Source organism: Bradyrhizobium aeschynomenes (assembly GCF_013178945.1).
GTDB classification, from domain to species: domain Bacteria; phylum Pseudomonadota; class Alphaproteobacteria; order Rhizobiales; family Xanthobacteraceae; genus Bradyrhizobium; species Bradyrhizobium aeschynomenes.
The window spans coordinates 55000-111445 of the sequence record NZ_JABFDM010000010.1; the positions used below are offsets into that span (position 1 = coordinate 55000).

Consider the following 56446-nt stretch of genomic DNA (forward strand, 5'->3'; position numbering starts at 1 on the left):
GGACGTTCTCGACGGTCAGGGCATAGTAATCGTCCGGATGTCCCTCGGCGCCTCGGTTCTGTCGCAGCAAATCAATCCACGCGGCACAGATGCCGTCTTGGAGGGCACGTAGAGTCTCGCGTTCGTTCATGGCTATGGCGCGTGCCTGGCGGCGCGCTGTTTGTGTGGGCGTCCGTGGAGTTACGGTGACAGTGCACTAAATGGAGTTACGGTGACAGTGCGCCAAATGGCGCCGAAATGCCCCTTATAGTTTAGTGCACTGTCACCGTAACTGCGGCCGACGACGATCTGCTGTTCCAGCTCGGCTCGGACGATGCGATGGGATGGATGTGGGGCGACGTGGGCGCACTGCTGATCTATCTGCATCCATCGTCTCTGAAGATGGGGCGGCTCAAGCGAGCCTATGCCGAGATCGACAGCCATTGATCTCGGCGCGAGGGGGCGGGCTGCTTCTGCAGTCTGTTGCAAGGGCGGCGTTGCGCAGTGACCTTCCCCGGCTCCGATGGCAATTGGAAAATCGGGCTAGCACATGAGCGCCCTGCCGACAGAAGCGAGAGAAGCACTCGGGGCACTCTCACGAGTTTAGTATGCTGGACCCATAACTCCCGATCATGCAACGCCGTCGAAATCAGACGAGAACCAATCGCTGCTATTCTCCACGATCGCTATGCTATGGTTTGCACCCGTAGCGGTAAACGAACGAGCCGCTTTCGTCTGCCCACGACCAGACCATCGAGCCGCTCAACCGGTCAAGCACGATCGCAGTTGGCACTCCTAGTCTGAGTGCTGCCATGCTCATTTTCGAGCCGACGAAGTAGAGAAAAACCTTGTCGTCAGTCATGCCCTTTGCTGATCGGGTTCGATAGGTCCAGTACGCTGGGTTAGCTGTCCCCATTGTTTGCGCGATACGGAGTTCGATCATGGGAGTATCCGTATCGATGTAGAGTTGGTTCACATCCTTTTGTACGTCCGAAATCCGCGGCTCGCTTCCTTCGAATCGGCATGCGAGCGTGAGTTGCTCCGACATTGGAGCCGTCGGACAGGCGATCATCAAACCCAGAACAGAGACTCCAACCATGGCGGCGCTCTTCATTTTTCGAACTCGCCACGATTTCAACGAAATTACGGTCAGCAGCATATTCGGTCAGCAGCATACAAGATAGGCGGCGAGCAGAAGTGCACTAAATGGGGCCGAATGCCCTGTATAGTTTGACACACTGTCACCGAAACCTCCTCACTCCAGTGCGTGACGCCGAGTGCACTCGATAGTACTTGCATCACGATCGGCTTGTTGAGGATGGCATCTTTGGGGTGATTCACTTGGCCGCCCCTGATGCCGCTCCTCCAAACCGCGTCTGGTCGAACTTCCGGCTTTCGCTGCCACCAGCGAGTGAAGTAGAAGGCTCGCCACCCCTCGCCAGGAAGATAGCAGCCCTCAATGTTATCGCAATCTTCCGGGTAGAAACAATCGAAGCTGATCTTTGCATTCATTCGGAGCGCCACTGAGCAGCACAATTGCTGAGCACGTGACTGGAGAGGGATGGTATCCCGACGAACCAGCGGAAGACAAGGGGCCCGAGGTTATTGTGGATCCCAGAAGCCGACATCGCGCGACGCTCACCCTACCGTCGGCATGGAAATGAATCCTTATCCCATCTGTCTATGTCGACTTCATATTCATCGACAACGAAACAGTCTGGATACGCATAGCACCACGCCGTGAATTGAATTTAAAGAACAGCACAGCCCGCCTTGCGGGCTGTGCAGCGTTGATGCTGCTCTCTTGTGTTGCGGGTCGTCACTTTGAATGCGATCCTCTCAGCTAGAGCAGACAGGACTTAGGCCATGAAGGTTAGAGAGAGAAATCGGAGCCTTGCTGGCCGCTGTTTGCTGGCCCTTGTCGTAGCATCTTCTCTGGTTGAGAGCTTGGCGCGAACGGCCAATGGAGGGGTGTTGACATCCAGCGGCGGACCAGACTCGAAACGTCTTGTCGGATGGGCCAAGATGCCAGTTCCTGCAAGCGCAGAGCACGTGATGAACATTGCTGAGACTGAGGCGGCAGTTACGTACTTTCCCGATCGTGTTCCGGACAATATCGCCGCACTTCGGCTTCCGCAAAACGCAAAGGACGTTATCGTCGCGCGTGTGCGTCTCATACAACAGCCCGTCTACATGGTTGGAAGAGACGACTCCGGTGGACCGTCAGCGACACCGCTTCCGAAAGACAACTACTTCGCGCAGCTCAAAATCCTTGCGGTAGAAAGCGGAGTTAGCCCAGCAAGTGGATCAATTGATGTACGCTTCGGCTCGCGAGCCGAAATCCGGCCCATCATGGTTCCGTACACGCCCGATCAACTTCGGCGCGATTACATTGTAACCATTTACGTTGATCCAGAAGACGGTGAACGGCGCTTGGCACCAGTCCCGGTCAGTCAAGATCAATACGCGCAGTGGTTGGCTGAGCAGTCGGCTTACGATGTTCTGCGTTTCAACCCGAAATCCAAGACTAAAAAATAGAGTTGCGGTGACGCTGCATTCTCTGCGTGCTTCCAGCCGGCGAGGTCAAGGAGGGAGCGCGGTCGCATAGGCCATGAATTCCACGGCAGCACACGGCAGGCGATCCATCGACGGTCGTCGACAAAATTCCGAATACCAGAATTTTTGTTGACGCCGACCCCAAATCAGTGATCTTATCCGGCCATCCCGCCCGCACTGAGAGGGGCGCATCGCGATCGTCACGGGACGTTGCGGCGGGGAGCGGTGGCCGCGGGGCGACGCAGCATCTCGATGGAGGTGCGGACGAACGTCGTTTCGCGGACGGTCAAGCCGTGTGGTCCCGACACCCCGACGCTGGTGTCTTGGTCGGCGACGATGTCGATGACGGGGGCAAGCAAGCCGGTCCCCTGGGAGAGCACGGAGCAGCCGTAAACCCATTGCGCAGGGAAGGCCGGGTTGTTTCCGGCTGAGCCTGTGGTTCCTGCCCCGTGCATTTCTTTCGCACGGGGGCCATGGGTGCCAGTCGGCACTCGGCCTTCCCTGCGCCCTCTCTTTTGATGAGGACGCCATCTGCAGCAGAGCTCGGGCTGATCCAGCCGCGAGGTCGAGGCGGCATGGGCGTGAGCGGCGGGCTGTTTGACAGAGTTGATCGGATATCGGAGAGCGCGGCTCAAGCGAGACTTGGGGGGCTCAAACGCCCGGCTTCGCCAAGAAGCTTCGCCGGGCACGCTTCGCCCTTCGGGCTACGGCCTGGCTGCGCCACGCGTAGCCCGAAGGGCGAAGCGTGGTGCCGCAAGAGGGACTCGAACCCCCGACCCCGTCATTACGAATGACGTGCTCTACCAGCTGAGCTATTGCGGCGAACCATAGCGGCGATCGTTCGGCACGAGGCAGGACGGCGCGAACGCGCTCCTGATATCGGGCGAACGGGCGGTTGGCAAGGACCACGCGCGCCACCCGGGCCCGGAATCGAGCGGGTGTGACCGGAAACGGCGGTCGGGCGTGGTCCCCGCCGGTGTCAGCTGCCGAACCGCGACCAGAACCCACGCCAGCCGCCGGCCTGGGCCTTGGGCGCGATCTGCTCGGCAAACTCGTCGCGCGGCTGGTCCTCGTCGTCGACGCCGGGATCGTCCGGCGGGCGCATGATCGGGACGATCGCCTGGATCGGCGTCTCCGGCGGCTTGGCCAGATCGCTGCGGTTGCGGAACAAGGGCGTCGGCGCGACGGCCGCGGTTTCCACCGGCTTGACCGGCTCGGCCGGCGTCTCGGCCTCCTCGGCGGGCTCTGCCTCAGCCTCGCTCTCGCTGGGCGCGGCGGCCTGCAGCGGCGGCGCCGGCTCGGCGCTCACGGGGGCGGGGACCTGGGGGGCCTGGGCGGTCACCGGCTCCACAGGGCTGTCCTCAGCCTTTTCAACAGGGATATCCACCGGCTTGTCGACAGGCTTGTCCGCTGTCTCCTCGACCGCGTCCTCGGTGCTGGGCTCCGGTGCTGCGGCTTCGGCGGGGCGCGGCGGCTCGTTGTCCTGCAGCGTGGTCGGGACGATCACCACCGGGGCGGCGGCGGCGCCGCGCGGCGGCTCGACCAGGCCTTCCGGAATCGCCGGCCGGCTCGGCGGCGCCAGCACCGCCTCGGCGAATTCCGAGCTCTCGATGACGCTGTTGCGCTCCGACGGCAGGCTCGCCACCGGGGTCTGCCACTGGAACGCGTCGAGCCGGCCGGTGACCGGCGAGATCGGCCGCCACTGGTCGCTGACATAGCCGTCCGCGGTCCAGGCCGGGTCGTGGCGGGCGCGCACGGCGCGCAAGGTCCATTCGCGCGCCTTGCCGGCGTCGCCATGCTCGGTGCGCTCCAGCTCGGCCATCAGCATCGCCACGCGCTGGGTCGGATCGTCGGTGAACGGCGCCAGCGCCGTGCGGGCGCGGCCGAACTCGGCGGCGTCGATCGCGGCGCGGGCCACCGCCAGCGCGCCCTCGACATGGTCCCGCGTGCGCGCGGCGAGGTTCTCGATCCGCGTCAGCCGCTGCACGGCCGAATCGCCGAGCCGGACATGAGCATAGGCGTCGGCGAGGTCGGGATGCGGGCAGGCGGCCCAGGCCGCCTCGATGATCTTCATCGCGCGCCGCACCTGGTGCGCCTCGCTCTCGAACTTGGCGGCCAGCACCGCGGCCGGCACCAGCGTGGGTGCGAGCTTCACCGCCTCCATCGCGCTGGCGCGCGCGAGGTCGCGATTCTCGGTCTCGAGCGCCATCGCGCGCGCCGTCAGCAGCACGCCGCGCTGGCGGCGGTAGGTCGGCTTGTCGATCATGCCGGCGGTGTAGTTGCCGTCGAGGATCGCCAGCGCCCCGTTCCAGTCGGCCTGGGCGCAGCGGAAGCCGAGCACGGCGTGCGAGGCCCAGCTCGCATTCGGCGCCAGCTTCAGCGCCTCGTCGGCAATCACCACCGCAGCCATCGCGTCGTCGGCGCGCTGCGCCTCGATGAACAGGCCGCGCAGGCCGAGCAGGCGGGTGTCGGGGCGCTCGGCCATGGCGCGGAACGCGCGCCTTGCGCCGTCGCGGTCGCCCTCGAGCTGCGCCGCCTGGGCGTGCAGCAGAAGCGTCAGCGGATCGTCGCCGGCCAGCCGCTTGGCGGTGTCGGCGTGCTGGCGCGCCGCGGTCGAATCGCCGTGGCCGATCGCCAGCAGTCCGTGGGTGATGGCGTGCCGGCCGCGCTGGTGGCGGCGGGCGCGGTGGGCCTTGCGGATCCGGTTCGGCGCCCGCAGCAGCGCGCTGATCAGGTTCCACAGCAGCACGCAGGCGGCGATGGTGAGGCCGAGCGCCAGCACGAACACCGGCAGGGTCATCGCGATCCGCCAGGGACCCCAGTTCAAGACGACGTCGCCGGTCTGCTCGGCGACCCAGGCGGAGCCGGCAGCGGCGAGCCCGACCAGGAGAAGGAAAACAACGATCCGGAGCATGGGCGTCCTATTGCGCGGGTTTGGCGAGCGCGGTCATGGATTCGTCGGCGAATTTGCGGGCGGCTGAAAGGGCCGCGTCGCGGGCATCGGCCTTGGCGAGCCAGTCGTTGGCGGGCGCGCGCTGCTCCGCCGGAAGGCCCTTCAGCTCGCGCCGCGCCTCGGCGAAATCGTTACGTAGCGCGGCCGCGGTGGCCCGCGCCACCACGGCGCCACGGTCGGTGCCGGCGCCGTCGGTGCGCTCGACCTTGACCAGGCCCTGCGCGCCGGCCGACAGCCTGCTGAGGATCGAGGTCCCGGTGGTGCCCTCGGGCGCTGGCGGCGTCAGCTTCGGCACGATGGTCAGGAGGTCGCGGCTGAGCGCGGCCGGGCTCGGCACCCCGCTTGCGGCAAACGCCTCCAGCGGCTTCAGCGCCGCGGCATCGGGCGCGAGCGATTTCGCCGTCGACAGCGCCGCCGCATACGGATCGCCGTGGCGTACCGCGACGTCGAGCAGCGTGGCGGCGACGACGCGGCGCAGCGGGGCATCGTCGGCCGGCTTGGCGGCCTCGGCCGCAGCCGCCGCCTCGGTGAGCTTGCGGCTCTCCTGCGCCAGCGCCGCGCTCTGGCTCTTGCTGGCGCGCTCCAGCGCGTCGATGCGTGCGGTCAGACCGGACAGGTCGACCGGGGCCGGTGCGGGCGCCGCGCCGTCGCGCGGCTGGGCCTGGACATCGTTGAGCGCGGCCACCGTCTTGTCGCTCTGGCTGCGCAAGGCGGCGACGTCGCCGCGCACCGCAGCAATCGCCTTGTCGACCGCGTCGATGCGGCCGGTGACGGCGGCATCCGGCTTGCCGATGCGCTGCTCCAACGTCGCGATGCGCGCCGTCAGCTCGGTGACCGCAGCGTCCTGACGCGACGCCTCCGATGGCGGCGCGACCTGCGGCCAGCCCAGCATCCAGCCGACGCCGATCACCAGCGCCGCGGCGGCCGCGCCGGAGAACGGCGCGATGATCCAAGGGGACACCGGGCGGGGCGGAGTCGTGTGCGGCGGCTCGGTCGTGGCCGCTGTCGCCTCCGGCGTCTCGCCGGCGGCCGACACGGGCTCCGAGTTTGGCTCTGGGTCCGCCGCCGCATGCGGGTGCGTTTCGCCGGCAGCGTCGGACGAGCCCTCCGCGACCGCCTCGGCCGGAGCGGACCATGGCGATGCGGTCGGCCGCTCCGCTGCGCTCTCGGCCGCGGCGGGACGCTCCTCGCGAGAGGTCGGCTCCAGGTCGATGGTCGGCGGCGGCCGTTTCGGCCGCCCGGTATCGGAGCCCGGTGCAGCGGTGTCGGTATCATCGACCATGGTGGAGGTTCCCTGGCTGAGGCAAGATTGGGCAGGCCGTCTTACGCCATTCACGATCGCAACGCACGAGCCAGCCCATCCAGCATGTCGTTTTCATCCGGATGCGCCGCGATTGTGACCTGGGTCGCGCCGGCGTCGCGCAGCACGTCGGCGACATTGGCCGACATGCAGCAATGCGGCACGGCCAGCGCCGAGATTTCGACCCCATCGGCCCGGACCGCCGCGACGAACGCCGCGGCGCTTCGCCGCGAATAATGCAGCACCGCCTCGATCGCATTCGCCGCGAACGCCTCGCAGACGCCGCGCGGCAGCGCCGTCACCGGCGCCATCCGATAGACCGTCTGCGTGGTGACGTCGAAGCCGCGCCCGGCGAGCTCGGCGGCAAGGTCGCGCGAAATATCGGCACCGGCCAGATAGAGGAGCGTCGCCTTGGCGTCGATCACGGCGCTGTTCGCGATGGTGTCGCGCAGCGCCGTCGCATCGCCCGAGGCCGAGATCACCCGGGTGAAGCCGGCATCGCGCGCGGCCGCTGCGGTCTGGTCGCCGACCGCGAACAGCGGCAGGTCGAGCAAGGCGGAACCGGGCAGCTGCGGCGCGGCCGCGCGCAGCGCATTCGACGAGGTGATGACGACGGCGGCGACGTCGTGGCCGACGTCCCCCGGTAGCGCCACCGGCTCGAAGCGCAGCATCGGCGCCAGCAGCACGTCGAAGCCGCGCGCGCGAAGCGCGGCAGCGGTGCGTTCATTGTCGGGGGCGGGACGGGTCACCAGCACGGCCATGTGCTATGCTCCCGTCGAATCCGGTTCGGCCGGGCTGCAATGGACTGGTGATTGCACCTGGCGACCTCGTGGTGTTAGGCGGTTCTGCGCACTCATAATGACCAAAAGGGTTGAGATTGGGTAACGATACGACAACGCTCGTGCTCGGCATCGAAACCACCTGCGACGAGACCGCCGCGGCCGTGGTCGCGCGTGATTCGGACGGCAAGGGGCGGATCCTCTCCAACGTCGTGCGTTCGCAGACCGATGAACACGCCCTCTATGGCGGCGTGGTTCCCGAGATCGCGGCGCGCGCCCATGTCGACATGCTCGATCACCTCATCGACGCCGCGATGCGCGAAGCCGGCCTCGACTATGCCGCGCTCGGCGGCGTCGCCGCGGCCGCGGGTCCTGGCCTGATCGGCGGCGTCATCGTCGGGCTCACCACCGCAAAAGCCATTGCGCTCGTGCACGACACGCCGCTGATCGCGGTCAACCATCTCGAGGCGCACGCGCTGACGCCGCGTCTCACCGATGCAATCGACTTCCCCTATTGCCTGTTCCTGGCGTCGGGCGGTCACACCCAGATCGTCGCGGTCGCCGGCGTCGGCGATTACATCCGGCTCGGCACCACCGTCGACGACGCCATGGGCGAGGCGTTCGACAAGGTCGCCAAGATGCTGGGTCTGCCCTATCCCGGCGGACCCCAGGTCGAGCAGGCCGCGCGCAACGGCGATGCGGCGCGCTTCGCGTTTCCGCGTCCGATGCAGGGCCGCAGCGATGCCAACTTCTCGCTGTCTGGCCTGAAGACTGCCGTGCGCAACGAGATCGGCCGGATGGAGTCCGTCGGCGAGCAGGACACAGCCGATCTCTGCGCCAGCTTCCAGGCCGCGGTGCTGGAGTCGACCGCCGACCGTCTGCGCGTTGGCCTCGATCTGTTCAAGCAGCGCTTCGGCGCCCCGACCGCCCTGGTCGCCGCCGGCGGCGTCGCCGCCAACCAGGCGATTCGTGGCGCGCTCGACGACGTCGCGCAAGCTGCCGGCACCCGCCTGATCATGCCGCCGCCGGCGCTGTGCACCGACAACGGCGCGATGATCGCCTGGGCCGGACTGGAGCGGCTCGCGCTCGGTCTCGTCGACGGCATGGATGCCGCGCCCCGCGCGCGCTGGCTGCTGGATGCCAATGCCAGCGTGCCCGGAAAGTTCGCCAACACCCGCGCGGGGTTTTGAGACGTGCGCACATCGCCTCTCCACGCCTCGCCCGCAAGCGGGGCACGTGTCAACCTCGCCCCGCTTGCGGGCAGAGGTCGGATCGCATCGGGAGATGCGATCCGGGTGAGGGGATGAGCGTGGGGCGATGACTCGCTTCCAAACCCTCTCCATCATCGGTGCTGGCGCGTGGGGCACCGCGCTTGCCGCCGTTGCCGCGCGCGCGGGCCGTGACGTCACGCTCTACGCCCGCGACGCCGACCACGCCGCGCGCATCGCCGCTGCGCGCGAGAATCCGCGCCTGCCCGGCATTCCGCTGGCCGGTGGCATCGCCATCACCGCCGACCTCGTGCGCGCCGCGCGCGCCGATGCCGTCCTCATCGTCGTCCCTGCGCAGCACCTGCGCGGCGCCGTCATGCATCTTGCGCCACTGCTCCGTCCGCGCACGCCGCTGATCGCCTGCGCCAAGGGCATCGAGCACGGCACCCACAAATTCATGACCGAGATCATCGCGGAGGCCGCGCCGAGCGCGATCCCCGCCATCCTCTCAGGCCCGAGCTTCGCCGACGACGTCGCGCGCGGCCTGCCGACTGCGGTGACGCTCGCCGCGCCTGACGAGGTGCAGGCGGCCGATCTCGTGCAGGCGCTGGGTTCGCCGACCTTCCGGCCCTATCACTCGACCGACGTGCGCGGCGTCGAGATCGGCGGCGCCGCCAAGAACGTGCTGGCGATCGCCGCCGGCATCGTCTCGGGGCGCAATCTCGGCGCCTCCGCGCTGGCGGCGCTGACCACGCGCGGCTTTGCCGAGCTGGTCCGGCTCGGCCGCGCCTATGGCGCGCGCAGCGAGACGCTGACCGGCCTGTCCGGCCTCGGCGATCTCATCCTCACCTGCGCCGGCCCGCAATCCCGCAATTTCGCCGCCGGTCTCGCGCTCGGCCGCGGCGCGTCGCCGCCCGCCGGCAAGCTGGCGGAGGGCCAGTACACCGCGCCGGTTCTGGTCGAACTCGCGGCGTCGCGCGGGGTGGAGATGCCGGTCGCGCAGGCCGTCGCCGCGATCCTGTCGGGCGCGGTCACGATCGACGCTGCGATCGAAGGATTGATGATGCGGCCGTTCAAGGCCGAACAGTGAGCCGGATCGCTGGGCAAAAGCGCGATGCCCTTGCTCTAAACTGTTGACCCGGCGATTGCCGTCTTCTTTGATCCGCCCGCCGAGCCATGCTGCAATCCGCGTGAGACCGGCGCTGCCGTGATCTGAGGACGATGCGCATATGAGCTACTGGCTGGTGAAATCCGAACCCTCGGTGTGGTCCTGGGACCAGCAGGTGGAGAAGGGCGCGAAGGGCGAGGCCTGGACCGGCGTGCGCAACTACACGGCGCGGCAGAATCTGGTGGCGATGAAGAAGGGCGAGCTCGCCTTCTACTACCATTCCAACGAGGGCAAGGAGATCGTCGGCATCGCCGAGATCATCAAGGAGGCCTATCCCGATCCGACCGACAAGACCGGCAAATTCGTCTGCGTCGACATCAAGGCGCACAAGGCCTTCAAGACTCCGGTCACGCTGGCCGCGATCAAGGCAGATCCGAAGCTGTCGGAGATGGCGCTCGTCAAACAGTCGCGTTTGTCAGTGCAGCCCGTGACGTCGGAGGAGTGGAAGCACATCTGCAAGCTGGGCGGAGTGTAGGGACGACTGCGCTGTCCTAGCGTCAGTGGCTCCCAATGCGAGCCTAGCGCGCGACACCGATTGTTGCGCGCCAGTGCGGCTCCCACTGGCCTCCAAAAAAGAAAGGGGCCCCAGCTTGCGCTGGAGCCCCTCAACGGTCAGGGCATTGCCGGGTATTTGCCCGAACCGAAGTTGCGGACCTGGCCCCGTGGGGCCAAGTCCCGGGAGAACTCAGTAGTTGTAGGCGCGCTCGCCGTGGTCGGTGATGTCCAGACCCTCGCGCTCCTGCTCGACGGTCGGGCGCAGGCCGATGACCACGTCGACGACCTTGTAGAGGATCGCCGAGCCGACACCCGACCACACCAGCGTGGCGACGACAGCCTTGATCTGCGCCAGCATCTGCGTGGCGAAGTCGTAGGTGCCGGCGTTGTTGCCGGTGATGTTGGTGTAGTCGGTGATGCCGACACCACCGAGCGCGGGGTTGACCAGGATGCCGGTGCCGAGCGCGCCGATGATGCCGCCGATGCAGTGCACGCCGAACACGTCCAGCGCGTCGTCATAGCCGAGCGCGTTCTTCACGGTGGAGACGAAGAACAGGCAGACCGGAGAGACGATCAGGCCGAGGACCAGCGCGCCGATCGGGCCGGCGAGACCGGAGGCCGGAGTGACGGCGACGAGACCGGCGACCGCACCCGAGCAGATGCCGAGCAGCGAGGGCTTGCCCTTGACGGCCCATTCGCACAGCAGCCAGGACAGCGCCGCACCGGCAGTGGCGACCATGGTGTTGACGAAGGCCAGCGCGGTGACGCCGTTCGATTCCAGGTTGGAGCCGGCGTTGAAGCCGAACCAGCCGACCCACAGCAGCGCGGCGCCGATCATCGTCATGGTCAGCGAGTGCGGAGCCATCAGCTCCTTGCCGTAGCCGGTGCGCTTGCCGATCAGGACCGCGCCCACCAGACCGGCGATGCCGGCGTTGATGTGAACGACGGTGCCGCCCGCGAAGTCGAGGGCGCCGGCGCCGGCGAGCCAACCGACGGCGCCGGTGACTTCGTCGAGCTTGGCCTGGGCGGCGGTCTTGGCGGCAGCGTCGCCAGCGGCGGCGAGAGCCTTGGCAGCGGCGGCGACATCATCGGGAGCGGCGATGTACCAGACCCAGTGCGCGATCGGGAAGTAGATGAAGGTGACCCAGAGCAGCACGAACAGCATCACCGCCGAGAACTTGATGCGCTCGGCGAAGGCGCCGACGATCAGGGCCGGAGTGATCATCGCGAAGGTCATCTGGAACACGAAATAGGCGAGCTCCGGAATCACCACGCCGTTCGAGAACGTCGCCGCCGTGGAGTTGGCGTCGACGCCCTTCAGGAAGGCCTTGCCGAAGCCGCCGATCCACGAGGTCATGCTGCCGCCGTCGGTGAAGGCGAGCGAGTAGCCGTAGAGCGTCCAGACCACGCCGACCATCGCGACGATCGCGAACACCTGGGTGAGAACGGAGGCCATGTTCTTGGTGCGGACCAGGCCGCCATAGAACAGCGCCAGGCCGGGGACGGACATCATCAGAACGAGGGCGCTGGACACGAGCATCCAGGCGACGTCGCCCTTGTTGGGAACGGGGGCGGCTGCGGCAGCGGCGGCCGGTGCATCTTCAGCGAATGCCATATCGGCGAGGCCTGCAACGCAGAGCCCGGCAATTGCGAGCGTGACCCATCCCGCGCTGGTTGGACGTTTGAACGTCATTTTATTCTACTCCGTAAGTGTTCTGGTTTGAGCGCGAAATCAGAGGGCCGCAGCGTCCGCTTCGCCGGTGCGGATGCGCACGGCGTGGTCGAGGCTGATGACGAAGATCTTGCCGTCGCCGATCTGGCCGGTCTTGGCGGCCGAAGAGATGGCATCGATGGTCTTGTCGACCTGGTCCGACGGAATCGCGACCTCGATCTTGATCTTGGGCAGGAAGCTCACCGCATATTCGGCCCCGCGGTAGATTTCCGTATGGCCCTTCTGACGGCCGTATCCCTTCACTTCGGTGACCGTGAGACCATGAACGCCGATGGCGGTCAGGGCGTCCCGGACTTCTTCGAGCTTGAATGGCTTAATGATCGCCATAACAATTTTCATGGGTCCTATCCCCGCTTGGGCCCGGCACGGACGTTACCGAGCGCTTCTTGTCGACTGAGGTTCACCACGCGAGCTTCACGACGCGGGCACAGCCGGGGGGCTAGAATCAAATGCCGTGCCAGACGGCTGGTCACGGCTAACAAGCCATGAATCCTGACCTTTTCAGCCTTGAGGGGGGTGGGATGGGCCTGTGCCATTCCGTCGCGCCCAATGAATGGGCAGACGTGCGCAATAAATGCGCATGTCTGGCTCAGGACACAAAGCTGCTCACTGAGCGGGCAGAATCCGCCGACTCAGAACCGATCAATTGGCGCCGAATCCTGCAATTACTGCAGCGCCTCGCCATGCTGGGAGATGTCGAGCCCCTCCAGCTCGTGCTCGCGCGACACCCGCAATGGCACGAAGGCGCTGACCAGCTTCAGCAGTCCCCAGGTGACCCCGCCGGACCACACCAAGGTCACGGCGACGCCATAGAGCTGGACCGCGAGCTGCTTGGGGTTGCCCTCGATCAGCCCGGCGGTGCCGCCGATCGCGGCGGTGGCGAACACGCCGGCCAGCACGGTTCCGGTCAGACCGCCGACGCCGTGGACGCCGAACACGTCGAGCGAATCGTCATAGTTGAAGCGGTGTTTCAGCGAGGTGCAGGCCCAGTAGCAGATGATGCCGGCGACCGCGCCGATTACCAGGCCGTGCCAGGGCGCCACGAAGCCGGAGGCGGGGGTGATCGTGCCGAGGCCGGCGACCGCGCCGGAGATCATGCCGAGCACCGACGGCTTGCGGCGGGTCGACCATTCCAGCGCGCCCCAGGTCACCGCGCCGGCACAGGCCGCCAAGTGCGTGGTGAGGATGGCCATCACGGCATGCGCGTTGGCGCCCAGCGCCGAGCCGCCATTGAAGCCGAACCAGCCGACCCAGAGCAGGCCGGTGCCGACCACGGCGAGCGACAGGTCGAACGGCGAGAGGTTCTCCGAGCCGTAGCCCTGCCGCCGTCCCATCACCAGCGCGGCGACCAGGCCGGCGGTGCCGGCGGAGAGATGCACCACGAGGCCGCCGGCGAAGTCGACGGTGCCGGCCTGGGCGAGGAAGCCGCCGCCCCAGATCCAATGCGCCAGCGGGACGTAGACGAAGACGAACCAGGCGATGCTGAACAGCAGGTAGGCCGAGAAGCGCATGCGGTCGGCCACCGAGCCCGCCACCAGCGCCACCGTGATGATCGCGAACGTCATCTGGTACAGCATGAACAGCGCTTCCGGGATGGTCTTGGCGCCGGGATGAACGCTGTCCATGCCCATGCCGGCCAGGAAGGCGCGGTCGAGCGTGCCGATCCAGTTGCCGTCGCCGACGAAGGCCAGCGAATAGCCGAACGCGACCCACAGGATCGAGATCAGCATCACGGCCGCGAGGCTCTGCGCCATTGTCGCCAGCACGTTCTTCTTGCGCACCATGCCCGAGTAGAACAACGCCAGCCCCGGGATCGTCATCATCAGCACCAGCGCGGTGGCGACGATCATCCAGGCGGTGTCGGCCGGCTCGATCGTGGACGGCACTGCCGCCCGGACGGGTGTGGTGAAGATCGCAACGCCTGCTGCAGCCAAAGCTGCAGTCGCGCGCAGGCAACGAGACGCGCAGGCCCCCATGACAGTCCCCCCGGCATGTCAGATCAGATTGAAAGTTCTCGTTCCGCCGCGCCGTTGCGGCGGGCGTGCAGCCGTTGCGGCTGCCTACAGCGCGTCGGTGTCGGTCTCGCCGGTGCGGATGCGGCGGGCGTGGTCGATCGGCGTGACGAAGATCTTGCCGTCGCCGATCTGTCCGGTGCGCGCATGGGTGGTGATGACCTCGACGGCTTTCTCGGCGATATCCGAGTTGACCGCGATCTCGATGCGCAGCTTGGGCAGGAAGTTCACGATGTATTCGGCGCCCCGATAGATTTCGGTGTGGCCCTTCTGGCGGCCGTAACCCTTGACCTCGGTCACGGTCATGCCGTGGACGCCGATCGCGGTGAGGGCCTGACGCACCTCGTCGAGCTTGAAGGGTTTGATGATCGCGACGACGAGCTTCATGGTCGGGCCTTGGTTTCCTCGGGTCTGGGCAGCCTGTTTTTGGAGCAGGCTTCGGACGGCCATTGTGGCCTGTTCCTAGGCAAATGGCACAAATTCAGCGCAGCGTTAAGTGAAAACGTCAGGAGTGACCGATATCACTGAACGAAAGTCGACATCGCCCGACAGATTGAAGACGTTTTCCTGCCGCCTCCATTCAAGGACCACCCATGTCGAATCGTTCCTGGTATTACGCAGAGCAAGGTCAGCAACAGGGCCCCATTTCGGAAGACGAGTTGCGCGACCTGATTGCCCGGAGCGTCGTGACTGCGGAAACGTTGCTGTGGAGCGACGGCATGGCCGGCTGGGAGAAGGCCGGACGCATTCCCGGGCTGATGTCGGGTGGGCCGAGCATCGCGCCCGGTGGTCCGCCGGCCTTTGACCGCAGCGCCCCCGCCCCGGCGGGCGCGGTCTCGATCAAGCTCGGCACGTGGTCCTATCTGGGCTGGACGCTGCTGTATGTCATCGGCCAGTTCCTGATCGTGATCACGCCCTGGACCGCGGTCTATCTCTACCGCTACGTGGTGGAGCGGATCAGCGTGCCCGGCCGGCCGAACCTGTCCTTCATCGGACAGCCGCTGGAGATCTGGTACGTTTTCGTCGGCATGGGCGTGCTGACCTATGTCGGCATGAGCGATCAGCCGATCATCAAGCTCGCCGCCGTCATTGCCCAGGCGTTCCTCGGCTGGATGGTGATGCGCTGGGTGCTGAGCCGGATCGCATCCAATGGCGAGCCGCTGCCGATCCATTTCGAAGGCAGCCCCGTCGTCTATTTCGCCTGGTATCTGGCGCTGATCGTGTCGGTCGTGACCATCGTCGGCTGGGCCTGGGTTGCGGCTGCCTGGATGCGCTGGATCTGCCGCAACATCCAGGGCACGCGGCGCGAGGTGGTGTTCAACGGCACCGGCCTGCAGGTGCTGTGGCGCACCCTGGTGTTCGTGCTCGGCTCGTCGGTGATCATCCCGATCCCGTGGCTGCTGCGCTGGTACAGCGCCTGGTACATCTCCCAGTTCGCGCTGGTGCCGCGCACCACGCAGCCGACGTAGGTCGGCTACGCCCGGCGCTCGCGGATCGATCCCTCCTGCGCGACGGAGGCGACCAGCGTGCCGTCGGGCTTGAAGATCGAGCCGCGGGTCAGCCCGCGGCCGCCCTGCGCGCTCGGCGAATCCTGCGCATAAAGCAGCCATTCGTCGGCGCGGAACGGCCGGTGAAACCACATCGCGTGATCCAGCGAGGCCGGCATCATGCGCTTGTCGAACAAGGTGCGGCCATAGCGCGCCATGACCGCATCGAGCAGCGAGAAATCCGACGCATAGGCCAGCGCGCACATGTGCAGCGCCGGATCGTCCGGCAGCTTCGCCGCCGTCTTGATCCAGACGTGAATGCGCCCGTCGTCGATCTTCTGGCCGAAATAGCGGCTGAGCTCGACCGGGCGCAGTTCGATGGGCCGGTCGGATTCGTAGTAGCGGCGGATGAAGTCCGGCATGCGCTGGAAGACCTCCTGGAACATCGGCTGCTTGGAGATCTCCTCCGCCGTCAGCTTCTCCGGCGGCGGCACGTCCGGCATCTTGTCCTGGTGGTTGAATGCGCTCTCTTCGTCGCTGTGGAACGAGACCATGATCGAGAAGATCGCGTTGCCGTGCTGGATCGCGGTGACCCGCCGCGTCGCATAGCTCTTGCCGTCGCGCAGCCGCTCGACCTGGTAGATGATCGGCACCTGCGGGTCGCCCGGCAGGATGAAATAGCAATGCAGCGAATGCGGCAGCCGGCCTTCGACGGTGCGGCAGGCCGCCATCATCGCCTGGCCGATCACCTGGCCGCCGAACACGCGCTGCCAACTGGTCTTCGGGCTGTTGCCGCGGAACAGGTTCACCTCGATCGGCTCGAGGTCGAGGATCGAGATCAGGTCGATCAGTCCCTTGGACATGGCGTCATGCTTTCGCTGGCTCGGGCGGCCCGCACCTGCCCCATCGAGGGTGGATCAGGCACCCGGAATTGACGGCCTCGGGTGGCAGCCCTTGGTTCACGCCCCTGTTTCGCCTAGCTATACTCCACCCGCAAGAGTAACCGTGAGCAGGGCGGCATGACGACACAGCGAAGCATTGTCATTTGTGGCGGGGCCTTTGCGGGCCTGGCGCTGGCCCTCGCGCTGCGACAGGGGCTCGGGCCCGAGGTGCCGGTCATCGTGGCCGATCCGGCGCTCGCCAACCGGCCGAGCCGCGATCCGCGCGCCAGCGCCATCGTCGCGGCCTGCCGCAAGCTGTTCGACGCGATCGGGGTGTGGGCCGACGTGGCGCCGGAAGCGCAGCCGATCCTCGACATGGTGATCACCGATTCCAGGCTCGAGGATGCGACCCGTCCGGCCTTTCTGACGTTCGCAGGCCAGGTCGAGGCCGGCGAGCCGTTCGCGCACATGGTCGAGAACCGGCTGCTGATCGATGCACTGGTGAAGCATGCCGAAGCCGCGGGCGTCGAGCTCAAGGCAATGCCGGTGACCGGCTTTGCGACCCGCTCCGACGGTGTTGCGGTGACGCTGGGGGACGGTAGCCAGCTCGAGGCCAGCCTGCTGGTGGCGGCCGACGGCGCGCGCTCCCGGCTGCGCGAGCGTGCGGGCATCCAGACCCATGGCTGGGATTACGACCAGTCCGGCATCGTCGTGACCGTCGGTCACGAGCGCGATCATGGCGGCCGCGCCGAGGAGCATTTCCTGCCACCGGGGCCGTTCGCGATCCTGCCGCTGACCGGCAAACGCTCCTCGCTGGTGTGGACCGAGCGGCGCAGGGAGGCGCAGCGCCTCGTCGGGCTGAGCGCAGACGAATTCCACGCCGAGCTGGAGAAGCGCGCCGGCCTGCATCTCGGCGAGCTCAAGGTGCTCGACCAGCCCAAGGCGTTTCCGCTGTCCTATTTCGTCGCCCGCTCGTTCATCGCGCCGCGGCTGGCGCTGGTCGGCGACGCCGCGCATGTGATCCATCCGATCGCGGGCCAGGGGCTCAACATGGGGCTGAAGGATGTCGCGGCGCTGGCCGAGGTGGTGGTCGATGCGGCGCGGATGGGGATCGATCCCGGGCAGGTCGACGTGCTCGAAAGCTACCAGCGCTGGCGACGGTTCGACACGATGGCGATGGGCCTCGCCACCAACTCGCTGAATTTCCTGTTCTCCAACAAATCGACCTTGCTGCGCACGGTGCGTGACATCGGTCTCGGCATCGTCGATCGCGCGCCGCCGCTGAAGGAGTTGTTCATCAAGCAGGCCGCGGGCCTTACCGGCGAGATGCCGCGGCTGTTGAAGGGCGAGGCGTTGTAAGACCTGAAGCGCGAGGCGATCAGGATGAATCGTCACCGCGCTTTAGGTTGTTGTTTGCGCATGATCTTTTCGGAAAACCGCTGCGCACTTTTCCGGATCATGCTTTAGCGCGGGCCGGCGGCGGTGATGAAGCCGGCGACGGCTTCGACCAGGTCGGGATCGAGCGGGCGGTCCGGGTCGTTGTAGGAGGCGAGGTTCTCGTCCTCATTGGCGACGTCGACCAGCACGTGGTTCATCTCCGGCAGCCATAGCGTCTTGGCGGCCGGGGCCGCAGCGGCGAGCGCGACCATGTCGAGGCGGGCGACCTGGTGGTCGCGGGCGCCGCCGACGATCAGGATCGGGATCGTGATCTGCTTCAGCGGATCGATCGGATCCTCGGCAAACGCAGAGCCGATGCCGGGCTGCATGGCTGGCGCGATCGGCAGCTCGGGCGGGGTGGGATCGACGATCTGCCCGGCCATGATGGCGTCGATGGCCTTGGCGACCGGCTCCATCTTGGCCGCCGGCAACTTCCGCTCGAGCTGCGCCTTGAGCAGATCGCCCTGCCGCCGCGCCGCCGCCGCCAGCAGGACGAGGCGGTCGACCGGGGTGCGGCGGGCGGTGAGGATGGCGACCAGGCCGCCCTCGCTGTGGCCGACCAGCACGATGCGGGCGAACTTGCCGCGCAGGAAGTCGACGAGGGCGGCGGCGTCGCCGACATAGTCCTTGAAGCGGAAGTCCTCCGGCCGGCCGAACTCCGCCTTCCAGCCGCGCGCGCCCCGTTTGTCATAGCGCAGGCTGGCAATGCCGCGGGCAGCCAGCTGCTCGGCGAGCTTCTTCAAGGTCGCGGGCTTCAACTGCGGCCCATTGCCATCCCGGTCCGTCGACCCGGACCCGGCGATCAGCAGCGCCACGGGCGGCCGTTCGACGCCTGCCGGGGTCGTCAGCACCGCGTCGAGCGCGCCGACGCGGATCGCGCTCTCCTCCGCCCGCGCCAGCGAAGGGAGCAGGGCCAAGGCCAGCACAAGCGCGCAGCGGATCGCGACGGAACGCATCGTCAGTCGATCTTCCGCGCTTCCTCGGGCAGCATGATCGGAATGCCGTCGCGGATCGGATAAGCGAGCTTCGCCGACCGCGAGACCAGCTCCTGCTTCGCAGAATCATACTCCAGCGGCCCCTTGGTCATCGGGCACACCAGGATTTCGAGCAGCTTGGGATCGACCGAATTGGCGGGGCGTTCGAGCGGGGCGTTCATGGCAAGGATCTCCGGCGGGCGTCTCTCTAGCACATCAGCGGCGCTGTCGTCACTCAAGGCGGGTGCAGGGCGATCCGGATCAGCTCGGCGATCACGGCCTGCTGCTGCGCCGATGGCAAGTGACGGTCCGACAGCGCGTTGCCGAGAAAGGCCCAGTACAGCACTTGCGACCGCGCCTGCGCGACGGGTTGGGGCAGGCCGTTGGCGGCGAGGAGGCTTTCGACATAGTTGAGCCGCCGCCTGTCGATCGCCTGCACGGCGTGGCGCGCAATCGGATCGGCGGCGGCCCAGCTGCGCACCGCCCGCTCCAACGTCAGCCTGATCGAGAAGGTGCGACGAAGCAGAACGGCGATGGCCGGTTCATCGCCCGCGCTCGCCTCGATGCCGGTGATGATCTGCTCGGCGGCGATCTCGCGCCAATGCTTGAGCAACGCGGCATGAAACGCCGAGACGTCGGCGAAGTGCCAATAGAAGCTGCCGCGCGACACGCCCATGGCCTTGGCCATCGGCTCGGCCTTGAGCGCGGTGAAGCCGTGGCTGGCCAGCACCTTGAGACCCTGGTCCAGCCAGTCCTTCGCCGAGAGCTGCTCGTTCATGTCGCCACCATTTTCGGCACCATACACAAGTGTATTGACGATCGCCAGCGCAAGGCGCATGTTCCATACACAACTGTATGGAGTCGATCATGCGTGACATGCTGCTGCAATGTGCCGGAGCCAGCGCCATCATCGTGGCCGTGATCCACGGCATCCTCGGCGAGACCGCCGTGTTCGCGCGCGCCACCATCTCGCCGGAGCGGCTGCGCATTCTGCTGCGACTGGTCTGGCAGGCCGGCACGGTGGCGTGGATCGGCTGCGGCGGGCTCCTGATCGCGGCGCCCTGGATGGGCTCCGAACCGGCCCGGCATTGGACCGTCGCCACGGCTGTCGTGGTGTTCGGCTTTGCAGCAGGCGCGAATGCACTGGCAACGCGCGCACGCCATGTCGGCTGGGTCATGCTCGCCGGCGTCGTCGTTCTCGCCGCCGCAGGCTATTGAGGCGCGCCTCATCTTTGCTGCAGGCCTGCTGCGCGACGGCAATCATTTCGCCGCGTTTTGTCCACGGACAGCGATGCGCGGCGACGATATGGCAAGCAGGGGAAGTTCGTAACCAAACGATGCCGCTCGACCTCCGGCGGCCCGGTGCTCGCCACTGCCGCGACACATTCGCAAAGAATGGTTCCAACTTAGAAGGAGTCTCTTTGCAGACCTGGCGGCGGGCCGATTAGCTGTTCGTCGTCGCGAACGGGTACCGCGCCATCGATGGGGCCGCGGGCCGGTTCTCCGATTTGCTTGTCTTGATACGAGAGGACTGATCGATGTTGGTCGACGTGGTGCGGAAGTTGATCGTTGTGGGCGGAAGCGTCGGGATGCTGCTGCTGTCGACGGAGGCGCAGGCTGGCGGGCCGAACGAGATCTGCCTGACCTATGCGAACGGGCAGTTCGAGCCGAACGAGCCGACGGTGCCGGCCGATGCGCCGCTCACCATTCGCGTCAAGAACATGGACGCCAAGGCGATGGAGTTCGAGAGCGAGACGCTCAAGATCGAGAAGGTGGTCGCCGCCAACAGCGAGGCGGTGCTCAACGTCCGCGCGGTGAAGTCGGGACGCTACGAGTTCCACAACGACTTCAACGAAAAGGCGCGCGGCTTCATCAACGTTCAATAGGACGGTCGTGCCATGCTCGCCGCACTGATCATCGTCTTTCGTGAAGTCTTCGAGGCCGGCCTGATCGTCGGCATCGTGCTCGCGGTCACCAATGGTGTGTCGCATCGGCTGCGCTGGATCGGCGGCGGCCTGCTTGCGGGGCTCGCCGGCGCCTGCGTCGTTGCGGCGTTCGCGGGCGCGTTGACGCAATTGTTCGAGGGCATGGGGCAGGAGATCTTCAACGCGGCCATCCTCGCAACCGCCGTGATCATGCTGACCTGGCACAATGTCTGGATGGCCCGGCACGGCCGTGAATTGGCGAGCGATCTGCGGAGCATGGGGCGGGCTGTGTCCGACGGCTCCAAACCGCTGATCGCGCTGGCGATCGTGATTGCGATGGCAGTGCTGCGCGAGGGCAGCGAGGTCGCGCTGTTCCTCTACGGTGTTGCTGCCTCGGGCGACGGCTCGGCTGGTGCGTTGCTGGGCGGAGGACTCCTCGGCCTGCTGCTCGGTATCACCGTCGGCCTTGCGACCTATTTCGGGCTGATGCGGATTCCGCCGCGCGCCCTGTTCAAGACCACGACCGTGCTGATCACGCTGCTGTCGGCCGGGATGGCCGCCCAGGCCGTGGTCTTCCTCGCGCGCGCCAATTGGCTGACGTGGCTCGATCGCGTGGTCTGGGATTCGAGTGCGCTTCTGCCCGAGCGCGGCGTCGCCGGCCGCACGCTCAAGGCATTGATCGGGTATACCGATCAGCCCACGGCGATGCAGCTGATGGTCTATGTCGGTGTGATCCTGGCCACCATCGGCCTCATGCGCCTCACGGCGATGCCGCCGGCGCCGCGCATCGCTGCGGCCGAATGATCACTGGAGCGGCGGATCGCCCGAGGTGCGCTTCTTGGCGAGGTCCATCTCGGTGACGGCGACCAGAATCTCGGCCCGGGTCTTCAGATCCGGAGCCTCGAGCATCGCCTGCTTTTCCGCCGGACCGTAAGGCGACATCATCGCCAGTGCATTGACGAGCGCCTCGTTCGGTGCCGCTTCGATGCCCGCCCAGTCCACTTTCAGATTGTTGGCCTTGAGGAAGTCGGTGAGCACCGCGAGCAGCGCCTCGCGGTCGACGGCGCTCTCTCCCTTGCGGGCGGTGAAATCGTCGAGGAACGGGAAGTAATCGACCTTGCACTGACGGTAAGGCGTCAGCACCGTCATCTCCTCGACCACCTTGAAGCGCGACACGCCGGTGAGCTCGAGGATATAGCGCCCGTCGCCGGACTCGGCGAGCTGGGTGATTCGGCCGACGCAGCCGACCTTGAACAGGACCGGCCGTTCCTCGTTCGCCGAATGCGTGACGTCGGGCTGGATCATGCCGATCAGCCGATGACCGTCGCGAAACGCATCATCGACCATCGCGAGGTAGCGCGGCTCGAAGATGTTGAGCGGCATTTGGCCGCGCGGCAGCAGCAGCGCACCGGCCAGCGGGAACACCGGAATGATCTCCGGCAGCTCGGCGGGACCGCGATATTCGGCATTGATCGGCATGCGATACCTCGTGTCCGCTAAACCCGTGTCCGCTCGAAGTGCCCCGCTTAGCTGCGGTCAGGAGAACAGGATCGTCGACAACCGCTTGCGGCCGTCGACGGTCGCCTCGTCAGCACCGCCCCAGGCTTCGAAAAACTGCACGAGCTGCTTGCGCGCACCGTCTTCGTTCCACTTGCGGTCGCGCTTCACGATCTCGAGCAGGTGGGCGGTGGCTTCCGTCCGCTTGCCCGCGGCGTTCAGCGCGATGGCCAGATCGAAACGCGCCTGATGGTCGGCTGGATTGGCGGCGACCTTCTGTTCGAGCTCGCCGATGGGCCCGAGCGACTGGGCCTGCTCGGCGAGGTCGATCGCGGCTTGCACCGCCGAGACGGCCGAATCGGTGCGCTTGGCCTCGGGCACCTGGGCCAGCGTCTCCTTGGCCTGCTCGATCGCGCCGGTTTCGAGGTAGCATTTGGCGAGGCCGGCGAGGGCCGGGATGTTGGCGGCGTCGAACGAGAGCACCTCGGCATAGATCTGGGCGGCGCCCGCCGCGTCGCCTTCGGCCATCACCGCCTCGGCCTCCTTGAGGATCTCCGCGATGTCGGGCTCACCGATGCCGGGTACGCCCTTGGTGATCTTCTCGATGAAGGCGTTGATCTGGCTTTCGGGAACCGCGCCCATGAAGCCGTCGGCTGGACGGCCGCCGACGAAGGCGATCACTGCCGGGATCGACTGGATGCCCATCTGGCCGGGAATCGCGGGATGCTCGTCGATGTTCATCTTGACCAGCTTGACCTTGCCATTGGCGGCCTTGACGGCCTTTTCCAGGATCGGGGTCAGCTGCTTGCACGGGCCGCACCAGGGCGCCCAGAAGTCGATGAGGACCGGCTGACGCTTCGATTCCTCGATCACGTCTTTCACGAAGCTCTGGGTCGTGGTGTCCTTGATCAGATCCGGCGCCTGCGGCGCCGCTCCGCTGCCCTGCTCAACAATGGTCACGGGGGTCCTCGTCCGAAAAAGCTGGGTGGACAGCGAGCCGGGAACCAGCCGCCGCCGCGCCTCAATACACGGTTTCCGTCACTTTAAGTGGCGGTCGCCGGTGAAATTTCAATCCATTCATGCAAGGGCCCGTCAATCGGCCGCGTCGGGCCAGTTTCGAGGCGTCCGACACCCAAATTTGAAGGCTGCCGGCGTACGAAACCTGTCGCAGACCTGTTGCATTCGTCCGCGGCATTTGGCATAGGTCTGCCCGTCGCTGGCGGCCACGCTGCCCAGTCGTCACGGATGCGGGTGTAGCTCAGTGGTAGAGCACGACCTTGCCAAGGTCGGGGTCGAGGGTTCGAACCCCTTCGCCCGCTCCAAAAGTCTCGCTCCGTCGTTGCCCCCTTCAGCAGCTTTTTCCCGAACGCCCGGTTATCGGATCGGCTGGGATTTTTCCCAAGCGGGAAGGACGTCGGCGAACACCCTGTCCCCGCTCGGACCTTTGCCGATGGCGAGAATCCCGCGGCGCTGGCTCGTGTAGACGACCGGAATGTCGAACCATCCGCGGCTCGCGAGGAGCTGCTGGTTGCGCGTGCGATCCGCCTCGACGTTGGAAAAGCCGACCAGGAACGAACTTTCCGTGATCTTGACGGCGAGCCCTGCGATCGGCGTGCCGCGGGCCTTCTCTTCCGTCTTCATCAGGATGCCCGGTACGTTGCTGATGCCGCCACCGACGAAATCGGCGGCGGGCCGGAATGTGAGCTCGGCGACGTGGCTGGCCGGCAAGGCAGGATCGTCGTTGCGCCGCAGTTGCAGGCTGACCTTCAGCCTGCGGTCGGGAATATCGATCTCGGCAAGGATCACGGGCATGGGCCGCCCCGATTGCGGGCTCTTGATCGTCTCGGTCCGCCACGTCACGGAGCCGGGATATCGCCTGCCCTGGGGATCGGAGGGATCCTCGTCATACAGCACGGCCAGACCAGGCGTCCGCGCGTCCTGCGCCGCGGACGAGGCAACCGGGCTCGCAGGCGGAGGGGTGGTCTGGCTGGCGACCGGGCCGCCAGCCTGCGCAGGCTTCGGTGCCGCGGGGGTCAGCGGAGCATCGCCGTCGACCAGCGTGAACATCACGAGAGGCTGCTGTGCCCCGTTGGTCGTACGCTCGACCGCGGCGTTGGTCTGGTTGAAGATCTCGATCAGGCGCCGGCCGGGCTGCTGCAGCGATTCGGCGAGTGCGGCGGCGAAGGCGCCGTGACCGTCCCCGCCACGCTGTCCGACCGTGCCCGTCTGCGCGGCGAAGGACATCACGGTACGCGCGGGCACGCCCACTGGAACGAGGCCGGCGGCGAGACCGGCGATGCCGCGCGGCGCAAAGGGATTGGAGCGGAAGGCGTCGAGGATGACCACGTTCTGGCGGTGCGCCGATCCGTTCAGCTCGCTCAGGATCCCGCTCAGATCACGCAGCTCCGTATCGAGGTCGGCGGCTTTTGTCGGCGCGGCGTCGACCGGCACGAGATAGTTGGTGCCGTTGAGATTGAGTCCATAGCCGGCATAGTAGATCAGCGCGAGGTCGGCGTCGGCGATCCGGCCCTTGAACTCGGCAAGCGCGCGATCGAAGCCCTTCTTGTCAAGGTCGATCTGCGCGGCGCCGCCGCTCAAGGCGAAGCCAAGTTGGGCCAGCCGATCGGCGACGAGCCGTGCATCGGCGGCCGGCTCGTCCAGCAGCGGCGCACGCTCATGGATGGAGTTGCCGATCACCAGCGCCACGCGCTTGTCGGCCGCGGCGGGCCCTGCCGTGGTCAGCATCGACATGGTAACCATGATGACCACGAGAATGGCGGCTGACCATCGTCGCCCGACCCGGCGGATCCCCCGACGCATGCCCACGATCTCCCGTCACCGATCTGCGTGTTCGTGGGCGAGTTTTACCTCAACTCGAACAAAACCGGAACAAGAAACATGGCAAAATGGAGAAAATACCGTCGGTTTTAGACCACCACCGGCGTGCGGACGCGACCGGCATCGCCGAACACGCGCAGATAGCGCGCGATCTCGGCCGGGTCGCCGGTCGACTTCTCCGGATTGTCGGACAGCTTCACGGCGGGACGGCCGTCGACCGACGTCACCTTGCAGACCAGCGAGATCGGATCGAGATCCACCGAGCCGTCCGGCGTGCAGCCGACGAAGTCGTTGGTCAGGTTGGTGCCCCAGCCAAACGACAGCCGCACCTGGTCGGAGAAGCGATGGTGGATCTGCTCGATCGACTCGACGTCCATCGCATCGGAGAACACCAGCAGCTTCTGCCGGGGATCACGCCCCTTCGACTTCCACCAGGCGATGATCTCCTCGCCGGCCTGGATCGGCGGCGCGCTGTCCGGGCGGAAGCCGGTCCAGTCCGCCACCCAGTCCGGCGCATCGCGCAGGAAGGCCTTGGTGCCGAAGGCATCGGGGAGCGCGATCAGGAGGTTGCCCGCATAAGTCTGCCGCCACTGGTCGAGGATGCGGTATGGCGCGAAGCGCAGCTCGTCATCGTCCTTGGCCAGCGCCGCGGCGACCATCGGCAGCTCATGGGCGTTGGTGCCGATCGCTTCGAGATCATTGTCCATCGCCAGCAGCACGTTGGAGGTGCCGGTGAAGGAGGAGCCGAGACCTTCCTTGACGGCCTCGACGCACCAGCGCTGCCACAGGAAGCCGTGACGTCGCCGTGTGCCGAAATCCGACAGCCGCAGCCCCTCCAGCTTGCGCAGCCGCTCGACCTTGGCCCACAGCTTGGCCTTGGCGCGGGCGAACAGCACATCGAGCGCGAACCGGCCCTGGCCTTTCATCGCCTGCCGCGAGCGCAGCTCGTTGACGATGGCGAGCGCCGGGATTTCCCACATCGTGGTGTGCGTCCACGGCCCATGGAAGTGCAGCTCGTACTGGCCATCGGACTTGCGCAGCTCGTATTCGGGCAGGCGGAAATTGGCGAGCCAGTCCATGAAGTCCGGCGAAAACATGTGGGTCTTGCCGTAGAACGTATTGCCGGCGAGCCAGATCAGCTCCTTCTTGGTGAAGCGGATGGTGCGGGCGTGGTCGAGCTGCGCCCGCAGCTCGCCCTCATCGATGACGTCGCCGAGCCGCACCCGCCTGGTCCGGTTGATGACCGAGAAGGTTACGTTCCGATTCGGGTAGAATTCCCGAATCATTTGCAGCATCAACAGCTTGTAGAAATCGGTGTCGAGCAGGCTGCGCACGATCGGATCGAGGCGCCAGCCGTGATTATAGGTTCTGCTCGCGATGTCTGTGACTGTCATGGAATGATTTTACAGCGCCGCTGGCGAACCCGCCACTGGGCTTTGTCGCAGGTGACCTTTGCGGCCGCTCGCGGTGTCCTCCGACGTCGTGAGCACTACTGGGCCAGCGGCGGCACGCCTGGATCGAAGCCAAGCGCCGCCTCGGCCCATTTGGCAACGCGGAGAACGTGGAGGTCGTTGCGATAGCGGCCGGCGATCTGCACGCCGAGCGGCAGGCCATTCTTGCCGAACCCGGCCGGCAGCGACACCGCCGGCGCGCCGACAAAGGTCCAGGGTGCGCAATATTCGGCATCGCCGGTCCAGTCGAGGCCGCGCGGGGCTTCGCCGAAGGCGGGCAAAGTCAACACGGCGTCGAAGCCGTCGAGCTCTGCCGCGAGGGCCTTCTGCCGCTCGGCCTGTGCCGCCTTTGCCGTGAGATACTCCATCGCGGTCTTGGTCCGCCCGCTCTCGACGTGCCCCTTCATGACGTCGCTGACCCGGTCCGGGTAGCGCGCGATCAGATCGGAGAAGATCGTGGTCGCCTCGCTCAGCATGATCGTGGTGATCGCATCCCAATGCACGGCGTCGAGCATCTGAAGCTCGATCTCCTCGATCGCGGCGCCAGCGCCGCGCAGCTTCGTGACGACGGACTCGAACACGGCCTTCTGCTCAGGCTCGGCGCGCTCCCATTTGGCGAAGCGCACGAGCGCGAGCCGCGGTCCGGCGAGCGGCGCAAGTCCGTGCGTACTGTCTACGCTGAAGCCCGGCAGAGGGCGGCCATGCACATCATCGGAGCTGGTCCCCGCCAGCAGCGCGAGCGCGAGCGCGACGTCGTCGACGCGGCGTGCGAAGAAGCCGACATGATCGAGCGAGGGGCTGAGCGGATGCACGCCGACGCGCGGGATCGCGCCGAAGCTCGGCTTGAAGCCGACGACGCCGTTGAAGGCGGCCGGCCGGATCACCGAGCCGAGCGTCTGCGTGCCCAGCGCGAGCGGGACCAGCCCGGCGGCGACCGCTGCGGCCGAGCCGGACGACGAGCCGCCCGGCGTGTGCGCGGGGTTCCAGGGATTGACGGTGGGTCCGGGATGGCGCCAGGCGAATTCGGTCGACACCGTCTTGCCGAAGATCGTCGCGCCGAGCGCGCGCAGCCGCTCCACCACCCAGGCATCCGCCGCCGGCACGTGATCGCGATAGATCGGCGAGCCGTTGGTGGTCGGCATGTCCGCGGTCGCGATGATGTCCTTGATGGCGACGGGAATTCCGCCCAGCGGCCCGGTCTTCGGCGCGACGTCGTGCGGCAGATATTCGAATGCCTTGAGCTCCGGCTCGATCGCCTGCGCCCTCTTCAGGCATTCTTGACCGTGGCTCGCCGCGGCCGCCGGGTCAGCCGCGAATCGTCGCAGCAAATCGAGAACGCCTGCGCCAGCCTTCGGTAGGGGGGCATCGAACGGCTCAGTCATTGGCATCCTGCTCGGCATGAGTCTTGAAGGCACTGAATACGCACAGTGCCATGTCGCTCGCTCACCCTAGCGAGTGCGGATCGGTGAGCCAATCGTGCGCAGTCGATGAGTGCGCATGAATACAGCGCATGGCAACCGCCGCCGCTCCGGCAACGACCGGTGCGCTGCAAACGCGCACATATCGATCGTGCATGTCAGCACGCGAGACATGCAAGCCGCGATCAAGCAAGCTTGGCAGCAATGCGCTTCTCACTCGCTCAGGATGTGCTACCATTTTCACGCCTGACCTTGGATCTGGTCGGCCAAAGAACGTCTCCAAACACGTTCCGATAAGTAGACGCAGCCAAACGAGCTGCCTCATGGGAGTGAAGCGATGACATCGGCTTTTCACCGAAGCGTTCTTGCGCTTGCAACGATCAGTCTTCTCGCCGGCACCAGCATTGCCGGCGCGCAGCAGAAATCCGACGCGGGTAAGCCGCTCAAGAAATACGAATCCGGCACCAAGGAATTCTGGACACATCCACCGGACGACTGGTTCCTCGGGGACGAGACCGAGGCGCAGAAGGGCTTGGCGCCGCCGTCAGGACCGCCGACCGGCGCATCGGATGCCGAGCTTGCCGACCTCGTCAAGAAGGTGAAGCTCCCGCCGGGCTTCAAGATGGAGGTCTGGGCGTCCGGCGTGCTCGCCGCGCGGCAGATGGCCTGGGGCGACAAGGGCACGCTGTTCGTCGGCTCGTTCGGTCTCGGCAACGTCTATGCGATCACCGACAAGGGCGGTAAGCGCGAGGTCAAGACGGTCCTCAAGGGCCTGAACATGCCGACCGGCCTCGCCTTCCAGGACGGCAATCTCTACGTGATCGCGGTCGACAAGCTGATCAAGTACGAGAACGCCGAGGCCAATGTCGACAATCTCGGCCAGGGCAAGGTCGTCTATGACGACATGCCGTCCTATGCCGCGCATGGCTGGAAATACATCGCGGTCGACAAGGAGGGCTGGTTCTATCTGCCGTTCGGCCCCCCCTTCAACATCGGCATTCCGCCGACTTCGGTGTCGCAGATTCGCCGCGTCGATCCGCGGACCGGCAATGCGGAGATCTGGGCGCTCGGCGTGCGCAACAGCGTCGGCGGCGATGTCGATCCGCGCACCGGCAAATACTGGTTCACGGAAAATGCGCGCGACTGGGTCAGCGACGACCTGCCGAGCGACAAGCTCAACATGATCTCGCGGATCGGCGAGCATTTCGGCTATCCTTATTGTCACCAGGGTGACATGCCGGATCCGAAGTTCGCGATGGGCCACAAGTGCTCCGAGTTCACGCCTCCTGTGCTGAACCTCGGGGCGCACGTGGCCCCGCTCGGGATGAAGTTCTACACCGGCGACCAGTTCCCAGCCGAGTACAAGAACAACATCCTGATCGCCGAGCACGGCTCCTGGAACCGCCACAAGTACCAGGGCGCACGGATCATGCGGGTGATCGTCGGCCCCGACGGCAAGGATGCCAAGCAGGAGGTGTTCGCCTCCGGCTTCCTCGAGGGCGACCAGGGCTATCTCGGCCGACCGAACGATATCGTCCTCGCCAAGGACGGCTCGATCCTGGTGGCGGACGACTGGGCCGGTGCGATCTATCGCATCAGCTACGAGAAGAAGTGAGCCTCTGACAATAAGCGGGGCTGCGCGCTGCCATCCTGGCGGCCGCAGCCCCAACTCTTTTGGCTGTCGCGCGTTGATGACAGGCGTGGCGCCCCGAGCAGGCACTGCTCGCATGACAACAATGATGGGAGCTCGAACCCCCGCGATGAATCCAGGGAAACGTAGAATGCGCCGGGCGATGGCGGCCGCGTCGATGGTCTTTGTTCTGGGGCTGCCGGCCCATGCGGCCGATGTCGCCGCGGGCAAGGCGAAGGCCGAGCTCTGTGTCGGCTGCCACGGCGAGAACGGCATCTCGCAGACCGAGAACATTCCTTCGCTCGCCGGCCAGCAGGATCAGTTCATCCAGTGGCAGCTGGTGTTCTTCCGCGCCGGCACGCGCAAGAACGAGGCGATGAAGCCGATCGTCGAGCAGCTCACCAATGAGGACATCCGCAATCTCGGCGCCTATTTCGCCTCGCTGCAGCCGGCCAAGCCGCCGCCGGACGATGATCCGGATCTGTCGAAGAAGGGCGCCGAGGCCGCCGCCGGCCGCCGCTGCGCCTCGTGTCATCTCGACAGCTACGCCGGCACCAAGGGTGTCGCGCGGCTCGCCGGCCAGCGCGAGGAATATCTCGTCAAGGCCCTGCACGACTACAAGAGCGGCCAGCGCGTCGGCGGCAGCCAAGCCGCGATGACGGACGTTGCGTATCCGCTCTCAGCGGAGGAGATCACCGCGCTGGCGCATTATCTGGCGCATTTGTAGTTCGATCTCGGCCAAGCAAAAGGCGTCGTCCCGGCGAACGCCGGGACCCATACGCTGCGGCGGTCGTGATCGGCAGGATGCCTATGACCAGCCCGCCTCAAACCGCTCCCTGGGGGTATGGGTCCCGGCTCAAGGCCGGGACGACAGCGGTGGGCGTGGCGGCATCGTGGTTCACAGATACACTTTTTACCCGCTTGTCGCGCGTGGGAGTAACTACTTTCCCCGCTGCGCCTCGTACACCTTGAGCTGCGTGTACGAAATCCGGAGCCGCGGCACCGGCACCTTTGCAGCGTCGGCACGTGCTACCAGATCGCCGATGACGTGATCGGCCTCGACCGGCAGGCCGGCGCGGAGATCGCGGAACATCGAGGCGGTCATCGGCGAGCCCTCCGCCGTGATCATGCCGGAGACGCGCTGGAAGAACGCACCGGCTGGAGCATAACCGGCCGCGGCGGCGACGGCGCTGCATTCGTCGAGCATGCCCAGCAGGAAGTCCTTGCCGCCGGGTGCGGTCAGGATCACGCCGACCGGTGCGCGCATCAGGGTGGTGGATGCGGCGAGCGAAGCGAGGAAGACCCACTTCTCCCACATGTCCTGCATGATGTGGTCGCTGGCCGAGGCATTGAAATTGCCGCGCTGGAAGATCTCGAAGATCGCCCGGACGCGGTCGGACGAACCGCCGTCGCGCTCGCCGAAGCTGAGCGACTGCATCGGCTGCAACTGCACCACCTCGCGGTTGTCGTTCAACGTCGCCGCGATCGCGCAGAGCCCGCCGAGCACGCGGGCGCGGCCGAACCTTTCATCGAGCACGTCGAGATGCTTCATGCCGTTGAGCAGCGGAATGATCGCGGTGTCGGGACCGACGGCCGGCGCGAACGACGCAATCGCGTCGTCGAGGTCGAACGCCTTGCAGCTCAGCAGCACGACATCGAAATGCTGTTTCAGACTGTCGGCCTGGACGGTCGGCGGATTGGGCAGGGTGACGTCGCCGGCCGGGCTGCGGATGACGAGGCCGGCACTGGCCAGCTCGGATGCGCGCCGGGGGCGGACCAGGAACGTGACATCAGTGCCGGACTGCAGCAGCCGGCCGCCAAAATAGCCGCCGATCGCGCCGGCGCCGACGACGAGAATTCGCATGGTGGATCCCTCTGTGAGCGGGCCGCATCATGCAGAAGCGAATGGCGAATGGCGAGTCGCGAATGGGGATGGGCTCCATTCGCTATTCGCTACTCCCTAGTCGCCCCTTACCATTTTTCGCCGAACGGCCGGATCTCCATCTCGAAGGTCCAGGCGCTCTTCGGCTGCTGGTAGAGCTGCCAATACGCGCCGGCGACGGAGGCGGGCGGCATCAGGAGGTCGGGGTTGTCGAGGGCCTCCTTGCCCCACAACTGCGCGCGCCGCTCCCGCACCCAGGCGGTGTCGACGCCGGAATCGATGATGAGGTGGGCGACATGGATGTTCTGCGGCATCAGCTCGCGCGCCATCGACTGCGCCACCGCGCGCAGGCCGAACTTGGCGGAGGCAAACGCCGCAAAGCCCGCGCCGCCGCGCAGCGACGCGGTCGCGCCGGTGAAGAAGATCTTGCCGCCGCCCCGCGGCAGCATCAGCCTGGCCGCCTCGCGGCCGGTGACGAAGCCCGCCCAGCACGCCATCTCCCAGACCTTGCGGAACACCCGGTCGGTGGTCTCCAGGATCGGGAAGTTGACGTTGGCCCCGACGTTGAAGATCACGACCTCGAGCGGCGCATGCCTGTCGGCATCGTTGAGGAAGGCGGTGGTCTCGTCCTCCTTCCGCGCATCGAGCGAGCGTGCGACGATGCAGCCGCCGGCGGCTTCGACCTCGGCCACCAAGGGAGCCAGCTTCTCGCCGTTGCGCCGGCCGGCGAACACGGTGAAGCCTTCGGAGGCGAACTTCTTGACGATCTCGGCGCCGATATAATCGCCGGCGCCGATCACCGCGACGGTGGCGTTGCGCTGTTGCATGCTGGGGGTCTCCGTTCTCACCACGTCGTCATTGCGAGCGCAGCGAAACCATCCAGAGTCGTGAGGGTCGCCCCGGATGGCTTCGCCGCGCTCGCAATGACGGAGTTATCTGCCGAGGATGAATTCTTCGACGTCGCGCAGCTGCTCCTTGCCGAAGAACATCTCGTTGCCCACGAAGAAGGTCGGCGAGCCGAACGCGCCGCGCTCGACGGCGCGCTGCGTGTTCTCGACCAGCTTCGCCTTCACCTCCGGCTCCTGGGCGCGGGCGAACAGTCTGGCGCCGTCGAGCCCGGACGATGTGATGGCAGCGATCGCGATCTCGGGATCGTCCATCTTCTTCGGCTCGCGCCACATGTGGTGGAACGCCGCGTCGACATAGTGCTCGAACACGCCCTCGAGCTGGGCGGCGATCGCGGCGCGCATCAGGTTCAGCGTGTTGACCGGGAAGTTCGGGTTCCAGACCCAGGGCTGCACATGGTAGCGCTTGAGGAAGCGCTGGGTCTCGATCTCGTGAAACTCGCGCTTGTTCTTGATGCCGGCGAGCGACTCGGCCGGCGATTTGTTGTTGGTCGCCTTGAAGATGCCGCCGAGCAGCACCGGCACATAGTAGAACTGGACGCCGATGCGCTGGACGATGGCCGGGATCGCCTCATGGCTCAGGAAAGCGTTCGGACTGCCGAAGTCGAACAGGAACTCTGGTGCAGGTCGGCTCATGGGCGGTTTCCTCGGAGGTTTTGCACATTGTGGTCCAGCGCCGCGGCGGCGTCCAGAGCTTTATGATGATCGTCATATTGCAGCTCGCCGGCGCTTCAGATCATCCGCTCCACCGTCCGTTTGCGCCAGACCAGCAGATAATAGCTCATCTGCAGCAGCATCATGGTTGCGAACGTGACGGGATAGGCGAGCCAGACCCCGTCGAGGCCGATGCTGCGGCTGAGCCACGTCGCGACCGGCACCTCGACGGCGATGATGGAGAAGGCCGAGATCGCCAGCGGCGTCCACACCGTGCCGCCCGCTCGCATCGCCGCGGAGAACGTGGTCGACAGGCCGAACAGCACCGAGCTCCACAAGACGATATGGAGCGAGCGCTGTGCCACCTCGATCACGGCGGGGTCCGTGATGAACAACCCCATCAGGCTGCGCGAGAACAGATAGCCGAGCGCGACCAGGCCGCCGGTCAGCACCACGTTCATCTCGATCCCGGTGCGCACGATGCGGCCGATCTGCGCCGCGTTGCCGCGGCCGATCGCCTGGGCGCCGAAGATCGAGACCGAGATCGCGATCGACAGCGCCGGAAACTGCACGTAACCCAGCACCTGATTGACGGCGCCATAGGCCGCCGTGGCGTCCGAGCCGAAGCCGTTGACCAGCCCGATCAGCACCATCTCCGCCAGCGACATCACGATCATGCCGATGGCTGCGGGAATGCCGAGCCGCAGCACGATGCGCAGCAGCTTTGGATCTGGCCGCATGCCCCTGAGGAACGCCGTATCGAACGCGAGCGGATGCTGGCGCCGACGCAGATGGAGATGGAGCAGAGTGAGCGTCAGCAGCGTCGAGATCGCCGAGGCCCAGGCCGCGCTGGCGACGCCGAGTTGGGGCGCGCCGAACCAGCCGCGGATGAACACCGGCGTCAGCACCAGCCCGAGCAGGGTCGAGGCGGCCAGCGCGGCGAGCGGCGTCACGGTATCGCCGACTGCGCGCAGCTGCGACGACAGCATGATGTAGGCAAACGTCAGCGGCATCGTGATCATCATGATGCGGGCGTAGCTCGCGGCGGCATCGAGGATGTTGGCGGGCGCGGCGAGCGCGGTCAGCAGTTCGCGGCTGTAGAGGCCGCCGAGCGCGATCAGGCCGGCGAGCAGCAGCGTGATGGTCAACGTCGTGCCGGCAATCGCCTTCACTTTCAGGATCTCCCTGGCGCCCCAGGCCTGGCCGATCAAAACGCTGGCGCCGGAGCCGAGACCCATGACGAAGGCGACGAAGAAGAACATCGCCGGGAAGAACACCGACACCGCGGCGAGCGCGTCGACGCCGATCATCTGGCCGAGATAGACGTTGTTGATGGTGCCGAACAGCGATTGCAGGATGTTGCTCAGCATCATCGGTGCGAGGAACGTCAGGAACGGCTTGCGGAGAGGCGCGGGAGTTGACACGGCATGGGTCCGTCGGCCGACCTGCTATCGAGGCGCAGCCGCGTTGAAGGAATTGAAGCGAGAGCGGGCCGCGGACGGCCGCTCTCGCTGGCGCTCTTGGGCAGCGGCACTCAGTCCGCGCGGTGACGATGGGCGAGCGCCACGACATGGTCGCGGATGTCGGCCGGCCAGTCCGCGATCAGGGCGGCGAGGCGGCCGAGATCCTCGGCGAAGAGCGCCCGCGACGCCTCCTCGAACCCCGGCAGGTCGCTGCCGATCGCCGACATCACATGATAGGCGGCATCGCGGGCCTCGCGGGCACGATCCTTGTCGCCGCTGGCGCGGCGGGCATCGTGCACCAGCTTGCGCAGCGCCACCGAGGCGCCGCCGGGCTGGGCGCTCAGCCATTCCCAGTGCTGCGGCAGCAGCGTAACCTCGCGGGCGACGACGCCGAGCTTCGGCCGGCCGCGACCGCGCGGCTCGCTCGGCGGCTCGTCGGCGGCGGCCCGCGTGTCCGCGGGGAGGCGCGCCAGGATCTCCCGGTCGCTGCCCCGCAGATCGAGGTCGATCGGACGCCCGGTGCGGTCGCTGAGGATGATCACCGCCGCGGTCGTCGCAGGGCCGTGCTTCAGCGCCAGCGCGACCTTGGGGAGCGGCCCGGCCGCGATGCGGGTGTGGCCGGCAAAGGCGGTGTAGGTATCCATGTTCATCAATCCCTTCGGAGGAGATCAATTAAGCCCGGATAAAAATATTTGTCAATATTACCCGGGTAAATATACGGACATTCTGGAGCGCATCCCATGCCTCGCCGAAGCCGTTCCGTCCTGCTACGGAACACCGCCTGCCACTCGATCTCTCCCTGGGGCCTCTATGCTGACCGTTCACCATCTCAACAACTCCCGCTCGCAACGTGTGCTCTGGCTGCTCGAGGAACTCGGCCTGCCCTATGAGATCATCCGCTACGAGCGCCAGCCCGACATGCGCGCGCCAAAGGAGCTGCGCGCGATTCATCCGCTCGGCAAGTCACCCGTGATCACGGACAACGGCAACACGGTCGCGGAGTCCGGCGCCATCGTCGAATATCTGATCGAGACCTACGGCAATGGACGGCTGATCCCGCCGCCGAAGACGCCGGAGCGGCTGCGCTATTCGTACTGGCTGCACTACGCCGAGGGCTCGGCGATGCCGCTGCTGCTGCTCAAGCTGCTGTTCAACATCATGCCCAAGCGTGCCCCCGCCCTGCTGCGTCCGCTGGTGCGCAAGGTCTCCAACCAGGCGCTGACGACGCTGGTCAATCCGCAGCTCAAGCAGCATATGGCGTTCTGGGAGAGCGAGCTGCAGACCAGCGACTGGTTCGCCGGCAACGACTTCACCGCCGCCGACATCCAGATGAGCTTTCCGCTGCAGGCGGCCGCGGCGCGCGGCGGCCTGGAGCAGGGCCATCCGCGCGCGATGGACTGGCTCGCCCGTATCGAGGCGCGGCCGGCCTACAAGATCGCGCTGGAAAAAGGCGGGCCCTACGAAGTGGGTCGCTGAGCGCTACTTCGCGGCGGTCGCCGGCGATTCGGTCGCGGCGATCACCTCGCGCACCAGCCGCGCGACGCCCTTGATGTCTCCGTCAGGATCGACGGAATCGCCGAGCCGAACCACGACCATGCGCTGGCTCGGCATGATCACCAGGCGCTGGCCGAGCAGGCCGAAGGCGAAGAAGGCGTCCGCGGGAATGCCGGCGCGGGCGCGGCCCAGCGCGTTGGCGTGCTGGCTGCGATTAGTCCACAGCCCGGCGCCATAGTCGGTGTCGAGCGTTGCGGTCGCCGACATCGCCACCCACCCCTCGGGCAGGATCCGCGTGTCGCCGGCAACGCCATCGCCAAGATAGAGCAGCCCGAGTCTCGCCCAGTCGCGCGCGCTCGCCAGCATGTTGGCGTGACCCTGCAACGTTCCGGTGCCGTCATATTGCAGCGTCGCGCTGCGCATGCCGAGCGGGTTGAACAGCTCGCGCCAGGCGAGCTCGATGGCCTGCTCCGGCCCGCCGGCGACATCCCGGATGATGCGGGCCAGGATCTGCGTGCTCGCGCTCGAATAGGCCCAGCGGTGACCCGGCGGCGCGATCAACGGCGCATGGACGGCAAAGGCCGCCATGTCACGATGGATCTCCATCTGGCTCGACGGATCGAAGCCCGAATTGGTCTCGTCCAGCGCCAGCCCTGATGTCATGCGCATCAACTGCTCGATGGTGATTGCGTGCCGGCCATTCCCGGAATCGCGCCATTCCGCGACCGGTGCCGGCATCGACGGGCTGAGCTTGCCCTGCCGCGTGAGGACCCCGAGCAGTGCGTTGGTGACCGTCTTCGTCATCGAGAAGCCGATCAGCGGCGTATCGACGCCGATGTTCGGGGCATAGCGTTCCGCGATCAGCCGGCCGTCCTTGATGACGACGACCGCCTTGGTGCGCCGGAACGGCGGATTGGCCGGCTCCTCGAAGGCGTGATCGAGTGCGGTCTTGAGGGCGGGCTCGGTAGGTTCCACCGTGCTTGGTTGCGCAAAATCAGGCAGCGCCGGCGCCGGCCCGGCGGTGCGCAAGGCGCCGACGTCGCTGTGCGGCACGTAAGGCGGCTTCTGGCCTTGCGGCGATACGCAGCCGAGCCCGTCATGAAACGTCGCGCGGGTGGCGTGCAGGCCGAGCAGCGAGGCTTCCACCATCCGCATGTCGGTTTCGACGCGGTAGCGCATCACGGCGCGCAAGCGGCGCAGGCCGGGGCGCTCCATCGTTTCCGCGAACACGGTGTGCGGATCGAGGCCGGAGACGAACGTCTTGGCGCAGATCATCTGCGCCACCGCCGTCGTCGCCGCGCGCAGCGCCCGGTCGGGCCGATAGGTCAGCCAGCCCGCCACCAGCAGACCCGCAAACACCAGGAGACCGACCGAAAATCTTCGCAAGTTCACCAGAACGCCTGAATCGTTTCTGCGAGCGAGCCACGCTGCGCCCTGGCATTCTTCTAACCCGGCTTCGGCACCTCGCCAACGGAAGGACACGGTGGAACGCCCCAACGGGGCGGCGGCAAATCGTCATCCGGGGCAACGACATCCGGCATGGCGCGGAACCGCCACGCCGCTATCCGCACTGGCATCAACGCCCGGCGGCGGTCGCGCCCTTGCTGCGCGGATCGGGCGCGCCGACCGGCCCGGCCGGCGTCACCAGGATCGAGTTGGCCGACGTTCGCCCCATCGGCTCCTCGATCTTGTGACCCCGCGCCCGCAGCTCCGCCAGCACATTGTCGGCAAAACCCTTCTCGATCCGTACCTCGTCCGGCATCCATTGATGATGCAGGCGCGGCGCGTTGACCGCCTCGCGAATGTCCATCTGATAGTCGAGCACGTTGACGATCACCTGCAGCACGGTCGAGATGATCCGGCTGCCGCCTGGCGAGCCCGTCACCAGCACCGGCTTGCCGTCCTTCAGCACGATCGTCGGTGACATCGACGACAGCGGCCGCTTGCCCGGCCCCGGCAGGTTCGCCTCGAAGCCGACCAGGCCGAAGGCGTTCGAGGCGCCGGGCGCGGCGGTGAAATCGTCGAGCTCGTTGTTGAGCAGCACGCCAGTGCCTTCGGCGACCAGGCCGACGCCATAGGGGAAGTTCAGCGTGTAGGTGTTGCTGACGGCGTTACCGTCATTGTCGACCACCGAGAAATGCGTCGTGTTGCTGCCCTCGCGGAGCGGCTTGATGTTCAGCACGTCACCGGCACTGGTCGCGCGTGCCTGATCGATGCTGGCGCGCTGCTGCGCCGCATAGTCCTTCGACAGCATCGCGCGCACCGGCGCATCGACGAAAGCGGGATCGCCGAGATAGCGCGCGCGGTCGGCATAAGCGCGCTTCATCGCCTCCACCAAGAGATGCAGCGAGGCCGGCGAGCCCTGCTTCAGCTCGGCGAGCGGAAAGCCCTCGAGGATGTTCAGCATCTCGATCAGCACGGTGCCGCCGGAGGAGGGCAGCGGCATCGAGACGATGTCATGGCCGCGATAGGTGCCGCGCACCGGCGCCCGCAACGCGGGCCGGTAGGACTTCAGATCGGCCGATGTCATGATGCCACCGGCATCCTGGATGGCCTTGGCGAGCTTGTCGGCGACCGGCCCTTCGTAGAAGCCGCGCGGTCCCTGCTCGGCGACGGCGGTGAGCGTCGCGGCGAGGTCGCGCTGGATCAGCCGGTCGCCGTCCTTGAGCACCGTCCCGTCGGGACGCATGAAGATCGCCGCGGAGGATTTCCACTTCGCCAACCGCGGCGCCATCATCGGCAGCGTGACCGCGACGTCGTCGGCAACGGGGATGCCGTCGCGCGCCAGCACGATCGCCGGATGCACCAGTTGCGCCAGCGTGAACTTTCCCGAGCCGTATTTCTCCAGCGCCAAAGCGAGCCCGGCGACCGATCCGGGCACGCCGATCGACAGCGCCGAATCGCGCGACTTGCCGATGTCGGGCTTGCCGTCGGCCCCGAGGAAGATGTCGCGCGTGATGGCGGCAGGTCCGGTCTCGCGATAGTCGATCGCGATGTCTTCATTGGTCTTGGCGAGGTGAATGACCATGAAGCCGCCGCCGCCGATGTTGCCGGCGACCGGATAGGTCACCGCCATCGCGAAGCCGGTGGCGACCGCGGCATCGACCGCGTTGCCGCCGAGTGCGAGGATACGCTGGCCGACCTCGGCTGCAATCCGCTCCTGCGCCACCACCATGCCATGCGCAGGCGGGTCGGCCGGCAACGCAACGTTCGGCGGCAGCGGGATGTCGATGCCCCGCGCGTCCAGCGCGCGTGCCGGCGGGCCACCGGCCAGCAACAGCATGAAACCTGCCGACGCCATCAGGCCCGAAAGGAGTCGTCGTCGATCAAACGTGAACGTGGACATGGAGATTCTGCCGATGCTGACATCCGCCTGGGACGATCGGATGTTATAGGGCCCCGTCGCCGGCGTAAAACGCGACACCGTGATCCCAGGGGATTTTCGCATGGCCGTCACCACGATCGAGACCACCGATGCGGCTGACGGCCGAACCTATCCGGGACGGGCGGCCGTCGTCAGCTGGATCTTCTTCGATTGGGCCACGCAGCCCTACTTCACGCTGATCACGACCTTCGTCTTCGCGCCCTATTTCGCCGCCCACGTCGCGCCCGATGCGGCGAGCGGTCAGGCGCTGTGGGGCTTTGCGACGGCCGCGGCCGGCATCGTCATCGCGCTGCTGTCACCGCTGCTCGGCGCCATCGCCGATGCGACCGGACGGCGCAAGCCGTGGATTGCCGCGTTCGGGGCGATGCTGGTGATCGGCTCTGGCCTGATGTGGATCGGGCGGCCCGGCGCACCCGAACTGATTCCGCAGCTGCTCGCGGCCTACGTGATCGCCACCATCGGCGTCGAATTCGCGACCGTGTTCAACAATGCGATGATGCCGACCCTGGTGCCGCCGGAGCGCATCGGCCGCCTGTCCGGCACCGGCTGGGCCACCGGCTATGTCGGCGGCATTCTCTCGCTGATCATCGTGCTCGGTTTTCTCGCGGCGAATCCGGACAGCGGCCGCACCTTGTTCGGACACACGCCGCTGTTCGGGCTCGATCCGGCGACGCATGAGGGCGACCGCATCTCCGGGCCGCTCACCGGCCTCTGGTTCATCGTCTTCGTACTGCCGATGTTTCTGTTCACGCCGGATTTTCCGGCGCGGCACCGGCTCGGCGCGGCCGTGCGCGAAGGCCTCGATCAATTGAAGAAGACGTTGCGCAGCCTGCCGCAGCAGCGCGACATCGCGCTCTTCCTGCTCGCCAACATGATCTACACCGACGGCCTGGTGTCGCTGTTCGCATTCGGCGGCATCTATGCCGCGGGGACGTTCGGCTGGAACACGATCCAGATCGGCACCTTCGGCATCATCCTCGCCGCCGCCGGCACGTTCGGCGGCTGGCTCGGCGGCAAGCTCGATGACCGGCTCGGGCCGAAGCGGGTGATCGCCGGCAGCATGAGCCTGCTGCTGCTCGCGATCATCGCGATCCTCCTGGTCAGCCGGGATTCGATCCTGTTCATTCCGGTCGCGCCGGCCTCGCCCGGAGGCCCGCTGTTCGGCTCGTGGCCCGAGCGCGCCTACCTGCTGCTCGGTTGCGTCATGGGCGCCTGCGGCGCGCCGCTGCAGGCGGCCTCGCGCTCGCTGCTGATCCGGATGGTGCCGCGCGACCGTGTCGCGCAGTATTTCGGCCTGTTCGCGCTGACGGGCAAGGTCACGTCATTCATCGGCCCGCTGCTGATCGGCATCATCACCGCGGCGACCGCGAGCCAGAAGGCCGGCATGGCCACGCTGGTGCTGTTCTTCGCGACGGGGCTGATCCTGCTGGCGCGGGTCAACGTAGATCGACGTGCAGGGCAGGGCGCGTGACACTTGCCCCGCCGTCATTCCGGGGCGCCCGGAGGGCGAGCCCGGAATCCATACTCACGATCGTGGTGATGGATTCCGGGCCTGCGCCTTGCGGCGCATCCCGGAATGACGGCGGAGGTTGTGGGCGCGATCAGTGCCGGAAGTGCCGGACACCCGTGAGCACCATCGCGATGCCGTGCTCGTCGGCGGCCTTGATGACCTCGTCGTCTCGCACCGAGCCACCGGGCTGGATGACGGCGGTGGCGCCGGCCTCGATGCAGGCCAGCATGCCGTCGGCGAATGGGAAGAACGCGTCGGAGGCGACCACCGAGCCCTTGGTCAGCGGCTCGGCGAGCTTCAGCTCCGCCGCGGCATCGAGCGCCTTGCGGGCGGCGATGCGCGCCGAATCGACCCGGCTCATTTGTCCGGCGCCGATGCCGACGGTCGCCGAGTCCTTGGCATAGACGATGGTGTTGGACTTCACGTGCTTGGCGACGCGGAAGGCGAAGCGCAGGTCGCGCAACTCGGCGTCGGTCGGCGCGCGCCTGGTCACGACCTTCAGCGTCATGTCGTCGACCACGGCGTTGTCACGGCTCTGCACCAGCATCCCGCCGGCGACGGTCTTGGCCGTGAGGCCGGCCTCGCGCGGATCGGGCAGCGCGCCGGCCAGCAGCAGCCGCAGGTTCTTGCGGCCGGCGATGATCGCGATCGCCTCCTCGGTGGCATCGGGCGCGATGATCACCTCGGTGAAGATGCCGGTGATAGCGCGCGCGGTGGCGGCGTCGAGCTTGCGGTTCATCGCGATGATGCCGCCGAACGCCGAGGTCGAATCGCAGGCCAGCGCCTTCTGGTAGGCGGTGACGAGGTCCGGACCCTCGGCCACGCCGCACGGATTGGCGTGCTTGACGATGACGCAGGCCGCGGTGCGCGCCGGGTCGAACTCGGCGATGCACTCATAGGCCGCATCGGTGTCGTTGATGTTGTTGTAGGACAGCTCCTTGCCCTGCAGCTGGCGCGCGGTGGCGACGCCGGGGCGCCGTCCGGGCAGCGCGTAGAACGCGGCGTGCTGATGCGGGTTCTCGCCGTAGCGCAGCGACTGGATCAGCTTGCCGCCGAAGGCGCGATAGTCCGGCGCATCGTTCTGGATGGTGGCGGCGAACCAGTTCGAGATCGCCGCGTCATAGGCGGCGGTGCGCGCATAGGCCTTGGCGGCGAGCCGGCGGCGCAGCAGCAGCGTGGTCGACCCATCGTGGCGCGCGAGGTCCTCGAGCACGGCCTCGTAGTCGTTGACGTCGACGACGACGGCGACGTCCTCGTGGTTCTTCGACGCCGCTCGGATCATCGCCGGGCCGCCGATGTCGATGTTCTCGATGCAGTCGCTGAACGACGCGCCGCGCTCGACGGCGGCTTCGAACGGGTAGAGGTTGACGACGAGCAGGTCGATCGGAGCGATGCCGTGGGTCTTCATCGCCTCGGTGTGCTCGTCATTGCCGCGGATCGCGAGCAGGCCGCCATGCACCTTGGGATGCAACGTCTTGACGCGGCCATCCATCATCTCGGGAAAGCCGGTGAGGTCGGACACGTCCTTCACCTTCAGGCCGGCCTCGGCGATGGCCTTGGCGGTGCCGCCGGTCGAGATCAATTCCACGCCGCGGGCGGCGAGCGCCCGCGCGAAGTCGGTCAGGCGGGTCTTGTCGGAAACGGAAAGCAGAGCACGACGGACGGGACGAAGCTGGTTGGTCATGGCGGGCAGAATCCTTGTGCAGGAGGTTCAGTTGCCCAGGCGCACGGCGGTCGATCCCGCGCTCCCCGATGGTGCTCCATCCAAAGTCGCCAGTCGCGCGAGAGCCGGGCTCATAGCAGCTTTTGCCGGCGGCGACAACGGTCTGCCGCCTACAGCGGCAGTTCGGGCTCCCGCCTTGCATTCCTGCGCGCGTTGGTCTCGCTCGGCGACGTCGACGAGCGGACGAAGCTCCACCGGATGGACGGGGCCTGCTGGGCGTCCTGGCGGATCACGAGCTGGGTGGTGCGGCGCGGGCCGTCATTGCCGGCGAGGAAGACGCTGTCCTCGAGGTCGACGCGGTCCTCGAAGGTCTCGAAGGTCCAGACCTCGCGATTCGGCAGCACCAGCATGGCGCCGCGGCCGTCGCTGAGCCGGCTGGCCTTCACCGCGGGATGCAGATGAAAGCGCAGCGTGTAGTCCGACCCGCCGCCGCGCAGCCGAGCGCCCTGCGCCGGCGTCACCGTGTCCTCGCCGTCGAGCCGCGCGCCGTCCTCTGCCGCCACCAGCACGCGGCGGTGGATCAGTCCGAACTTGGCGGCGTAGCCATTGTGCGAGGTCGACAGCACGGTGCCGTCGGGCACGACCTCGCGGAAATTCTCCACCCGCGTCGGGCCCGACACGATCGGCGCGCCGTGCAGCAGGCGCTTCATCGCCGACATCTCGACGAAGGTGCAGGACGAGGTGTTGTGATAGGTCAGCGTCGAATGCGCGACCGTGCTGCGCGCGAAGGTGCGCCAGTTGTCGCGCCCGGTGGACGGCATGCCGCAATTGATGATGATGCGGCTCGTCCCCGACGACATCTCGAAGGCGAGGCAGCCGGCATGCGCCTCGTGGCTGAGATGCGGCGGCGGCGGGGGGCCGGTGTCGACGATGACCGTCATCTGTCCGGCATCGAGGCGCTGGAAGCCGGAATGCGGCATGCTCGCCATCGGCGTGCCGTGCGTGTCGTCATAGGCGAGCAGGGTTGCCAGCAGGTCGGACGGCGTGCCGCCCATGCCGTTGAACAGCGCCATGTTGCCGTCGCCATGCCGGAAGAAGCGCAGCATCGGCATCATCCGGTCGATGGCGTTGAGCAGCGCCGGCGGCGGCGCGATGTTGCGCGCGGCGAAGGTCTGGCGCAGCGGCAGCAGGTCGATCAGGAGCTCGATCAGCGCGCCCGGATTGCGCGATACGTGCCCGCCATCGGGCAGGATCTGCCGCTGCAATTCGTCGGATAGTTTCCGGCTGGCGCTGCGGATGTGCTTGGCCTGGTTGGCGAGGCACAGGGCGGCGTAGCACAGCGCGATCAGCACCTGCAGCCGCGGCGCTCCGTCCGGGATGTCGATGGTCGAATAGCGCAAATAGCGGATCTCGCGGGTCAGCCCGCGCAGGTAGCGGCGGTAGAACTTGCCGTCGGAATCGGCGAGCACCAGCGGCGCCTGTGACAGCAGCGAGATCACCCGGCGGGCCAGCACGTCGGCCCTGCGGCTCAGCGGATGACGTCCGATCTGGTTGGTGATCCAGTCGTCCACCAGGGCCCGGGCATTGGCGCGGGTGAGAGCCGTATCGGCTGCGCGAAGATGCCGCAGCCAGCCGAAGCCGAGCAGGGCGACCTCCCAGTCCTCGGACGGCGGCTCCAGGTCGAAGATCGAGCGGCCATGGCAGGTCACGATCTTGCCGGCGAACACGAATCGTCCGGCATAGATCTCGGCCGCCCGGGTGGCGTCGGAGGTGCGCAGGTCATGCGGCGCAATGATGAGCCGATCGGCGCGGCCCGGCCATAATCCGGATACCGATACCGATACGCCGCTGACATTGGACATCAGGCTGCGCGCAAAGCGGCCCAGAACCAACGTCGATATGCGTCTGCGTTGAGCGGCGGACACGCCAAGCCTTAGGTCGAGAGGGGGATTCGGTTGCGGACCCTTAGTAGATCGCAAATGCCGCCGATACACCATTTTTGGCCCTGATGCAGCATCATCGCGGGACCAGAATCTGGTGCAAAATCAGGATTTAACGACTAACGCAACGCCGACGCCCTCAACCTGCTACCGCAAATGAGGCGGTGCACGGCGCGCACGATGACACGCTCAAGGCCGCCGCTCCAGTCTCGCCGCATAAAAACCGTCGAGGCCGCCGAGCCGCGGGTCGGCGTGGGGCAAATGGCAGGGCAGGGTGCGCAGGTCGCCGGCCGGCGTTACCAGCTCGGCCAGTCCGGCCACCTCGGCCGGGTCGATCGGAACACGGCGAAGCTCGGCGCTGCCGGCGAGAACGTGGTCGACCACATGCTCGCCCTCCTCGGGCTCGAGCGAGCAGGTGCAATAGACCAGGGTTCCGCCCGGCTTGAGCAGGCCCGCCGCCCGGGTCAGCAGCCGGCTCTGGGTGTCGGCCAGCGCGGTGATGTCGGCTTCGCTGCGCAGCCAGCCCACGTCGGGATGGCGGCGGATGGTGCCGGTCGAGGTGCAGGGCGCATCGAGCAGGATGCCGTCGAACCCGCCGCCGCCGGCCGGTTGCCATTCGGCGGCGTCGGCCACGGCCGTGTCGGCCGCAAGCTGCAGCCGGGTCATGTTGTCCTTCAGCCGGCTCATCCGGGCGGGGGAGCGGTCGACGGCGGTGACGCGGGCGCCGCCATGGGCGAGCTGGGCGGTCTTGCCACCCGGAGCGGCACAAAGGTCGGCGATCGTCTTGCCGGCGACATCGCCGAACAAGCGGGCCGGCAGCGCGGCGGCTGCATCCTGCACCCACCACTGGCCCTCGGCGAAGCCCGGCAGCACCGTCACCGAGCCATGCAGCACGGTGCGCACGGTTCCGGTCGGCAGCACCTCGCCGTGCAGCCGGGACGCCCACTGCGCCGGCTCCGACTTGACGGTGAGGTCGAGCGACGGCTCCTGGCCGAGCGCCGCGGCAATGTCCTTGGCGGTCGCCTCGCCGTAATGGTCGGTCCATCGCTTCAGCAGCCAGGGCGCAATGTCGAGCGGCTGGCCCTTGGCATCGTCGAGCAGGCCCGCGCCCTCGCGGGCGCAGCGCCGCAGCACGGCGTTGACCAGCCCGGCATATTTCGCGGCTCGGCGGTCGGCCTGCACCAGTCGGACCGACAGGTCGACGGCCGCGTGGTCCGGCACGTCCATCCACAGGATCTGGGCGGCGCCGATCAGCAGCGCGCTCTGCGCCCGCGGCGCATCGGTCGGAACGCCGCGGTCGAGCAGCCGCGACAGCACGTGACCGAGCGTGCCGAGACGGCGCAGCGTGGTGGCGACGAGACGGCGCATCAATGCGCGGTCACGGTCGGCGAGCTGCTTCAGGCCGGGATGTGCTCCGGCGCCATCGAGCTGGTCGTCGAGCGTGCGGTGCTTATGCAGGACCCCATCAACCACGTCGGCGGCGATTCGCCGCGCCGCGAGGCCCGGGACTTCGGAAGGAGTCGCAAAACGCGGCGGGGGCATGCCTGGAAATTACTCGCGAAAAGAAGAAAGGCAGTTCCGCGACGATCGGGTGCATGCCATCAGCTTGCGGGTCCTCTGCCACCGGAATATGCCAAATGTAAGAATCGGCTCTGCTTTTATTAGCCCTGTTTTTTCATGGGTGGGCACACGATCTGATGAGGTCGGGAACGAACCGGTTCAATGGTGGAATGGTAAGATGAACAACGAGCCCGAGAACGAGCCCAAGAGTGAGCCGAAGGGCAAGCCCGCATTGGCCGTGGTCGCCAGCAATGAGTCGCCGCGCAAGGCGTTGACGCCGGCTGCGCAACGCGCGCTGGCCGAAGCCGAGGAGCGCCGTCGGCTCGCGGCCGAGCAGGCCCAGCCGCGACCGAAGGAGTTGCAGGGTCCCAAAGGGCCGGAGCCGACCCGCTACGGCGACTGGGAACGAAAGGGCATCATCTCGGACTTCTAGAGGGCCGATGCATCGGCGATGGATCGGCGCTCAGAGGTAATGATGCTCGCGCAGATGCCGGACGATCAGCTCGGCCGCGGCTTCTGCCGACAGTGCCCCGCCATCGATGGTGATGTCGGGCTTCTCGGGCACCTCGTAGGGCTGGTCGATTCCCGTGAAGTTCGACAATTCGCCGGCGCGCGCCCGCTTGTAGAGGCCCTTGGGATCGCGGGCCTCGCACGTCGAAAGCGGAGTCGCGACATGGATCTCGATGAACTCACCATCGTCGAAGCGCCGGCGCGCCATGTCGCGGTCGGCGCGGAAAGGTGAGATCAGCGACACCAGCGTGATCAGGCCGGCGTCGACGAGCAGTGCGGCGATCTCGGTCACCCGGCGAATGTTCTCGACCCTCGCCTCCGACGTGAACCCGAGGTCGCGATTGATGCCGTGGCGAAGATTGTCGCCGTCGAGCAGCATCGTGTGACGGCCGAGCTCGCACAGTCGCCTGTCGACCAGATTGGCGATGGTGGATTTGCCGGCGCCGCTCAATCCGGTGAGCCAGAGCACGCAGGGCTTCTGCTGCTTCAGCCGCGCGCGCATCGATTTGTCGACGTCGAGCGTGTGCCAGCTGACGTTCGCCGGCCGCCGCAGCGGCGCATCGACCAGGCCAGCCGCGACCGTCCGACGGCTGAACGGGTCGATCAGGATGAAGCTGCCGAGATCGCGATTGTCGCGATAGGCATCGCAGACCAGCGGCCGATCGAGAACCACTTCCACGCAGCCGATCTCGTTGGCCTCCAGCGTCAGCGCAGATTCCTTTGCCATCGTCTCGATGCAGACGCGATGCTTCATCGTCGAGACCACGGCGCCGATCGACGACGTCCCGGATTTGAGCACATAGCGGCGGCCGCGCCGCATCGCCTCGTCGTCGAACCAGATCAGGTGCGCCGCGATGTGGTCGGTCACCATCGGCGGCGTGCCGGAGGTGAGCACGTCGCCGCGGCTCGCATCGACCTCGTCGGCGAGCAGCAGCGTCACCGACTGCCCCGATACGGCCTGCTGCAGCCGGCCGTCGGCGGTGACGATGCCCGAGATGCGGCTGCGTCGGCCCGAGGGCTGCACGACCACGGGATCACCACAATGCACCGTACCGCCGGCGACGCGACCGCTGAAGCCGCGAAACTCGGGATTTGGCCGGTTGACCCATTGCACCGGAAAGCGGAATGGCCGGCTCTCGATGCCGTCGGACACGTCGACCGCCTCGAGATGCTCCATCACGCTCGGTCCGTCGTACCAGGGCATGCGCCCGCTGTTGCCGAAGACGTTGTCGCCGTCGCATGCCACCACGGGAATGCATTGCACGTCGGCAATTCCGAGCTGCTCGGCCATGGTGCGGAATGCCACCGAGATTGCAGTGAAGCGGTCGGCATCGAAGCCGACCAGATCCATCTTGTTGACGGCCACCAGCACGTGACGCACGCCGAGCAGAGCGAGGATATGGCTGTGCCGGCGGGTCTGGCTGACGACGCCCTTGCGGGCGTCGACCAGCACCACGGCGAGTTCGGCATGCGATGCGCCGGTCGCCATGTTGCGGGTGTATTGCACGTGGCCCGGCGTATCGGCGACGACGAAGCGGCGGCGCCGGGTGGCAAAGAAGCGGTAGGCGACGTCGATCGTGATGCCCTGCTCGCGCTCGGCCTGCAGGCCGTCCACCAGCAACGCGAAATCGAGCGCCGGCCCGGCGGTGCCGGCGACCTTGCTGTCGGCGGCGAGGGCGTCGAGCTGGTCGTCGAGCAGCATCTTGGAATCGAACAGCAGCCGTCCCACCAGCGTGCTCTTGCCATCGTCGACGCTGCCGCAGGTGACGAGGCGGAGGGTCGGCCTGTCATCAGTCTGCGTCCACGCCGACTCGCGCGTCCGGCCGAGGATTGCGGAGTGAGCAGCCATCAGAAATAGCCCTCCACCTTCTTGCGCTCCATCGAGGCGGCGCTGTCGCGATCGATCACGCGGCCTTGCCGCTCGGAGGTGCGCGATGCCGCCATCTCCCGCACGATTGCGGCGAGATCGGACGCTGTCGACGGCGTTGCGCCGGTCAACGGATAGCAGCCGAGCGTCCGGAACCGGATCGAGCGCCATTGCGGGGTCTCACCGGGTTGCAGCGGCATGCGATCGTCGTCGACCATGATCAGCGCGCCGTCGCGTTCGACCACCGGCCGCAGGCTGGCGAAATACAGCGGAACGATGGGAATGGCTTCGAGCTGGATGTAGTCCCAGACGTCCAGCTCGGTCCAGTTTGAGAGCGGGAACACGCGCATGCTTTCGCCGGGGACGAGCAGAGTGTTGTACAGATTCCACAGCTCGGGCCGTTGGTTCTTCGGATCCCAGCGATGGGTGACGCTGCGATGGGAGAAGATGCGCTCCTTGGCGCGCGATTTCTCCTCGTCGCGCCGCGCGCCGCCGATGGCGGCGTCGAAGCCGTGCATCTCAAGCGCCTGGCGCAAGGCCTGGGTCTTCATTACGTCCGTGTAGAGCGCTGAGCCGTGGACGAAGGGGCTGATCTCCTGGGAAAGACCCTCCGGGTTGACGTGCACGAGAAGCTCGAGCCCGAGCTCGCGGACGCGCCGGTCGCGGAATGCGATCATCTCGCGGAATTTCCAGGTCGTGTCGATGTGCAGCAGCGGAAATGGCGGCTTGGCCGGATGGAATGCCTTCATGGCGAGGTGCAGAAGTACCGAGGAATCCTTGCCGATCGAATACAGCATCACCGGCTTGCGGAACTCGGCCGCGACCTCGCGCAGGATGGCGATGCTCTCGGCTTCCAGCCGGCGCAGATGGCTGAGCGCCGAGGGGTGCGTCCGAGCCGCCGCCGGCCGGAAGGCGGATGCGCCTCCGGCCGAAGAGTGACTTGGGCCGTTCATGCAGCCACTCCTGCACGATCGCCGAACAGGCGCGCCGACGTCGCCGCGCTCAGGCCGAGGTCGCGAATGCAGGCTGCAACCGAGTCGCGATAGACGGCATTGACGCCGCAGCGCTCCAGCACACCGAGCTGGGCATCGGTCAACGTGCTGGTCGGGCGAGACTGATAGCGGTAGGCGCTATCGGAGGTGTGGAGGTTGGGCACCTTGTAGATCGCCGCCTCGGTCGGGAAAATGACACGTGCGTTGGTTCCGTGCCCTTGCTCCGGCTGCTGCCAGGAGGTCACGGCTTCCTCGGCAAAGCAGCCCGACAGAGCGAGGCGATCGAACAGCACGCGGATCGATGAGATCGGCTCCTTGCTGACCTCGTAGACGTAGTGCGTAACCGCGACGTCCTGCTCTCTGGCGTAGCTGCAAACCCGCGCTGCGCTGAGCGCCGCGATGACGTAGTGCGCCAGCAAGGTGGTTTCCGAAGCGCGCGAGATCAGCTTGTCCAGCCAGGACGCCAGCGCGCTGGCCGGCTCGCGGTCGAGCGCGATGAGATGCAGCCGGTGTGGCGGATAGCCGGCGTCGATCAGCAGCTTCAACGGATTGAACAGGCTTTCCGCAAGAACGTAGGGCCCGATCGTTTCCTTGCTGAAGATGCGCGGCGTGTCGCTCGCCGAGGGCACGATCCAGGGCGACAGGGGCTGGCCCACCTGCGCATCGCGCAACATGGCTTTCAGCGGCTGGTAGTATGACGGCATGCCCGTCATGCCGAACAGGTTGCTCAGCGCTGTCGATCCGACCCGCGCCTTGCCGCAGGCGAAATAGAGCATTGGGAAGTCGCCGACCGCGCGATTCCGGAAGCTCTCGGCGAGGCAGTCCGTCACCTCGCGCATCAGGGTTTCGAGCGTCGTGGTCCTGGTCTGGAAAGCGCCGACCGGCGACAGGGTCATGGTGTCGAGCGATCGATGATCGTGCCGGATCAGGTCGGCCATCAGTTCGATCGAGCCGGCAGTGGTCATGTCGAAAATCATGAGCTTGCTCCTGGCTGAGCTTGAAAAGGGATTAAAAGAAACGGCGTCGAAAATTGATTGGCGCGCGCGCTACGCGAGTCGGTGCAGCCGTGGTCCGGCTGCACCGAGCCGGTCAGGCTGCGCGGACGGTCTCTAGAAACTTCTCCACCTCCACTTTGAGATTGCTGCTCTGGAACGTCAGCGACCGTGCCGAATCCAGCACCTGCCCCGAGGCCCTTCCAGTGGCGCTGGCACCACGGTTGACCTCCGTGATCCTTTCGGCGACCTCGGCCGTGCCCTTGGCCGCTTCGCCGACATTGCGCGCGATCTCGCGCGTCGCCGCGCCCTGCTGCTCGACCGTGGCAGCGATGGTCGTTGCGATGTCGGAGATCTGGGTGATGGTGGCGCCGATCTCCTTGATGGCGGCGACGGACTCCTGCGTCGCGGCCTGCATGCCGGCGATCTGCGTGCCGATGTCCTCGGTCGCCTTGGCGGTCTGAGCCGCCAGCGCCTTGACCTCGCTGGCGACGACGGCGAAGCCGCGTCCGGATTCACCGGCGCGCGCCGCCTCGATGGTGGCGTTCAGCGCCAGCAGGTTGGTCTGCTCGGCAATCGCCGTGATCAGCTTGACGACGTCGCCGATGCGGCCGGCGGCGGCTTGCAGCTCGTTGATGCGGGCATCGGTCCGTTCGGCCTGCTTGACCGCCTCGTCGGCAATGCGGCTGGAATCGTGGACCTGACGGCTGATCTCGGTGACGGAGGCGCTCATTTCCTCGGTGGCGGAGGCAACGGCCCCGACGTTCGTCGACGCCTCCTCCGACGCCGCGGCCACCATTCCCGACAGCGACTGCGTCTGGTTGGCCGTGCCCGTCAACGTGTCGGCCGCGCCCTCGAGCTGATGGGCCGCCGACGAAACCGTCGTGACGATGCCTCCCACCGCCGCCTGGAATGCATCGGCCAGCTTGATCATCTCCACCCTGCGCTGCTGCGCGGCGATCTTCTCCTGGTTCTTCTGGTCGAGCTCCATCTGCTCGATGCGGATCAGATTGTCCCTGAAGGTGCGAGCCGCGCGCGCATTGTCGCCGACCTCGTCGCCGCGCTCGGTGTACGGAATCTTGACCGCCTTGTTGCCATTGGCGAGTTCGAGCAGGACTTCGCCGACGCGCCGGATAGGGCGGGCGATGGTGAGCGACGAGAACACGGCCGAGCCGATCAGGATCAGCACCACCAGAGCGCCGACCACGATCGCGACGTTGCCGACGCGCTCCATCTCGGCCGACAACTGGCTCTGCCGCAGCGACAGCATGTCCGTGGCGATCTTCACACCTTCGCCCAGCCGCTTCCTGATCTCCTGATCGGTGGTGACGACCGTCTCGTCGAAGATCCGCCGGCTGGCCTCGTCGGCCTTGAAGTAGTCCAGCGCCGCCGCCTTGAACGCGGTCGCGGTGGTGATCAGCTCGTCGATCCCGGCCTGGATGTCCTTGTTGTTGGTGAGCTCGCGGGACTTCTGCATGTCGGTGAGCAGCGAGTCCAACCCTGCGGTCACGATGTCGCGTTGTGCCGGATCCGAGGTCGTGCCGAAGCGCCAGCTCGCAGCGTTGACCGAGGCCATGGCGGCGTCGACCGTGCGCAGTTCGGATTCGATGCTGAAATGCACGGGGGAGGCGAGCAGGCTGGGCAGGCTCATCAGCTTGGGAAAGCTGCGCTTCCAGGCGTCGAAAGCCTGGTTGCGAGCCGAGATCTTGGCGAGAACTTCGCCGCGCGCGCGCGCGAAATCGGCGCCGGCTGCGGCGGACTTGTCGATGGACTGGCGAATCTCCGCATACAGCTGCTGCGCCACGGCGCGGGTCGCGCGCTGACGTGCGGCCTCGACTTCACTGCCGGCGGCGGCGAGGTTGCCTTGGAGCGCCTGCAGGCTGGCCTGGAGCCGGTCAGGCGTCGTCGCCCGGGCGATCTCCTGCTGGTTGAGCTGAGCGCGCAGCAGCGCCGCGTCGGCGCCCTGCGCATTGGACTTGTTGGCCATGTTGATGACGGCCAGGCGAGTCAGTTCGGCGATCGACTGGTTGCCGACGATCTGGTTGGCCAGCATGCCCGCGACCAGGACCACACCGATCCCCGCCGTAATCCCGAGCTTCGTTCCTATTTTGAAATTAAACCCGAACATCCCCACTCCCCAGAGTTGTATCCGGGTAGTAGGCTCAACCAAGATTAAAGAAGTTATAAATACCGCAGGCCGTACAACTACAGGTGAAAAGTTCCGTCCGGGAACCGCTAGGAGGGAATGTATTCTAGGGGCCCCGATTCCCGGATGTGACGGCGTGGTCGTTCAGCGCGTCACCACCACGGTCGTGCCGATCGAGACGCGCTCGTAGAGGTCGGTGATGTCCTGGTTGAGCATGCGGATGCAGCCATACGAGACGTAGCCGCCCACCGAATTCGGCACGTTGGTGCCGTGGATCGCATATTCACCGCCGGCGAGCGTCAAGGCGGCGACGCCCATCGGATTGCGCGGCGAGCCGCCGGGAATGACATCCGGCAGTTCCGGCTTGTCGCGCTTGACGGCGGCGGGTGGAGCCCAGGCCGGATTCTTGTACTTGCCGTCGATCTTGGTGGTGCCGGCCCATTGCCGGCCCACCTTGCCGACTCCGACCGGGTAGCGCATGGCGTGGCTGCCATCGAGCACGAGGTAGAGCTTGCGTTCGCCTGTCCTGACCACGATCGTGCCGGGCGAATAGTCGCCGGCAATGCCGACCAGTTCGGGCCGGGCTGAGGCCGTGCCGGCCGTCGCCAGCGTGGCGCCGATCGCCGATGCCGCCACCATCACCGCCTTTGCCAAGGCCAGCCTGATCGCTGCCATCCGCATCGCATCCCCCTTGCCCGGTGACACCGGTGACACTCCCCGCCGGGAGCACTCGGATCGCTTGAGGAAAGGAAAACTTCGTCCGCAAGTAAATGACATGAAAACAACACTCCCGCGGAAACATCCGCGGGAGTGTCGAGGTCCTTGACGAATCCGAGGACGGCGCGCCGGACAGGCCGGGCTCAGGCCTGCTTCTCCTTGCGGTTCTGCCGGTGCTGCACGAGATCGTCGACCACGCCGGGATCGGCGAGCGTCGAGGTGTCGCCCAGCGCGCCCGGCTCGTCCTCGGCGATCTTGCGCAGGATGCGGCGCATGATCTTGCCGGAACGGGTCTTGGGCAGCCCTTGCGAGAACTGGATCTGGTCCGGCGAGGCAATCGGGCCGATCTCCTTGCGCACCCAGGCGACGAGCTCCTTGCGCAGCTCCTCGCTCGGCGTTTCCCCGGCCATCAAGGTGACATAGGCGTAGATGCCCTGGCCCTTGATGTCGTGCGGGTAGCCGACCACGGCGGCTTCCGAGACCTTCGGATGCGCCACCAGCGCGCTCTCGACCTCGGCGGTGCCCATGCGATGGCCGGAGACGTTGATGACGTCGTCGACGCGGCCGGTGATCCAGTAATAGCCGTCGGCGTCGCGGCGGCAGCCGTCGCCGGTGAAGTACTTGCCCTTGTAGGTCGAGAAGTAGGTCATCTCGAAGCGGGCATGGTCGCCGTAAACCGTGCGCATCTGTCCCGGCCAGGAGCGGGTGAGGCAGAGATTGCCGGTGCACTCGCCCTCGAGCGTCACGCCGTCCGCGTCGACGATCTCCGGCACCACGCCGAAGAACGGCCGCGTCGCCGAGCCCGGCTTGAGCTTGGTGGCGCCGGGCAGCGGCGTGATCAGGATGCCGCCGGTCTCGGTCTGCCACCAGGTGTCGACGATCGGGCAGCGGTCGTCGCCGACGACGCGGTGATACCACTCCCAGGCTTCGGGATTGATCGGTTCGCCGACCGAGCCGAGCAGGCGCAAGCTGGCGCGCGAGGTCTTCTTCACCGGCTCGTCGCCGCCCTGCATGAGGGCGCGGATCGCGGTCGGCGCGGTGTAGAAGATGTTGACCTTGTGCTTGTCGATGACGTTCCAGAACCGCGAATTGTCCGGATAGTTCGGCACGCCTTCGAACATCAGCGTGACCGCGCCATTCGCCAGCGGCCCGTACAGGATGTAGCTGTGGCCGGTGACCCAGCCGACGTCGGCGGTGCACCAGTAGACGTCGCCCTCGTGATAGTCGAACACGTATTGATGCGTCATCGCGGCGTAGACGAGATAGCCGCCGGTGGTGTGCAGCACGCCCTTGGGCTGGCCGGTCGAGCCCGAGGTGTAGAGGATGAACAGCGGATCCTCCGCGTTCATGTGCTCGACCGGGCATTCGGTCGTCACCATCTCCGCCGCCTCGTGGTACCAGAAGTCGCGGCTCGGGTTCATCTCCACCTTGCCGCCGGTGCGCTTGACCACGACGACCCAGTCGACATTGTCGACCTTGTTGAGCGCCGCGTCGACATTGGCCTTCAGCGGCACCTTACGGCCGCCGCGCAGGCCCTCGTCGGCGGTGATGACGATCTTGGAATCGCAATCCTTGATGCGCTGGGCGAGCGAGTCCGGCGAGAAGCCGGCGAACACCACCGAATGGATGGCGCCGATGCGGGCGCAGGCCAGCATCGCATAGGCGGCCTCGGGAATCATCGGCAGATAGATGGTGACGCGGTCGCCCTTCTTGACGTTGCGGTTGCGCAGGATGTTGGCCATCTTGCACACTTCGTCATGCAGCTCGCGATAGGTGATGTGCTTGGACTGCGAGGGATCGTCGCCCTCCCAGATGATCGCGGTCTGGTCGCCGCGGCTGGCGAGATGGCGATCGATGCAGTTGTAGGCGGCGTTGAGGACGCCGTCCTCGAACCATTTGATCGAGATGTTGCCGGGGGCGTAGGAGACGTTCTCGATCTTGGTCGGCGCGTGAATCCAGTCGACGCGCCTGGCCTGCTCGGCCCAGAAGCCGTTGGGGTCCTTGATCGAGCGCGCGTACATCTCCTGGTACTTGGCGTCGTCGACAAAGGCGCGTTTCGTCCACTCGGCCGGAACGTCGTAGATCTTCTCGGACATTTCACACCCTCCGCATGCGGCCCGCCGTGGTCCATCGCAGGCCGTCGTTGTTCCCACTATGCGTCCGCGTAACCGGCGGCGACAAGGCAAGACAAGTAGAACCTTCGGCGGGGAGGCGGTCTGCGCAGGATCAAAGAATTGTGCGCAGAGGTTGCGGCAGTCGCGATTTTGGCGAGGCCACCCCGCGTCCAGCCGACGTCAAGGTTACCCCGGATCAGCTCGCGTAACGGTATGATGGGGCCGTTTTGCCCAAATTTAAGGACTCGCCATCCGGGCGATCACACCCTAAATCGCCTTGAAGCTGTGGATAACCCCGCCGGAACCAAACCGGACACCGGGGCATTGAGCGGATGAGCACGACGGCAGGGCGTCTAAAGCAATGATGGACCAGCAGAATTTCGAGAGCCCCCGGGTCGGTCCGGCCGATCCCGAGGTCGCGCTCGCGAAGGCGCTGGGCCAATGGCCGGCCAAGCCGCCCCGCCGCAAGCTGACCCTGAAGGATCTCGCTCACGCCAAGACCGCCGACGCGCAGGCGCATGCCAAGACCACGGTCGAGGAACTGGCCAAGCGCATCGGGTTGAAGCTCGGCGACCAGACCGAGCTGACCATCCGCCGCATCAAGCGCGGCAAGAGCTATACCTTCATTCGCGCCAACGGCACCCAGATCCGCCATGCCGGCACCATCCGCCGCCTCCATGCGATGGCGGTGCCGCCGGCCTATCGCGAGGTGCGCTACGCGCCCGATCCCAGCCTGCACCTGCAGGCGGTCGGCATCGACGCCGCCGGCCGGCTGCAATACCGCTATCACGCCGACTGGGAGAAGGTGCGCGAGCATCGCAAGGCGCATCGCCTCGCCAAGCTGGTCGGCGCGTTGCCGCGCATCCGCCGCGCGGTGTCGAAGCATCTCGCCGGCGACGAGCCGACGCGGGAGTTCGCGCTGGCGGCCGTGA

At 66.6% G+C, this 56446-nt stretch carries 50 protein-coding genes, 2 tRNA genes and 1 riboswitch (2 of these 53 running past the window's edge); of the genes, 17 read left to right on the forward strand and 35 right to left on the reverse strand.

The genetic code is table 11. From position 1 onward, the window contains the following. Window positions 1–130 carry the 5' end (the start) of a hypothetical protein gene (locus tag HL666_RS25390; protein WP_172184196.1) on the reverse strand. The gene continues 320 nt to the left of window position 1, outside the view, so the window shows 130 of its 450 coding nt (coding positions 1–130); it begins with the start codon at window positions 128–130; its stop codon lies beyond the left edge, outside the window. Between the two features lie 158 nt (window positions 131–288). On the opposite strand from HL666_RS25390, the gene HL666_RS25395 reads away from it, so the two are divergent. Next, window positions 289–426: a DUF1963 domain-containing protein gene (locus tag HL666_RS25395; protein ID WP_347339713.1), complete on the forward strand. Its 138-nt coding sequence runs from the start codon at window positions 289–291 to the stop codon at window positions 424–426. Window positions 427–670: 244 nt separating this feature from the next. On the opposite strand, the gene HL666_RS25400 is transcribed toward HL666_RS25395, so the two are convergent. Next, complete coding sequence (locus HL666_RS25400; RefSeq protein WP_172113006.1) at window positions 671–1093, reverse strand: hypothetical protein; 423 nt, start codon at window positions 1091–1093, stop codon at window positions 671–673. 941 nt (window positions 1094–2034) lie between these two features. On the opposite strand from HL666_RS25400, the gene HL666_RS25405 reads away from it, so the two are divergent. After that, window positions 2035–2517, forward strand: coding sequence for a hypothetical protein (locus tag HL666_RS25405; protein WP_172113005.1), 483 nt, complete (start codon window positions 2035–2037; stop codon window positions 2515–2517). Between the two features lie 764 nt (window positions 2518–3281). Here HL666_RS25405 and HL666_RS25410 read toward each other — a convergent pair. The 4 genes from HL666_RS25410 to HL666_RS25425 form a co-directional block, all read right to left on the reverse strand. Further along, window positions 3282–3357 (reverse strand) — tRNA-Thr (locus tag HL666_RS25410). Between the two features lie 157 nt (window positions 3358–3514). Further along, a complete protein-coding gene (locus HL666_RS25415; RefSeq protein WP_172184198.1) occupies window positions 3515–5449 on the reverse strand; it encodes a heme biosynthesis protein HemY in 1935 nt (644 codons plus the stop codon). 7 nt (window positions 5450–5456) lie between these two features. Then, complete coding sequence (locus HL666_RS25420; protein ID WP_172184200.1) at window positions 5457–6770, reverse strand: COG4223 family protein; 1314 nt, start codon at window positions 6768–6770, stop codon at window positions 5457–5459. Window positions 6771–6820: 50 nt separating this feature from the next. Then, window positions 6821–7549 (reverse strand): uroporphyrinogen-III synthase, encoded by a 729-nt coding sequence (locus HL666_RS25425; protein ID WP_172184202.1) that lies wholly within the window; start codon window positions 7547–7549, stop codon window positions 6821–6823. A gap of 140 nt (window positions 7550–7689) precedes the next feature. Between HL666_RS25425 and tsaD the strand changes: the two genes are divergently transcribed. From tsaD to HL666_RS25440, 3 genes are all read left to right on the forward strand, one after another. After that, window positions 7690–8757 (forward strand): tRNA (adenosine(37)-N6)-threonylcarbamoyltransferase complex transferase subunit TsaD, encoded by a 1068-nt coding sequence (gene tsaD / locus HL666_RS25430; protein WP_172184412.1) that lies wholly within the window; start codon window positions 7690–7692, stop codon window positions 8755–8757. Window positions 8758–8884: 127 nt separating this feature from the next. Beyond that, a complete protein-coding gene (locus HL666_RS25435; protein ID WP_172113000.1) occupies window positions 8885–9865 on the forward strand; it encodes an NAD(P)H-dependent glycerol-3-phosphate dehydrogenase in 981 nt (326 codons plus the stop codon). 139 nt (window positions 9866–10004) lie between these two features. Continuing rightward, complete coding sequence (locus HL666_RS25440; RefSeq protein ID WP_172112999.1) at window positions 10005–10418, forward strand: EVE domain-containing protein; 414 nt, start codon at window positions 10005–10007, stop codon at window positions 10416–10418. 210 nt (window positions 10419–10628) lie between these two features. Here the strand turns inward: HL666_RS25440 and HL666_RS25445 are convergent, their stop codons facing one another. The 4 genes from HL666_RS25445 to HL666_RS25460 all read right to left on the reverse strand — a co-directional run bounded on the left by HL666_RS25445 (window position 10629) and on the right by HL666_RS25460 (window position 14569). Next, window positions 10629–12131, reverse strand: a complete 1503-nt coding sequence (locus HL666_RS25445; protein WP_172112998.1) for an ammonium transporter — start codon at window positions 12129–12131, stop codon at window positions 10629–10631. Window positions 12132–12170: 39 nt separating this feature from the next. Further along, window positions 12171–12509 (reverse strand): P-II family nitrogen regulator, encoded by a 339-nt coding sequence (locus HL666_RS25450; protein WP_006611147.1) that lies wholly within the window; start codon window positions 12507–12509, stop codon window positions 12171–12173. A gap of 326 nt (window positions 12510–12835) precedes the next feature. Continuing rightward, window positions 12836–14146 carry an ammonium transporter gene (locus HL666_RS25455; protein WP_172184204.1) on the reverse strand — a complete coding sequence of 437 codons (1311 nt, stop codon included), beginning with the start codon at window positions 14144–14146 and terminating at the stop codon, window positions 12836–12838. 84 nt (window positions 14147–14230) lie between these two features. Beyond that, window positions 14231–14569, reverse strand: coding sequence for a P-II family nitrogen regulator (locus HL666_RS25460; RefSeq protein ID WP_172112996.1), 339 nt, complete (start codon window positions 14567–14569; stop codon window positions 14231–14233). Between the two features lie 206 nt (window positions 14570–14775). Between HL666_RS25460 and HL666_RS25465 the strand changes: the two genes are divergently transcribed. After that, window positions 14776–15651, forward strand: a complete 876-nt coding sequence (locus tag HL666_RS25465; protein WP_172184205.1) for a DUF4339 domain-containing protein — start codon at window positions 14776–14778, stop codon at window positions 15649–15651. A 5-nt stretch (window positions 15652–15656) separates the two neighbouring features. Here the strand turns inward: HL666_RS25465 and tesB are convergent, their stop codons facing one another. After that, window positions 15657–16532, reverse strand: a complete 876-nt coding sequence (gene tesB, locus HL666_RS25470) for an acyl-CoA thioesterase II (protein WP_172184206.1) — start codon at window positions 16530–16532, stop codon at window positions 15657–15659. A 156-nt stretch (window positions 16533–16688) separates the two neighbouring features. Here tesB and HL666_RS25475 point away from each other — a divergent pair, with 156 nt between their 5' ends. Continuing rightward, entirely contained in the window at window positions 16689–17909 is a 1221-nt protein-coding gene (locus HL666_RS25475) for a ubiquinone biosynthesis hydroxylase (protein ID WP_172112993.1), read from the forward strand. Window positions 17910–18013: 104 nt separating this feature from the next. On the opposite strand, the gene HL666_RS25480 is transcribed toward HL666_RS25475, so the two are convergent. Genes HL666_RS25480 through HL666_RS25490 form a run of 3 tightly spaced genes read right to left on the reverse strand, consistent with a single transcriptional unit; the run spans window position 18014 to window position 19739 of the window. Then, window positions 18014–18943 (reverse strand): alpha/beta hydrolase, encoded by a 930-nt coding sequence (locus tag HL666_RS25480; protein ID WP_172184208.1) that lies wholly within the window; start codon window positions 18941–18943, stop codon window positions 18014–18016. Between the two features lie 2 nt (window positions 18944–18945). Further along, window positions 18946–19143: a Trm112 family protein gene (locus HL666_RS25485; protein ID WP_172112991.1), complete on the reverse strand. Its 198-nt coding sequence runs from the start codon at window positions 19141–19143 to the stop codon at window positions 18946–18948. Between the two features lie 53 nt (window positions 19144–19196). Next, window positions 19197–19739 (reverse strand): TetR/AcrR family transcriptional regulator, encoded by a 543-nt coding sequence (locus tag HL666_RS25490; protein ID WP_172184211.1) that lies wholly within the window; start codon window positions 19737–19739, stop codon window positions 19197–19199. An 89-nt stretch (window positions 19740–19828) separates the two neighbouring features. On the opposite strand from HL666_RS25490, the gene HL666_RS25495 reads away from it, so the two are divergent. From HL666_RS25495 to HL666_RS25505, 3 genes are all read left to right on the forward strand, one after another. Further along, window positions 19829–20179: a hypothetical protein gene (locus HL666_RS25495; protein ID WP_172184213.1), complete on the forward strand. Its 351-nt coding sequence runs from the start codon at window positions 19829–19831 to the stop codon at window positions 20177–20179. 320 nt (window positions 20180–20499) lie between these two features. Beyond that, window positions 20500–20847 (forward strand): cupredoxin domain-containing protein, encoded by a 348-nt coding sequence (locus tag HL666_RS25500; RefSeq protein ID WP_246739276.1) that lies wholly within the window; start codon window positions 20500–20502, stop codon window positions 20845–20847. Between the two features lie 12 nt (window positions 20848–20859). Further along, window positions 20860–21690, forward strand: coding sequence for an FTR1 family iron permease (locus tag HL666_RS25505; RefSeq protein WP_172184216.1), 831 nt, complete (start codon window positions 20860–20862; stop codon window positions 21688–21690). Here HL666_RS25505 and HL666_RS25510 read toward each other — a convergent pair whose 3' ends face one another. Together HL666_RS25510 and trxA are read right to left on the reverse strand one after the other, a co-directional pair. Then, window positions 21691–22365: an LON peptidase substrate-binding domain-containing protein gene (locus tag HL666_RS25510; protein WP_172112986.1), complete on the reverse strand. Its 675-nt coding sequence runs from the start codon at window positions 22363–22365 to the stop codon at window positions 21691–21693. Between the two features lie 57 nt (window positions 22366–22422). Continuing rightward, entirely contained in the window at window positions 22423–23343 is a 921-nt protein-coding gene (gene trxA, locus HL666_RS25515) for a thioredoxin (protein ID WP_172133679.1), read from the reverse strand. A 287-nt stretch (window positions 23344–23630) separates the two neighbouring features. On the opposite strand from trxA, the gene HL666_RS25520 reads away from it, so the two are divergent. Continuing rightward, a tRNA-Gly gene (locus tag HL666_RS25520) sits at window positions 23631–23705 on the forward strand. Window positions 23706–23757: 52 nt separating this feature from the next. On the opposite strand, the gene HL666_RS25525 is transcribed toward HL666_RS25520, so the two are convergent. The 3 genes from HL666_RS25525 to HL666_RS25535 all read right to left on the reverse strand — a co-directional run bounded on the left by HL666_RS25525 (window position 23758) and on the right by HL666_RS25535 (window position 28054). Beyond that, window positions 23758–25143, reverse strand: coding sequence for a caspase family protein (locus HL666_RS25525; RefSeq protein ID WP_246741623.1), 1386 nt, complete (start codon window positions 25141–25143; stop codon window positions 23758–23760). Window positions 25144–25310: 167 nt separating this feature from the next. Beyond that, window positions 25311–26615: a nicotinate phosphoribosyltransferase gene (gene pncB / locus HL666_RS25530; protein ID WP_172133677.1), complete on the reverse strand. Its 1305-nt coding sequence runs from the start codon at window positions 26613–26615 to the stop codon at window positions 25311–25313. Between the two features lie 95 nt (window positions 26616–26710). Continuing rightward, window positions 26711–28054 (reverse strand): amidase, encoded by a 1344-nt coding sequence (locus HL666_RS25535; protein ID WP_172184222.1) that lies wholly within the window; start codon window positions 28052–28054, stop codon window positions 26711–26713. A gap of 373 nt (window positions 28055–28427) precedes the next feature. Here HL666_RS25535 and HL666_RS25540 point away from each other — a divergent pair, with 373 nt between their 5' ends. Together HL666_RS25540 and HL666_RS25545 are read left to right on the forward strand one after the other, a co-directional pair. After that, window positions 28428–29705, forward strand: a complete 1278-nt coding sequence (locus HL666_RS25540; RefSeq protein WP_172184224.1) for a PQQ-dependent sugar dehydrogenase — start codon at window positions 28428–28430, stop codon at window positions 29703–29705. 166 nt (window positions 29706–29871) lie between these two features. After that, window positions 29872–30447 (forward strand): c-type cytochrome, encoded by a 576-nt coding sequence (locus tag HL666_RS25545; RefSeq protein WP_172112980.1) that lies wholly within the window; start codon window positions 29872–29874, stop codon window positions 30445–30447. 213 nt (window positions 30448–30660) lie between these two features. Here HL666_RS25545 and panE read toward each other — a convergent pair whose 3' ends face one another. The 5 genes from panE to HL666_RS25570 form a co-directional block, all read right to left on the reverse strand. Beyond that, entirely contained in the window at window positions 30661–31584 is a 924-nt protein-coding gene (gene panE / locus HL666_RS25550; protein WP_172184227.1) for a 2-dehydropantoate 2-reductase, read from the reverse strand. 107 nt (window positions 31585–31691) lie between these two features. Next, window positions 31692–32429 (reverse strand): SDR family NAD(P)-dependent oxidoreductase, encoded by a 738-nt coding sequence (locus HL666_RS25555; RefSeq protein ID WP_172184229.1) that lies wholly within the window; start codon window positions 32427–32429, stop codon window positions 31692–31694. 105 nt (window positions 32430–32534) lie between these two features. Next, window positions 32535–33143: a 2-hydroxychromene-2-carboxylate isomerase gene (locus HL666_RS25560; RefSeq protein ID WP_172112977.1), complete on the reverse strand. Its 609-nt coding sequence runs from the start codon at window positions 33141–33143 to the stop codon at window positions 32535–32537. 95 nt (window positions 33144–33238) lie between these two features. Next, window positions 33239–34585, reverse strand: coding sequence for an MATE family efflux transporter (locus tag HL666_RS25565; RefSeq protein ID WP_311976353.1), 1347 nt, complete (start codon window positions 34583–34585; stop codon window positions 33239–33241). A gap of 110 nt (window positions 34586–34695) precedes the next feature. Then, on the reverse strand, window positions 34696–35268 hold the full coding sequence (locus HL666_RS25570) for a DUF2239 family protein (protein ID WP_172184232.1): 573 nt from the start codon (window positions 35266–35268) through the stop codon (window positions 34696–34698). Window positions 35269–35434: 166 nt separating this feature from the next. On the opposite strand from HL666_RS25570, the gene HL666_RS25575 reads away from it, so the two are divergent. Beyond that, window positions 35435–36100: a glutathione S-transferase family protein gene (locus HL666_RS25575; RefSeq protein ID WP_172112975.1), complete on the forward strand. Its 666-nt coding sequence runs from the start codon at window positions 35435–35437 to the stop codon at window positions 36098–36100. A 3-nt stretch (window positions 36101–36103) separates the two neighbouring features. Here HL666_RS25575 and HL666_RS25580 read toward each other — a convergent pair whose 3' ends face one another. Beyond that, a complete protein-coding gene (locus HL666_RS25580) occupies window positions 36104–37510 on the reverse strand; it encodes a serine hydrolase domain-containing protein (protein WP_172133728.1) in 1407 nt (468 codons plus the stop codon). Between the two features lie 184 nt (window positions 37511–37694). Continuing rightward, the gene (ggt, locus tag HL666_RS25585) at window positions 37695–39401 is read right to left on the reverse strand and encodes a gamma-glutamyltransferase (RefSeq protein WP_172184235.1); all 1707 of its coding nucleotides are present in this window, start codon (window positions 39399–39401) and stop codon (window positions 37695–37697) included. Between the two features lie 163 nt (window positions 39402–39564). Here ggt and HL666_RS25590 point away from each other — a divergent pair, with 163 nt between their 5' ends. Then, window positions 39565–40974, forward strand: a complete 1410-nt coding sequence (locus HL666_RS25590; protein WP_172184238.1) for an MFS transporter — start codon at window positions 39565–39567, stop codon at window positions 40972–40974. Window positions 40975–41104: 130 nt separating this feature from the next. Here HL666_RS25590 and purH read toward each other — a convergent pair whose 3' ends face one another. From purH to HL666_RS25605, 3 genes are all read right to left on the reverse strand, one after another. Further along, window positions 41105–42697: a bifunctional phosphoribosylaminoimidazolecarboxamide formyltransferase/IMP cyclohydrolase gene (purH, locus tag HL666_RS25595; protein ID WP_172184241.1), complete on the reverse strand. Its 1593-nt coding sequence runs from the start codon at window positions 42695–42697 to the stop codon at window positions 41105–41107. Between the two features lie 26 nt (window positions 42698–42723). Beyond that, window positions 42724–42804, reverse strand: a riboswitch (ZMP/ZTP riboswitch). A 42-nt stretch (window positions 42805–42846) separates the two neighbouring features. After that, window positions 42847–44538: a heparinase II/III family protein gene (locus tag HL666_RS25600; RefSeq protein WP_172112970.1), complete on the reverse strand. Its 1692-nt coding sequence runs from the start codon at window positions 44536–44538 to the stop codon at window positions 42847–42849. Window positions 44539–44805: 267 nt separating this feature from the next. Next, a complete protein-coding gene (locus HL666_RS25605) occupies window positions 44806–46158 on the reverse strand; it encodes an RsmB/NOP family class I SAM-dependent RNA methyltransferase (RefSeq protein WP_172112969.1) in 1353 nt (450 codons plus the stop codon). 196 nt (window positions 46159–46354) lie between these two features. On the opposite strand from HL666_RS25605, the gene HL666_RS25610 reads away from it, so the two are divergent. Continuing rightward, window positions 46355–46609, forward strand: a complete 255-nt coding sequence (locus HL666_RS25610) for a DUF1674 domain-containing protein (protein ID WP_172184244.1) — start codon at window positions 46355–46357, stop codon at window positions 46607–46609. Between the two features lie 30 nt (window positions 46610–46639). Here the strand turns inward: HL666_RS25610 and cysC are convergent, their stop codons facing one another. The 6 genes from cysC to acs all read right to left on the reverse strand — a co-directional run bounded on the left by cysC (window position 46640) and on the right by acs (window position 55496). Continuing rightward, entirely contained in the window at window positions 46640–48535 is a 1896-nt protein-coding gene (gene cysC, locus HL666_RS25615) for an adenylyl-sulfate kinase (protein WP_172184247.1), read from the reverse strand. Continuing rightward, window positions 48535–49506, reverse strand: coding sequence for a sulfate adenylyltransferase subunit CysD (gene cysD / locus HL666_RS25620; RefSeq protein WP_172184250.1), 972 nt, complete (start codon window positions 49504–49506; stop codon window positions 48535–48537). Before cysD ends, cysC begins: the two co-directional genes overlap by 1 nt. Next, window positions 49503–50522 carry a sulfotransferase family protein gene (locus HL666_RS25625; protein WP_172184253.1) on the reverse strand — a complete coding sequence of 340 codons (1020 nt, stop codon included), beginning with the start codon at window positions 50520–50522 and terminating at the stop codon, window positions 49503–49505. Before HL666_RS25625 ends, cysD begins: the two co-directional genes overlap by 4 nt. 112 nt (window positions 50523–50634) lie before the next feature. Further along, window positions 50635–52665, reverse strand: a complete 2031-nt coding sequence (locus HL666_RS25630) for a methyl-accepting chemotaxis protein (RefSeq protein WP_172112964.1) — start codon at window positions 52663–52665, stop codon at window positions 50635–50637. Window positions 52666–52827: 162 nt separating this feature from the next. Then, window positions 52828–53322 carry a L,D-transpeptidase gene (locus tag HL666_RS25635; RefSeq protein ID WP_172113076.1) on the reverse strand — a complete coding sequence of 165 codons (495 nt, stop codon included), beginning with the start codon at window positions 53320–53322 and terminating at the stop codon, window positions 52828–52830. A 221-nt stretch (window positions 53323–53543) separates the two neighbouring features. Then, window positions 53544–55496 (reverse strand): acetate--CoA ligase, encoded by a 1953-nt coding sequence (gene acs / locus HL666_RS25640; protein WP_172184256.1) that lies wholly within the window; start codon window positions 55494–55496, stop codon window positions 53544–53546. A gap of 379 nt (window positions 55497–55875) precedes the next feature. Between acs and HL666_RS25645 the strand changes: the two genes are divergently transcribed. After that, a protein-coding gene (locus HL666_RS25645) for a DNA topoisomerase IB (RefSeq protein ID WP_172112962.1) crosses the window boundary here: on the forward strand, window positions 55876–56446 show its 5' portion. Its footprint extends 617 nt past the window's final position; 571 of the gene's 1188 nt are visible here — the first part of the coding sequence; the start codon lies at window positions 55876–55878; its stop codon lies off the right edge, out of view.

Excerpts from the sequence above, each read along its gene's own strand:
- HL666_RS25400 (WP_172113006.1), bottom strand. The coding sequence starts at position 1,093 with ATGAAGAGCGCCGCCATGGTTGGAGTCTCTGTTCTGGGTTTGATGATC.
- HL666_RS25405 (WP_172113005.1), top strand. The coding sequence starts at position 2,035 with ATGAACATTGCTGAGACTGAGGCGGCAGTTACGTACTTTCCCGATCGT.
- HL666_RS25415 (WP_172184198.1), bottom strand. The coding sequence starts at position 5,449 with ATGCTCCGGATCGTTGTTTTCCTTCTCCTGGTCGGGCTCGCCGCTGCC.
- HL666_RS25420 (WP_172184200.1), bottom strand. The coding sequence starts at position 6,770 with ATGGTCGATGATACCGACACCGCTGCACCGGGCTCCGATACCGGGCGG.
- HL666_RS25425 (WP_172184202.1), bottom strand. The coding sequence starts at position 7,549 with ATGGCCGTGCTGGTGACCCGTCCCGCCCCCGACAATGAACGCACCGCT.
- HL666_RS25435 (WP_172113000.1), top strand. The coding sequence starts at position 8,885 with ATGACTCGCTTCCAAACCCTCTCCATCATCGGTGCTGGCGCGTGGGGC.
- HL666_RS25440 (WP_172112999.1), top strand. The coding sequence starts at position 10,005 with ATGAGCTACTGGCTGGTGAAATCCGAACCCTCGGTGTGGTCCTGGGAC.
- HL666_RS25445 (WP_172112998.1), bottom strand. The coding sequence starts at position 12,131 with ATGACGTTCAAACGTCCAACCAGCGCGGGATGGGTCACGCTCGCAATT.
- HL666_RS25450 (WP_006611147.1), bottom strand. The coding sequence starts at position 12,509 with ATGAAAATTGTTATGGCGATCATTAAGCCATTCAAGCTCGAAGAAGTC.
- HL666_RS25455 (WP_172184204.1), bottom strand. The coding sequence starts at position 14,146 with ATGGGGGCCTGCGCGTCTCGTTGCCTGCGCGCGACTGCAGCTTTGGCT.
- HL666_RS25460 (WP_172112996.1), bottom strand. The coding sequence starts at position 14,569 with ATGAAGCTCGTCGTCGCGATCATCAAACCCTTCAAGCTCGACGAGGTG.
- HL666_RS25465 (WP_172184205.1), top strand. The coding sequence starts at position 14,776 with ATGTCGAATCGTTCCTGGTATTACGCAGAGCAAGGTCAGCAACAGGGC.
- tesB (WP_172184206.1), bottom strand. The coding sequence starts at position 16,532 with ATGTCCAAGGGACTGATCGACCTGATCTCGATCCTCGACCTCGAGCCG.
- HL666_RS25475 (WP_172112993.1), top strand. The coding sequence starts at position 16,689 with ATGACGACACAGCGAAGCATTGTCATTTGTGGCGGGGCCTTTGCGGGC.
- HL666_RS25480 (WP_172184208.1), bottom strand. The coding sequence starts at position 18,943 with ATGCGTTCCGTCGCGATCCGCTGCGCGCTTGTGCTGGCCTTGGCCCTG.
- HL666_RS25485 (WP_172112991.1), bottom strand. The coding sequence starts at position 19,143 with ATGAACGCCCCGCTCGAACGCCCCGCCAATTCGGTCGATCCCAAGCTG.
- HL666_RS25490 (WP_172184211.1), bottom strand. The coding sequence starts at position 19,739 with ATGAACGAGCAGCTCTCGGCGAAGGACTGGCTGGACCAGGGTCTCAAG.
- HL666_RS25495 (WP_172184213.1), top strand. The coding sequence starts at position 19,829 with ATGCGTGACATGCTGCTGCAATGTGCCGGAGCCAGCGCCATCATCGTG.
- HL666_RS25500 (WP_246739276.1), top strand. The coding sequence starts at position 20,500 with ATGTTGGTCGACGTGGTGCGGAAGTTGATCGTTGTGGGCGGAAGCGTC.
- HL666_RS25505 (WP_172184216.1), top strand. The coding sequence starts at position 20,860 with ATGCTCGCCGCACTGATCATCGTCTTTCGTGAAGTCTTCGAGGCCGGC.
- HL666_RS25510 (WP_172112986.1), bottom strand. The coding sequence starts at position 22,365 with ATGCCGATCAATGCCGAATATCGCGGTCCCGCCGAGCTGCCGGAGATC.
- HL666_RS25525 (WP_246741623.1), bottom strand. The coding sequence starts at position 25,143 with ATGGTTACCATGTCGATGCTGACCACGGCAGGGCCCGCCGCGGCCGAC.
- pncB (WP_172133677.1), bottom strand. The coding sequence starts at position 26,615 with ATGACAGTCACAGACATCGCGAGCAGAACCTATAATCACGGCTGGCGC.
- HL666_RS25535 (WP_172184222.1), bottom strand. The coding sequence starts at position 28,054 with ATGACTGAGCCGTTCGATGCCCCCCTACCGAAGGCTGGCGCAGGCGTT.
- HL666_RS25540 (WP_172184224.1), top strand. The coding sequence starts at position 28,428 with ATGACATCGGCTTTTCACCGAAGCGTTCTTGCGCTTGCAACGATCAGT.
- HL666_RS25545 (WP_172112980.1), top strand. The coding sequence starts at position 29,872 with ATGCGCCGGGCGATGGCGGCCGCGTCGATGGTCTTTGTTCTGGGGCTG.
- panE (WP_172184227.1), bottom strand. The coding sequence starts at position 31,584 with ATGCGAATTCTCGTCGTCGGCGCCGGCGCGATCGGCGGCTATTTTGGC.
- HL666_RS25555 (WP_172184229.1), bottom strand. The coding sequence starts at position 32,429 with ATGCAACAGCGCAACGCCACCGTCGCGGTGATCGGCGCCGGCGATTAT.
- HL666_RS25560 (WP_172112977.1), bottom strand. The coding sequence starts at position 33,143 with ATGAGCCGACCTGCACCAGAGTTCCTGTTCGACTTCGGCAGTCCGAAC.
- HL666_RS25570 (WP_172184232.1), bottom strand. The coding sequence starts at position 35,268 with ATGGATACCTACACCGCCTTTGCCGGCCACACCCGCATCGCGGCCGGG.
- HL666_RS25575 (WP_172112975.1), top strand. The coding sequence starts at position 35,435 with ATGCTGACCGTTCACCATCTCAACAACTCCCGCTCGCAACGTGTGCTC.
- ggt (WP_172184235.1), bottom strand. The coding sequence starts at position 39,401 with ATGCTGTTGCTGGCCGGTGGCCCGCCGGCACGCGCGCTGGACGCGCGG.
- HL666_RS25590 (WP_172184238.1), top strand. The coding sequence starts at position 39,565 with ATGGCCGTCACCACGATCGAGACCACCGATGCGGCTGACGGCCGAACC.
- purH (WP_172184241.1), bottom strand. The coding sequence starts at position 42,697 with ATGACCAACCAGCTTCGTCCCGTCCGTCGTGCTCTGCTTTCCGTTTCC.
- HL666_RS25600 (WP_172112970.1), bottom strand. The coding sequence starts at position 44,538 with ATGTCCAATGTCAGCGGCGTATCGGTATCGGTATCCGGATTATGGCCG.
- HL666_RS25605 (WP_172112969.1), bottom strand. The coding sequence starts at position 46,158 with ATGCCCCCGCCGCGTTTTGCGACTCCTTCCGAAGTCCCGGGCCTCGCG.
- HL666_RS25610 (WP_172184244.1), top strand. The coding sequence starts at position 46,355 with ATGAACAACGAGCCCGAGAACGAGCCCAAGAGTGAGCCGAAGGGCAAG.
- cysC (WP_172184247.1), bottom strand. The coding sequence starts at position 48,535 with ATGGCTGCTCACTCCGCAATCCTCGGCCGGACGCGCGAGTCGGCGTGG.
- cysD (WP_172184250.1), bottom strand. The coding sequence starts at position 49,506 with ATGAACGGCCCAAGTCACTCTTCGGCCGGAGGCGCATCCGCCTTCCGG.
- HL666_RS25625 (WP_172184253.1), bottom strand. The coding sequence starts at position 50,522 with ATGATTTTCGACATGACCACTGCCGGCTCGATCGAACTGATGGCCGAC.
- HL666_RS25630 (WP_172112964.1), bottom strand. The coding sequence starts at position 52,665 with ATGTTCGGGTTTAATTTCAAAATAGGAACGAAGCTCGGGATTACGGCG.
- HL666_RS25635 (WP_172113076.1), bottom strand. The coding sequence starts at position 53,322 with ATGGTGGCGGCATCGGCGATCGGCGCCACGCTGGCGACGGCCGGCACG.
- acs (WP_172184256.1), bottom strand. The coding sequence starts at position 55,496 with ATGTCCGAGAAGATCTACGACGTTCCGGCCGAGTGGACGAAACGCGCC.